The sequence below is a fragment of the Chitinophagaceae bacterium genome, from assembly GCA_016710165.1.
Classification (GTDB): domain Bacteria; phylum Bacteroidota; class Bacteroidia; order Chitinophagales; family Chitinophagaceae; genus Ferruginibacter.
Window position 1 is genome coordinate 288,358 of the sequence record JADJLJ010000001.1, and the last position, 57,671, is coordinate 346,028.

The window sequence follows — 57,671 nt, forward strand, 5'->3', positions numbered from 1 at the left end:
TTCATCTCCCCGGCCCTGATGGCAACCGGCAATGCATTCTCCCGGGGTGGTATGGGGCATTTATACCCGGTTGAATACGCACAATACGGATTGTATGCTTTATTGAAATCCAGTTGCAGGGTATCGTTCTTTATGTCCTGTATGTAGAATTCGATATAACGGCCGCTGCCATAGCTCTCATCCCCTGTGCTGAGGTCGGTGAAGGGAACAAAAAGATGGTCCTTATACTGTTCGGTCTGCATCAGGTCTTTGCCCTGGTATACAAACAGGTGGTATTCTGTTTCGGAAATGCTAAAGTGCAACCGGCCGTATTTGAAATAATGCTTCAGGGTATTGGCCGATGTTTTCATGGTGAAGCCAACGGTATCGGATATCTTTTCAAAGCGGCAGGACACATTATACTGGCTGTTTACGGGAAAGAACCGGAAGTATTTTTTGTCCTTCCTGCCAACCACTTCATGTTCATCAACATATTTTTTCTGGTATGCCTTTATGGATTCAGCATAAAGATCTTTCTGGGCCAACGATGTTTGTGAAAAGAGAAGGGCAATAAATAGCGGGAAAAGTTTCAGCATAAATAAAATTAAAACAAGGGAACCATATTGAAAGAGAGAACACCAGGAAAAACATAGCTATGTTACCGATGTTCCTATGTGGTTAAAAAAAACCGGGTCTAGTTCATCATCAGCACATTCACACTCCGCTGCAGGATATTAAAAGCGATCTCGGCCATCAGGTTCTCTTTATCCAGCGTGGGATTCACTTCGGTTATCTCAAAGCAGCATATCTTCCGGTTCTGCATGAATTTGCTGATCAGGTCTTCCACTTCCCGTTCTTTCAATCCATTGCTCACCGGGGTTCCCGTGCCCCTGGAAATAGCAGCATCCAGGCTGTCCACATCAAAACTTACATAGATATCGGTGCAGTCGCTCAGGTAGCGCAGCACCTTCCGGCAAACATTCTCAGCTCCCGTTCTCCGCACTTCCGACGTGGTGATCACTTTCATGCCGTGTTTCTCGATCAGGTGCTTCTCTTCTTTTTCAAAATCACGTAAAGAGATAAATACCACATCTTCGGGTAAAACCTTCTGGCCACTCTTGCCCATATGCTTCAACTGCTCCCATTGCCTGGCTGTTTTTTCATCCAGGTCGTGCACTTTGCATTCTTTGTTGTCTTCGGCAATGGAAACGGCCAGGGGCATCCCGTGCATATTACCCGAGGGAGTGGTATAGGGGGTATGCAGGTCCGCATGGGCATCGATCCATATCACCCCTAATTTGCTCTTGGGCTTTGCCATCTTAATACCTGCAATGGTACCACCGGCATTGCTGTGGTCGCCGCTGATAACAACAGGAAAAAAGTGCCCTTTGATGGAATCGCAAACAGCCTTGCTCACCCGCTCGTACATGGTTAGCACGCCCTGCATACGCTTGGCATAAGGCGACTGGATGGGTTCGAATAATATCTGGTTCTCCACCTCGATCTTCTCGGAAGGGAAGTGAACAAAGAAATTGCTCATAAAGTCCAGGGCTGCGATCTTGATGGCCTCAATGCCCAGGCTGGCGCCACGGGTACCGGCCCCTATTTCGGAGGGTACTTCGATCAGTTTGATATTTTTCATAAAGAAGGCTTCGTTATAGCAAGGCTCAAATCTACAACATTCCTTTTTAGCGATTATTGCCCGTAACCCCCGTTTTTCCGGTAAAAGGGCCCGGCGGCCGCCTACCCGGCATGGTTTATGCAATATCTGCTCCGGACCAGTCGTTAAACAGGCAGGTAATCCCCAAAAAAGGCTAATTCCTTTTACCCTGTACTAACCCTGGATCATGTTTGTTTGTGCTTGATTTAAAAGAAAATGCCCCTGCTTTACAGGGGCATTTTTATGGTGCCTGGGTTCTGTTTAAAATTGTTCCAGCTTGCTGAAGAAGAAGTCGCCTTCAATTTTTGCGTTCTCATCGCTGTCGCTTCCGTGTATGGCATTTTCGCCAATGGAGGAAGCATATAATTTGCGGATGGTTCCCTCAGCCGCTTCGGCAGGATTGGTGGATCCGATCAGTTTGCGGAAATCTTCCACCGCATTGTCCTTTTCCAGTATGGCTGCGGTAATAGGGCCACTGCTCATGAATTCAACCAGTTCCCCGTAAAAAGGCCTGGCAGCATGTACGGCATAGAATTCACCGGCCTTTTCTTTGCTGAGTTTTGTCATTTTCATGGCAACAATGCGGAAACCTGCGGCATTTATCATGGATAGGATGGCGCCTGTATTTCCTTTGGCTGTTGCATCGGGTTTGATCATTGTGAATGTTCTGTTGCTCATTTTTTTCTTTTTTGAGCCGCAAAGATAGGCAGTTTGTTGTTTGAGGTTTGAAGTTTCTGGCGTTTTTCAGTTAGAAAGCTGTTATAAAACCACAAACCATAAACTACAAACCTCAAACTTCAAACTGGAAACTGGAAACTTTCAATTACTTTTGCGCCGCTTTATGCAGCCATTACAAAATATAGTCACTCAGTTAAGCGAACCCAGGAACGTGGTGATAACCATGCACCAGAAGCCCGATGCCGATGCCATGGGCTCTGCACTGGGCCTGTATCATTTTTTGATCCAGTTCGGGCATAGCGTTACCGTTATTTCACCTACCAACTGGGCCTCTTTTTTAAACTGGATGCCCGATTGTAAAAAAGTACTGGATTATGAAGCGGTGGAAACAAAGGCCAATGCAGCCATTGATGCGGCCGACTGGATATTCTGCCTCGACTTTAATGTACTGAGCCGTACCAAGCGTATGGAAGAAAAACTGGCGCTTGCAAAGGGCGACCGGATATTAATTGACCATCACCGGGAACCGCAGGTGGAAGTATTTGCGTATGGCAACAGCGATACCGGTAAAAGTTCTACCTCTGAAATGGTGTATGATTTTATCAAAGCATCTGGTCACGATGATAAGATCAATGAAGCCGTGGCCGAATGTTTATATGCCGGCGCCATGACAGATACCGGTTCTTTCCGTTTTCCTTCTACCACCGCCAGTGTCCACAAAATGATCGCTGACCTCAAGGAAAAGGGATTGCAACACAGCCGGGTGCATGAAGAGTTGTTTGATAATTTCCTGGAGAACCGGTTCCGTTTCATCGGCCATGTACTGATGAACCGGATGGAAGTCTTTTATGAATACAACACCGCGTTGATCTCCATTCCGCAGTCAGATCTTATCAAGTTCAATATCCGGACCGGCGATACCGAAGGATTGGTGAATTACCCGCTGAGCATACAGGGCATCAAACTGGCAGCCATCATCATCGACCGGGGAGAGGAACGCAAAAGTTCCTTCCGCAGCAAGGGTGGGTTTGATGTGAACAGTTTTGCCCGTAAATATTTTAATGGCGGCGGGCATTTCAATGCAGCCGGTGGTTTTAATAAAGAGCCGCTGGAGGAAGTGGTGGCCAAATTCAAAGCGGCCATTAAAGAAAATACCGATCAGTTAAGCAGTTATCAATTTTAAAAAATACACACAATGAAACAATTCTTTTATCTGGCTTTCTGCGTTCTGGCTTTAGCTGCCTGTACCGGGGGGTTTAAGAAGGGCGATAAGGGCCTGGAGTATAAACTTTTTGCCAAGGGCAGTGGTAATAAGCCGGGCTACGGCGACTTTATTCAGCTCCATGTAAAGCAGGTTTACAACGGGGGTACAAAGGATTCCATATTGTACGACAGTCATGATTTCATGCCCCGCATACAGGTGTTTGATTCAGTAGGTACGCCCCTTGAATACTTTAAGATCATGCGTAACCTGCGGATCGGCGACAGCCTGGTCATCCGCATATTGACAGACAGCCTGCTGAGCCGTATGAACGGGCAGCCCCTGCCTCCTTATATGAAAAAAGGAAAATTCCTCTACACCCATGTGCGGCTGGTCAATATTTTCAAAACCAGGGACCAGGCCGACAGCGCCAACAATGCCGAAAAGATCGTGATGAAACCAAAGCTGTTTAAAAAGCAGATGGAAGATGTTGAAAAAGACATGGCCAAAAATAAAGAGCAGCTTGCAAAAGACGATAAGATCATTGCAGAATACCTGGCGAAGAACAACATCAAAGCAGAAAAGACCAAATGGGGTACTTATGTTTCCATACAGGCGGAAGGTACCGGCGAAAAGATCAATTTCAACAGTGTGGTAACGGTTAACTACACCGGTAAGACACTGGACAGCGGAATTGTATTTGATTCGAATATTGACCCGAAATTCATGCATGCACAACCATATGAAGTGAAGATCTGGGAAGTAGGCCAGGTGATCATGGGCTGGACAGATGCATTGCTGCAGCTTAAGAATGGCTCACAAGCCACTGTCTATATACCTTCCTCACTGGCTTATGGTGAAGCAGGAAATGGAGATAAGATCAAGCCGAATTCAATCCTTGTTTTTGATATGGAGGTGAAGGATGTAATGGCAGAAGAAGCCTATACTGCCAAACAGAACCAGTTTCAGCAGGAAATGATGCGGAAAATGCAGGAGGAAGAAAAAGCCCGTGTTGACAGCATCGAAAAAGCAACAAAGAAATAAGTAACCTGAATGTATGATGGAGGCGCCCTGGGAGATCAGGGCGCTTTTTTGTATGCACTGTAAAGTGTAACGGCCTCTTTGGCTTCTTTCACATCATGCACCCGTAGAATGGAAGCGCCGTTCATCAGCGCAATGCTGTTTAATACCGTAGTGCCATTGAGGGCGCCGGCGGCTGTTGTATCCAATGTTTTGTAGATACTGCCCTTCCTGGACAAACCCACCAGGAGCGGTTTTTCCAGGATGGAGAATACTTCCAGCCTCTTCAGCAGTTGAAAATTATGTTCAATTGTTTTTCCAAAGCCAAAACCGGGATCAACAATGACATCCCTGATACCCAGCCGGGTGCATACTTCTATTCTGGCAATAAAAAAATCAAGTACCTCTTTAACCACATCTTCATACACCGGATCCTGCTGCATGGTTTCCGGTGTGCCTTTCATGTGCATGCATATATAAGGAACATCCAGGCGGGAAACGGTGATAAGCATATCCTCATCCAGGTGTCCACCGCTGATGTCATTCACGATGACAGCACCGGCTTCAACAGCTGCTGCAGCAACAGCACTGTTATACGTATCAACAGAAATAACTGCACCCGGGTGCGCTTTAAGGATCGCCCTGATCACCGGAACAACACGGCCTGTTTCCTCTTCCAGGGAAACGGGTTTACTGCCGGGGCGGGTGCTTAATCCGCCAACGTCCAGTATGTCTGCGCCATCCCCGATCATTTTTGCAGCAAGCGAAACGATGCCGTCCATGCCCGAATTCAGATGCCCTTCATAAAAGGAATCGGGTGTGGCATTGATGATGCCCATCACCAGTGGCTCCTGTATGTTCAAAAGCCTTCCCCTGCAGTTTATGCTGTACATCCGTATTTTCAGTTATTTTTGAGTTATTATCGCACGAAGTTACAAATGCATATTGATAAATGAATACGAACCAGCAATACGATAGGGCTGTTGATTCCTGCAAAGAGATATTCCTGAAGAAAACAAAGGATTATGGAACGTCCTGGCGGGTCTACCGCATCATTTCTGTTGCCGACCAGATCTATATAAAAGCAAAACGCATCCGTACCGTACAGCAGACGGGGGTTCAGAAGATAGGCGATGATATCATCAGTGAATTCAAAGGCATACTTAATTATGGTATCATCGGATTGATACAGCTGGACATACAGGATGATGAGCTGGAAGAACTGCCGGTAGAGACCGTGGAGAAACTGTACAACGAAAAAGTAAGCATTGCCAAAAAACTGATGCAGGATAAAAATCATGATTACGGGGAAGCATGGCGGGAGATGAGCCAGGAAAGTTTTGCGGACCTGATACTGGCGAAGGTATTACGCATCAAACAGATCCTTCTGAACGAAGGCAAGACCATCATCAGCGAAGGGATTGATGCCAATTTCTATGATATTATAAACTATGCAGTGTTTGCATTGATACTGGTGGAAGAAAAGGTTCATAGCTCATAGTTCATGGTTCATAGCGAATGATTCATTGTAAAACTGAATTTTACTTTATGAAGATAGCCGTTAGTATTTCAAGGATCCTGGTTGGTACGTTGTTCATTTTTTCAGGATTGGTAAAAGCCATTGACCCGCTCGGGCTGGCGTATAAAATGCAGGAATTCTTTGAAGCGTGGGCAGGCAGCGGTTTTTTGGTAAGCCTGCTCGACTGGCTGCATGACCAGTCGCTGTGGTTCTCTGTGCTGATGATAACCCTGGAAGTGGTACTGGGTGTGGCGCTCTTACTGGGCTGGAAAACAAAAACCGTCTCCCGTCTTTTACTGCTGCTGATGCTGTTCTTCACGTTCCTTACCAGTTATGTTCTGTTCAGCGGCAAAATAAGGGCCTGTGGATGTTTTGGCGATTGCATCCCGCTTACACCGGAGCAGACATTTACAAAGGACATCATCCTGCTGCTGCTGGTGCTGATCATTTTATTTGGAATAAAACACATCCGGCCCTTCCTTCCGAATCGTGTGAATATTGTGCTGTTCACGCTTTGTCTTTCCGGTGTGCTGGGCCTGCAATGGTATGTGCTGCACCATTTGCCTGTTAAGGATTGTTTACCCTTCCAGGCGGGAAATAATATACTGGAACTGCGTAAAATGCCCAAGGATGCCATCCCCGACAAATACGATTATGTATTTGTGTACCGGAAGAACGGTGCGTCAAAAGAATTTAAAGTGGATGCCCTGCCAGACAGTACCTGGGAGTTTGTGGACAGAAAGCAAAGATTGCTGGAAAAAGGCAAGAACAATGTGCCGCTGATAAATGATTTCATTTTAACCACCGCCAGCGGGAACGATACTACGGAAGCCGTGCTCAGCCAGCCGGGAGAATACTACCTGCTTTTTGTAAAAGAATTCAACCGGAAAGAGGATGTCTGGTATGATGGGTTTATTGATTTTTATTCCAGGTCTGCTTTGCCGGTTTATGTGGTAACGGCCGACAGTAAAACAGCGAACACGGTATTCAACAGAACGGGGCAGGCTGCTGTGCCGGTATTTACCTGTGACGTTACAGCCATCAAAACGGCTGCACGGGTAAACCCTACGTTGTACAAAATGAACGGGCCTGTAATTAAAAACAAGTGGAGCTGGGAAGACGCCAGGAAGATCGTAAAGTGAGGTAACATAAACCGAAAGCATGACCTACCTCTTTAAAAAATTATTCTATTCTGTATTTGTACTGCTTGGGGTAGTGGTACTGGTCTTTGTCATGTTCCAGGGTTTTGGAGATCCCGCCCGGATGGTCGTTGGACAAACGGGCGATAAGAAAACCATGGACAATATACGGAGTGACCTTTACCTTGACCAGCCGAAATGGAAGCAATTCTTTCTTTATCTCAATGATGTTTCACCCATTTGTGTTCACAGCCGGGCGGATATTGAAAAGAGGGAGCTCCGGGGTTTTTTTACCGGGGGAGAGAACAGGTTTGGCATAAAGATGCCCTACCTGCGCAAAAGTTATCAAACCAAAAAACAAGTGGGGGAGGTATTGCTGGAGGCTTTGCCCGGCACATTGATCCTGGCTTTTGCTGCCATGCTTTTTGCCAGCTTCACCGGTATTTTGCTTGGAGTGCTGGCCGCAATTAAAAAAGGGACCTGGCTGGATACCACGGCGGTGTTCTCCAGTATTGCCGGCATATCGGCGCCTTCCTTTTTTATGGCCATCATCATTGCATTTTTATTTGGGGTGGTACTGCATGATTATACCGGCCTGAATTTAACCGGTAGCTGGTACGACATTGATGAAGTGACCGGGGCAAAATACCTCAACCTTAAAAATCTTATCCTTCCTGCGTTCACATTGGGCATCCGCCCGCTGGCCATCATCACACAACTCACCCGCAGTTCCATGCTGGATGTGCTGAACCAGGATTACATACGTACCGCGTATGCAAAAGGTCTGCCTAAAAGGGCCATCCTCTTCAAACATGCTTTACGCAATGCCCTCAACCCGGTGATCACAGCAGTTACCGGCTGGTTTGCCGAACTGCTTGCCGGCGCTTTTTTCATTGAATATATCTTTGGCTGGAAAGGGATCGGCAAAGTAACCGTGGATGCGCTGGAAAAACTGGATTACCCCGTTGTGATGGGATCTGTTCTGCTCAGCGCATGCATCTTTATACTCATCAACCTGTTTGCGGATGTTTTGTACCGCATCATTGACCCAAGAATAAAAAGTTCGTAAAGGGAAACTCAATTTTCAGCCATCCCGCCTTCAACCCATTTTTTTACAATGCTGATCTCCGTTTCTGAAAGTTTTGGATTCCGCATGGGCATGAAACCTCTTTCACCGGGGTTTTTCTGAACACGCTCTGCCATGGCAGCGCCAAATTTTGAAGCCGTGGCATAGGTTTCAAAGTTTGCCTTATTGCCTCCTTTGGAAGGAATATGGCAGGGAGCGCATTTCGCCTGTATAAGAGGTAATACATCTGCAGTATAGGAAGTTGCTTTGGGCTTCGGTGCTTCTGCTGCCGTAGCGGACGGGGTTGTTTTTTTAGCGCAGGACACAAAGAGGATCAGTGTTAACAGTGTAATTGCTGCAAATAAATGTTTCATGCCGTTTGTTTTGATTTTGATTCTAAACTAACGAAAATAAATAAAATGGGGTTGCTTTTTTTATAAATGGCAGAAGCGTGCATCGGGCTGTTAACAAATGCTTTATATCCGTTAACATATCCTTTGTAAACATCCGGTATGACAAAACATCTTAAGGGCATTATTAACTTTTAAAAATTACAACTATGAAAAAGATGTTTACACTATTGATCTCCGGATTGATGTTTACCACCGCATTTGCACAAAATGGCCCGAAGGAAGAATGGAACGGTAAAGACCGGTACGATGATCCCAAAGATGAAGGAAGCAAGAGCTTCGACAAGTATGACAAGCATGATGGCCGTGGCAACACCTACTACTTCACTGCACGTGAAAAAGATATGCAGATCAACCGGATAAACCGGGAATACGATAACAGGATCCTTGCGGTGCAGAGCAGATTCTTCATGAGCCGGTATGATAAAATGCGCCAGGTAAGGTTCCTCGAAGAGCAGCGAAACCGTGAAATCCGTATGGTGATGGATAAATTCTATGACAGAAGAAACAAGTTCACCCATCCAAAGCGAAGGGGTTATGATAAATGGTAACCGGAATTCAGGTACGGGCATTGGCAATAAAAAGGCTGCTGGATCCAGCAGCCTTTTCTCACTTTAAAACTGTATCTGGTCTCTGTTATACGCGTACGTAAGAGCACTTGTGTTCCTGGGCACGGCTTATGGCCCACAAGCCCGACGGCATTAACGGAATACCCGGCAATACACCCGAAAGCCAGTCATTCTTCACCTCCTCATGATTCAATTTCATATTGCCTGCTACCACCGCACTCAGCACATTGATGGCCATGCCGCACACACAGAACATCACGCCGCTTTCCTGTAATTCATTAATGCCGATGGGCACCGGTCCAACACCCGGTATGCTGTAACCCGGGTTCGGTTTCCAGAAACGGTTACGTACCGAAGGGGCACCGGTAGTATCGTCCTTGATGTTGAATACTTCGCCGAGTTTATATTTTGCCCACAGGCGGTCCTCCATGGCATAGGGAATGGCATTGTGGCGCAATATCACCACGGCATTACTTTCCTTCTCCGGGGTTCCGGTGGCAGCATTGGTGAGTAAAAAGACCTTTGGCCATGCGAAAGGTAAAATGGATTCCTTGCCTTGTTTTGGATCAACCACATCAAACACCATCCGGTGTTTGCCCTTTATCTGGTTAAACCATTCTTCCGGGTCTCCGGGTGATCTGTTTTGTTTTCAAGAGAGGATACTATGCCTGCATTCGCCCTGGTAGATGCACCGAAGGTGGATAGTCCGAATGCAGCAGCGCCTGTAGCAATGGTTCCCAGGAATTTCCGGCGGGGTGATATTCCTGAATTGTTTCTGTTCATTTTTTAAAGAATTTAGTTTTTAAAAAATCAATACCTTAAAAATAATGGGGGTAGCCAAGCTACAAACAAGATTTGTCATTTGCAAGCAAAAGCGTAAACTGTTTTACAGGGTTTAGCCGGTTTCCTTAGTGCCCGGTGTCTGAACCTGCTTAGCCGGTTATGCTTATATTTGCATCTTAAATTTCAAGCTATATGAGAGAAGTGTATATCATTTCAGCGGTTCGTACCCCCATTGGAAGTTTTGGAGGTTCATTAAAAGATCTTACGGCCACCCAGTTGGGCGCCATCGCCATAAAAGGCGCTTTAAAAAAGGCCGGTATTGCCCCCGAACTGGTAGAAGAGGTTCTGATGGGTTCTGTGGTACAGGCAAACCTGGGACAGGCGCCTGCACACCAGGCTGCAAAATTTGCCGGCCTGCCGGATACGGTCTGCAGCACAACCATTAACAAGGTCTGTGCCAGCGCCATGAAAGCCATTGTGCAGGGCGCTCAAAGCATATTGCTGGGCGATGCCGATGTGGTGGTTGCCGGAGGTATGGAAAGCATGAGCAATGCTCCTTTTTATGCCGATAGCCTTCGCTGGGGCAATAAATATGGCAATGCACAATTAATAGACGGCCTTGCAAAGGATGGCCTCACCGATGTATATGATGGTAAAGCAATGGGTAATGCTGCAGAGCTTTGTGCTGCAACCTGCGGAATAACAAGGGAAGACCAGGATGCTTTTGCCATTGAAAGTTATAAGAGGAGCCAGGCTGCCATTGAAAGCGGGAAATTTGATGAAGAGATCGTACCGGTGGAAATTCCGCAGAAGAAAGGAGACCCCCTGCTTTTTACAAAGGACGAAGAACCGTATAAAGTAAAGTTCGATAAAGTGGCAGGCCTGAAGGGCGCATTTCAGAAGGATGGGACGGTAACTGCCGCCAATGCTTCCACCATGAATGACGGCGCTGCCGCCCTTGTTCTGGTGAGTAAGGAAAAAGCAGCGGCACTGGGTTTGAAACCCATCGCTAAAATAGTATCTTACGCCGATGCCAGCCAGGAGCCGGTATGGTTTACCACAGCACCGGCAGTAGCCGTACCCAAAGCAGTTGCCAAAGCCGGACTGAAAATGGAAGACATTGAATACTGGGAACTGAATGAGGCATTTTCGGTGGTAGGCATTGAGAACAGCCGCCGCATGAAACTGGATCCGTCCAAAGTAAATGTGAATGGCGGCGCTGTTTCGATCGGTCATCCGCTGGGCTGCAGCGGTGCAAGGATCGTGGTGACACTGATCAATGTATTAAAGCAGAACAAAGCTAAATACGGCGCTGCAGGGATCTGCCACGGAGGAGGAGGGGCCAGTGCCATTGTGATAGAAAATATATAAATATAAACCAGCAAAATGAACGGTATGGAATCAGAATACGTGATCAGGAAAGCCACCCTGAATGATGTTGAATTTTTAGCCGATGTGATCATTGGCGCAGAAAAAAGTTTTACGGAAAACCTCGGCCTCGCCAATTTCTTTGAATTGTCGGAAGAAAAGGTAAAGGAACTCATCATTGCCATGCTGCAGGAAGAAGTGGATGGCTGCGATTTTTCGGTGAGCAGCTATTTCATTGCCTGGTATGGCGATAAGCCGGTGGGCGCTTTGGGCGGCTGGGTAGAAGGCTATTACGATGGCATGTCATCCAACCTGCTTAAGTCTAATCTGATCTCCTATGTTTTCCCCAGGGAAAGCGTGATCAAGGCCCAGGCCAAAATGGAGATGATCAAAGAAATGCTGCACATTGAACGGCCCATGGGTACCTACCAGCTTGAATATGTATTTGTGGACGATAACCACCGGGGAAAACGCATCACCCAGCAACTGATGGATGTGCACCTGGCATACGCAAAAGAACTTGACCCGAATATCTGCAGGGCCCAGTTATCCTGCTTCGAAAACAATACTTCCATCATCAAGGCGCATGAAAGAAACGGGTATGTGCGGATGAAAAGATATGTGTGCGAGAATGATGACATTCTAAAATACCTTCCTTTTAATGTAAAGGTGTTGCTGGAGAAGCAATTTTAAAATCAACTTGTTTTATTTTGGGTTCATCGAAAATTGAAACGGTTCAGCCTTTCGGGGTGGATGTTTGCAGTGGTGTCCGCAGTAATGGAAAGCTTGATATCCAGAAGCTAAGCGCTTTCATCAATGCCGTCAGGAGCCTTTGAACAGGATTTGTTCATCTGCCCCTGATAAGATAAATTTGCTCCCGAAAATCATCGGGACATAAACATAACTACACAAATGCGACAAATAGCCTTTAGAGAAGCACTGCGGGAAGCCATGCAGGAAGAGATGAGAAGAGACGAACGGGTTTTTTTGATGGGAGAGGAAGTAGCGGAATACAATGGTGCTTATAAAGTGAGCCAGGGTATGCTGGATGAATTTGGGGAGAAAAGGGTTATTGATACTCCCATTGCCGAACTTGGTTTTGCCGCTATTGCAGTAGGCGCTGCTCAAAATGGCCTGCGCCCGATCGTTGAATTTATGACATGGAACTTTGCCGTGCTGCCTTTAGATCAAATTTTAAATACCGCTTCTAAAATGCTGGCAATGAGTGGCGGACAGGTTGGTTGCCCGATCGTTTTTCGGGGAGCAAATGGAAGCGCCGGCCAGTTGGGAGCCCAGCATTCCACCGCTTTTGAGGCTTTATATGCGAACATTCCTGGGTTAAAGGTCATCTCCGTTTCAATCCCTACGATGCAAAAGGCCTGTTGAAAAGCGCCATCCGTGACGATGATCCGATCATTTTTATGGAGAGTGAAGTGATGTATGGGGATAAGGGTGAAGTGCCGGAAGAAGAATACCTCCTGCCTATTGGTAAGGCATTTATTAAAAGGCCGGGAAAAGATGTAACCATCGTTTCCTTCAATAAGATGATGAAGATCGCCCTTGCTGCTGCAGAGGAATTATCCAAAGAAGGCATCGAAGCGGAAGTTATTGACCTGGCAACCATCCGTCCGTTAGACTGGTTCACGATACTCGAAAGTGTGAAAAAGACGAACCGGTTGGTTATTGTTGAAGAACAATGGCCTTTTGCCTCTGTATCGTCTGAGATCAGCTACCGCATACAAAAAGAAGGGTTCGATTATTTAGATGCTCCCATCCGCCGGATAACCTCGGCTGATGCTCCCATGCACTATGCGCCAAACCTTGTGGCTGCTTATTTACCGGATGTTCCAAGAACGGTTAAGCTGGTGAAGGAAGTGATGTATTTAAAAAAATAAGATACAGGATACCGGATGCAATCCGGATCCCGATGAGATCACGGATGCAAGATACAGGATACCAGATGCCAGATGCGAGATGCAATAACCTTCCTGCTATAGCATGAATATTTCAATTCCCGGATTCCATCCTGAATCCTGAATCTCGTATCTGGTATCCTACACCAACAATCCCCCTTTCTCTTGCGATTCTGTTATACATTTGTCCTGTAATAAACTCTAATGGTCTATCGCTCTCTTGAAGATTGTTTACTCGACCTGGAACGCAATGGCCAGCTCATCCGCATCAAAGAAGAAGTTGATCCGTACCTGGAAATGGCGGCCATTCACCTGCGGGTGCACGAGGCCGGCGGGCCGGCACTGCTGTTTGAAAATGTAAAAGGAAGTAAGTTCAGGGCGGCATCCAATATCTTCGGCACGCTGGAACGAAGTGAATTCATTTTCCGGGATACGTTAAAGACCGTTCAGCAACTGATCGAATTGAAGGACGACCCGGTAAAGGCCATTAAAAGCCCCCTTAAGAATTTCAGTGCCGGCTTAGCAGCGCTGAATGCATTGCCGAAGAAGGATCCGGCAACAAGACCGGTCTTGTATGAAGAGATAAAAATTTCCGACATACCCCAGGTCCATCACTGGCCGATGGATGGAGGGGCCTTTGTAACCCTGCCCCAGGTGTATACAGAGGATATTGAAAAGCCCGGCATCATGCATGCCAACCTGGGCATGTACCGCATCCAGTTATCCGGCAATGATTATGAACCGGGCAAAGAAGCTGGCCTGCATTATCAATTGCACCGGGGTATTGGTGTTCATCAGTCCAAAGCCAGTCAAAAAGGCTTACCGCTTAAAGTAAGTGTGTTTGCCGGCGGGCCGCCGGCGCATAGTGTGGCCGCTGTGATGCCGCTGCCGGAAGGGATCAGTGAAATGACATTTGCCGGCGTACTGGGTGCACGAAGGTTCAGGTACACATATGAAGATGGGTTTTGCATAAGCACCGATGCTGATTTTGTAATTACGGGGGAAGTGTATCCAAATGATAACAAACCCGAAGGACCTTTTGGTGATCACCTGGGTTATTACAGTTTAAAACACGATTTTCCTGTAATGAAAGTGCATAAGGTTTATGCAAGAAAGAATGCCATCTGGCCTTTTACGGTTGTTGGCCGCCCGCCGCAGGAAGATACCAGTTTTGGCCAACTCATTCATAAAATGACCGGCAAAGCTTTGCAGCAGGAAATACCGGGACTGAAAGAAGTGCATGCCGTTGATGCGGCAGGGGTTCACCCGTTATTACTTGCCATCGGCAGCGAAAGATATACACCATATGCACAGGCAAAACAACCGGCTGAGATATTAACCATTGCCAACCATATTTTAGGTACCGGGCAACTGAGTCTTGCTAAATTTTTATTTATAACCGCCGGTGATGAGCATACGTTAAGCACACACAATGTTGAAGAATACTTCAACTATGTTTTGCAGCGGATCGATCTGAAAAGAGATATCCATTTTTATACAAACACCACCATGGATACCCTGGACTATTCGGGCACCGGTCTTAACAGCGGAAGCAAGGTTGTGCTGGCTGCCTACGGACCATCCCGGAGGGAACTGAATACTGAAGTGCCTGCTGTATTGAAGGATCTGCAGTCGTTTGAAAATGCCCGGCTGGTAATGCCGGGGGTAATTGCCCTGCAGGCAAGGCCATTTACAAATTATGAAGCGGCTGTTAAGGAGATGGAAATGCTCAATGAGCAATGTGGGATGTACAATGATCAATTAAAAGGCATTCCGCTGATCGTGATCTGTGATGATGCCGCTTTTGTAAGCCAAAGACTCAATAACTTTTTGTGGGTAACATTCACCCGTTGCAACCCTTCGTATGATATGTATGGGATCAACCCTTTTACCGAAAAGAAGCACTGGGGCTGTCATGGGCCACTGGTGATCGATGCCCGGATCAAGCCTCATCATGCTCCGCCCGTGGAAAAAGATGCCGCTACAGAAAAAAGGATTGACAGGCTTTTTGAAACGGGGGGCAGTTTATACCGGGTCATTTAAAAGGGGATTTATCAGGGCGCTGTTTTCTTCTTTATCACCACCTGCTCATTCAGTTTATCAAACATCTTTTTGTGAAACTCCCGGAAATCCGGGTAACTGTCGGCAGGGTAGAAGGTCCGTTTGAATTCCACCGTGATCCGTATGTTCAGGAGGTTCCCATCTGCATTCACGGTGCGGTTGAATATGATACCCCTGTCGGCAGTGGCCATGGCAATGTTTTCGGGCAGCCCGTCAAAAACATAATCGGCAGGAATGGTGAAATTACCAAACAGGTTATAATCCTGGTGTACGCCAAAATCCACATCCGATGACCGGGTCTCTGAAACGAAATGGTTTATGTCCAGGTCGGAAAAAAGATTTACGCTGAAATATTTGTAATTGCCCGAACTGTTGAGCACGGAACTGAATTTCACTTTCTGCTCCAGCGGCATCGAATCCGCTTCCGCATTGTTGATGGTAAGTTCTTCCACCCGTACAGAAGGGTAGGGCTTTAAAAAATGATCTTCCTTGAATTTCTGTTTATTGCTGTTCCATTCTTCACAACGCTGCACCCGGGCATAATCGTAACAATTCACTAGGCAGCTGCCTTTCATATTCCCTTCTGCATCTATTTCGCCCTGTACAGCAGCCGTTACCTTATAATGATTCCTGCCTGAAATGATCTCTTTCCACCGCCCGTTCTCGCCTTCCACGATGAACCCGTTCGTATTTACCACTTCTTCCGGGATGAGCCTGTAATGGATCACTTTGTTGGTTGCATCCAGGACAAAATGATTATTGTTGATGGTCACAATCGCCATCACGCTGTTGAACTGGCTTTTGTTGGGGTAGTTGGGCACTGCAAGGCCGTTGTCCCGTGTACTGAAAAGAATGAGTTGGGCCTTTATGCAGGCATCATTCAGCAGTTTTATCAGCAACAGGTTGATGTCTGCCAGGTTACCCTTTTTTGTTTCCCATGTCCTGGCGATACCGATATCGGTATAAATGCCGTTATCCTCATTCCAGGTAAGGTCCTGGCGTAGTTTATTATACAGGAATTTCATCCGCTGTTCAGCATCCGCCACCCGTTTTGCTTCTTCAACCAGTGGAGCAGCAGCCGGTACATTGTGCTCAAGTTGCAGCCCGAAACTTTCATCTTTTTTCAGGTCTTTTATGATATCACTCCATTTCGTACTGATATCATCTGTACGGTCGCCGTAGTCGATCTGTGTTAAGTGAAATTCTATCCGCTGCATATAATCCTTTGCGGCGCCCATGAAGGGTTCATCTTTTATCCCCAACAGGTTGTGCATGGTGTATTTGCTCGTCAGCACTTTGGTTTCAAGCGCTCCTTCCGCCATGGAAATGATCTCTGTGCTTACATCCTGTTTGTCTTCAATGGGGTCAACTACATTCGGCTGTATGGAAAAACGGAAGAACTGGGGAATCTTCAGCTGGTATTCGCTGAACCGTACCGGGATGCGGTGCTGGAAATACCAGTCATTGAGGTTGATGGTCTCTGTTTCAATGCTGTAACTATATTCAATGATGCTCCCCACTTTTACTTCGGGAAACGCAATGATCATGGCTGCGTGACTGGCATCAACTTTTTTTGAATAAATGGATGATTTTTTTACTTCCGTGGTCTGAACCTTACCGGAAGCATCCAGGTTGTAAGTATTCGCATTTAGTTTTAAGATCTTCTGTTCATTGTTGCGGTTGTAATACGGTATGCGCACGTCTGCCAGTGCGATCCCGCTCTCTTTTAATATTTTGATGCGTGTCCTCCTTTCATAAACGGTCTTAAATGTGGAGAACCCCACGGTACCCCGGTCGTAATAGGTATTGCCGTAATCAAGCAGTACGAGGGCAGCGGCCCCCTTGTCAAAATCGCAGTCCGTCATCAGCAGGTCGGCCTTATCCACTTTACCAAAACCGGGTTGTCCCTTTTGTGCAATGGTGCCCAACGGGAAAAAAAGAACGAGCAGGAATGAGAAAGCGGCCGTTTTCATATTTGATGTTTCAGCTAATATAATAAAAAGGATCTATGATCGTATTGTTTTTGTATTTTTATTCATGACCTTTTTGATCAGACTTCTTTACCTGGCAATCCTTCTCTTGATAAAAGGGCCTGCTGAAGCACAGGCTCCCGTTCAGTTCAAAACAAACCCGGATAATAATACCGTGTTGTGGGAAGTAAGCGGCAACGGGCTTACAACATCCAGTTACCTGCTCGGTACCTTTCACCTGCTTTGTAAAGAGGATGTGCTATTCAGTGATGCACTGAAACAGGCGGTAAAAAATGCTTCGGCGGTTTACATGGAACTGGACATGGATGATATTACCACCATCTTGGGGGGATTGAACATGATGCAGATGAAGAACGGTAAAAAACTGAAGGACCTTTTTACGGCTGAAGAATACAAACGGGTGGAATCATTTTTTAAGGATTCGCTGAAAACATCGCTTGGTTTTTACCAGGGAACCAAGCCCATGATGCTTACCTCGCTCATTTATCCCAAACTGATGGAATGTAAAACGGTGAGTGGCGTGGAGCAGCAACTGGCAAAGCTGGCCAAGGAAAACAAGAAGGAACTGCTGGGGCTGGAGACCCTCGCGTTCCAGGCATCTGTTTTTGACAGCATTCCCTATGAGGCCCAGGCGGTTGAACTCCTCAAAACGATCGACAGCCTGCAAAGGTCAAAACGCTTCTTCGACTCGATGGTGAGTGCTTATAAGAACCAGGACATGGCTGCCATGGAGCGGATGATGAATGACAAGGATTACGGGATGGAAGACAAACAAGATATGATGCTCGACAACCGGAACAGGAACTGGGTAGGGCAACTGAAAACCATCATGCATAAAGACCCGGTATTTGTTGCTGTTGGCGCCGGTCATTTACCAGGCCAGGCAGGACTGATCGCTTTGCTGCGGAAGGAAGGGTTTGTGGTCAGGCCGCTGGAGAATAAGTAAGGGGAGATACAGGATACCGGATACAGGATACCGGATACAGGATACAGGATGCAGGATACAGGATACGAGATACAGGATGTAAGATGTTTCTTTACTAAAGGTATTTTAAATCACGGATCATGTATCCGGTATCTTGTATCCCGCATCGGTATTACTTAATGACCACATCCTTGATCGTCTTTTCACCCAATGCATCATTTACCCTTTCCTTTATCTTTTCTTTTTGAAAAAGCAATTCATTCTTGAGCGGGGCAACCGACGTAGTTATGTACAAGGTGGAATGGATGATCTGTATCTTGTCGGTGTATTTGGCGATTGTTTTCCCCATCACTTCTTCCCACACGTCTTCAATACGCAATGCCTGTATGCCGTTCTTGAGCCGGCTTTTTTGAAGGAACTGGTTGATGGCATCCTGTAATGAAATTTCTCCCATGGGGTAAAGGTAAGGCAATGATGCGGGATGCAGGATTCAAGATACCGGATACAGGATACCAGATACGGGATACGAGATACCGGATACAGAATGCTGGCAGTATACATATCCTGTATCCTGGATCTGGTATCCCGTATCGGTTCTTACAATTCAACGATCTGGTACTCCGTCCCCAGTTTTTCAAACGCTTCTTCCAGCCGTTCCCGGTGCGTATCGGTAATGAACACCTGGCCGATGTTTTCGGTGCAAACCCAATGCAATAGCCGGTGCATGCGGTTATCGTCCAGTTTCTCAAAAACGTCATCCAGCAAAAGGAGGGGGGTGAAACCCTTATTAATTTTCAGCAACTCAAACTCTGCCAGTTTCAAAGCGAACAACAGACTCTTACGCTGCCCCTGCGAAGCCGTGGTCTTAAATACCTGGCCATCCAGCTGCATCGTTATATCGTCTTTGTGAATGCCCGCATTACTGCGCTGTAAAAGGAAATCCTTTTCCCGGTACTGGTTAAGCAGGCTGTAAAGATCTGTTTCATTCAGCTGGCTGTTGTATTGAATGGAAACCTTTTCCTCTTTTCCGGCGATCTGTGTATAAAATTGCTGCACCAGCGGGATCATGGCTTCGGTGAACTGTTTTCTTTTTTCATAGATACGGTTTCCCGGCCCCATGAATTGTTCGTCCAGCACTTCCAGCAGGGGCCAGTCCGTTTTTCCCTGTTCGGCAAATCGCTTTAACAAACTGTTCCGCTGTTGTAAAACCTTATTGTATTTAATAAGATCCTGCAAGTAGTCTGCATCCATCTCACTCAGCACGGTATCCATGAACCGGCGCCTTTCTTCGCTGCCGCCGGTGATGAGTTCAATATCATCCGGGGCCACCATCACGGCGGGGAATTTGCCGATGTGCTGCGAGAATTTTTCATAAGGCACATCATTGAGGAGCAATTCTTTTTTACCGGCAAGCCGGTTGATGCAGGTGAGTTTCTGGTCTTCCGCTGCTGTTTTAAAGATGGCTTCCAGCCTGAAACCGTCATGGTCGAACTGAATGCTCAATCCGTCCGTTTTACTGAAATAACTTTTGGTAAAGCAGCAGTAATAGATGGCATCCAGCAGGTTGGTCTTGCCCCGGCCGTTTAGGCCACAGATGCCGGTAACTCTTTCATCGAAAACGAAAGAATGGAGGTTATAGTTCTTGAACTGGGTGAGGGTTATTTTACGAAGAAATAACATAGGCTGCAAGATACAGAATGTAGTTGCTGTTTTATATTTATCATTGTTAACGCTATCTTTATCCGGGATTAGCCCTTGTAAAAGTTAAATTTTGATCCTGCACGTGAAGAAAATACTGCTTATACTATTTGTGATTTGTACCAATTATCTACAGGCTCAAGTATTAAATTTTGAGTGGGCAAAACAATTTGGCAGTTCCTTATTCGATTATGGCATCTCGCTAAAAACGGATGCGATGGGTAACGTGTATTCAACCGGGGTCTTTGCAGGAACAGTTGATTTTGACCCAGGCCCCGGAGTATTTAACCTGACTTCAGACAATGGTTCTACCAATATTTATATATCGAAAATGAACGCTGCCGGTAACTTTATCTGGGCAAAACACTTCGATGGTCCGGGTAATGATGAACCCAGGAACCTAGAGCTTGACCAAGCAGGGAATATTTACATTACCGGATTTATCGGGGGTATTACAGACTTTGATCCGGGCCCGGGAGTTTTAAATCTATCGCCTCCTTCCGACCAGACTGCATTTTTAAGTAAACTGGATAAAGATGGAAATCTTATCTGGGCCAAACTGGTAGCGCAAGGTGCTGCCCATTCAAGAGGTTCATCAATTAAGGTAGATGCCTTAGGAAATGTCTATTCAACAGGGTATTTTACGTCTCGGACAGATTTTGATCCTGGGCCAGGTTTGTTTGAAATGAATGGACGTCCCAGTACTTACGTTCAAAAACTGGATGTAAACGGCAATTTCGTTTGGGCAAAACAGATCCAGGACCCACCATCTAGCCCGGATATACCATCATCATGGGGATTTTCACTTGTGCTCGATAGGAAAGAGAATACTTATATAACGGGGACTTTTCATTATCAATCAGACTTTGATCCTGGCCCCGGTATCTACTTATTGTCATCTCCCCATAGTATTTACATCTGGAAACTAGATAGCAATGGGAATTTTGTGTGGGCCAGGATGCTTGGCACTTCTGCAGCACAGATCTCTTATGCAATGGTGAATGATAATTCGGGTAACTTGTACATAACGGGACATTTCAGTCAAACGGTTGATTTTGATCCAGGACCAGGTACTTATAACCTTACCTCGACAGGTACAAATGATATTTTTGTCTTGAAATTAAGCCCGGATGGGAATTTAATATGGGCAAAACAATTTGGTAATACAGAAGAACCAAATTCGTATGAGCAAACTCATTTTGCCATTACACTTGATAACCTGGGCGCCGTTTATATTACCGGGCTGTTTATAGGGATCGGGGATTTTGATCCCGGTCCGGGTGTGTTTAACCTTACCTCAACGGATGCATCCGATATTTATATTTGTAAACTTAATAACAATGGCGATTTGATCTGGGCAAAAAGCATGGGTGGAGTGTGGTATGATTATGGCTTTTCTATTAATGTTGACGCCTCAAAAAATATCTATACAACAGGAGCATTCGAAAATACAGTTGATTTTGACCCGGGCCCTGGAATATATACCCTTAGTTCACCAGAAGTACTAATGTTTATATCCACAAGATGAGTCAATGTATTGGGAATACAAACTCTACTATTAATGCTGCTGTTTGTAATAGCTATGTATTGAATGGACATATCTATACAAGCACTGGTACATATACACAGGTTATTGCAAACGCTGCAGGTTGCGATAGTATCATCACGCTTAACCTGATCATCAACAGGAAATTCACTTCAATAAACGCAACCATCTGCGAAGGACAAACCTACTACGCCGGTGGCGCCAACCAAACTACTTCAGGTATTTATAAAGATACGTTGCTTACCAGCCTTGGTTGTGATTCTGTGATTACAACAACCTTAACAGTACATCCCAAACCAAACCCCGACCTGGGCCCTGACAGAAATCTTTGTGTGTCTTCAGCGGCGATAATTACCCCGGGAGTCTTTAACAGCTATCTCTGGCAGGATAACAGCACGCAACCAAACTTCACGGTCAACAGTATTGGTACATACTGGGTAAAAGTTACCGATGTCAATACTTGTACTGCAACAGACAGCCTGAAGGTATTGGCAATAGATACCGTACCTAAGAACTTCTTACCGCCTGATCAAAAGATATGTTATGGTAACGAAGTAAAAATATCCGTGCCGGGATATAAGGACTATTTGTGGAATACAGGTTCCACTTTGGGGAATATTTCGCTGAGGAGTTTCGGAACATTCTACCTCACTGTAACAGATAATAATAACTGCAGCGGTACGGACTCGATAACCATTCTAAGGGCCAACTGCATTCCCATCGGCATACCCAATGCATTTACACCGAATGGCGATGGAAAAAATGATGTTTTCAAGCCTACCATTAACCAGGCTGTTCAGAACTTCAGTTTTATTGTATTCAACCGCTACGGTGAAAAAGTATTTGAGACAAACGAATACGGGAAAGGTTGGGATGGAACTTACAAAGGCAAAAATCAACCCTCTGGCTCTTATGTGTACCGCATTACATTCTCCAATATTTATGGCTGGGAATCTGTAAATAATGGTAGTTTCTTGCTGATCCGCTGATTCTTCCTAAAAGCAGCATCCGGTTGCTCCTGCTTGCCTTAGCATTCAAACCCCGGGTATTACAGCGGACGGCACCAAACCTTTGCCCGGTTTTTTACGTTTAGATATGAAATGAAAAGCTTCCCTGCCATATTCGCTTTCCTGTTTGGCAGCCTTGCCGTTGCAAATGGCCAGTCAGCCAAACTGGAATGGGCCAGCCAGATGCGTGGCAGTTCATTTGACGTATGCCAGGCACTGGCGCTGGATGCAGCAGGCAATGTTTATGCCACCGGCTATTTTTCCACCACTACTGATTTTGATCCCGGCACCGGGGTATTCGATCTTCGGTCGGTAAATGCCGAAGACATTTTCCTGGCCAAGTACAGGCCCGATGGCAGCCTGGTATGGGCAAAGAGCATCGGTGATTTCAGGTACCAGGCCGGCTATGCACTCACCCTCGATTCGGCCGGGAATATTTATATGACGGGTATCTTTTTTGGTTCACTTGATTTTGATCCCGGCCCGGGGGTGACCACTTTGGGTTCTGCCGGTAACGAAGACATATTCATTTCCAAATTTGACAACAACGGGAATTTTGTATGGGCCAGGAAGATCGGCGGCCCTTCCAACGATTTCAGTAATGCCATCGTACTTGACAGGTCCGGTAATATTTACCTCAACGGGTATTTCGACGGCACATCCGATTTCGACCCGGGCACGGGCATTTATAACATGACATCCCTGGGCTCAACCGACATCTATATCTGCAAACTCAGCAATACCGGGAATTTTATATGGGCAAAACAAATTGGCGGAACATTGTCGGAAGGGGCGTATTCCATTGGCCTCGACGGGCAGAATAATATTTATACCACCGGCTTTTTCTGGGGTACGGTGGACTTTGATCCCGGCAGCAATGTATATGATCTCAGTTCCAATGGCTTTGGCGATGGATTTATCCTGAAGCTGAATGCAAACGGCGGTTTTGTGAGGGCCGGAAGGATGGGTGGGGACGGAAGGGTACGTTGCACGAGCCTGAAACCGGATAATGCCGGTTCCATACTGGTGACCGGGTATTTTGATGGCAATACCGATTTTGATACCGGTACCGGGACAAACATATTGAGTTCACCCATTGGCGATGAAGATGTATTTGTGGCCAAATATGATCTCAACTTCAACCTCGTTTGGGTAAAACATATTATCGGCCCTTCGTTTCAACGTTGTTTTGCCGTGGAAGCCGATGCAGATAATAATGTGTATGCCACGGGCCATTACAATGGTTCGGCCGATTTTGACCCCGGCCCAGGCACACGCATACTTACCGCCACCGGCGATCCCGATATTTTTGTGTTGAAATTAAATACTGCCGGTGAATTTGTATGGGTAGCGCAGGGCACCGGTTCGTTTTATGGCAGCGGGTATACATTGAAACTGGATGAACAGGATAATATCTTCGTGGCCGGCACTTTTGAAGGGACCAAGGATTTCGATCCCGGCCCGGACGAATACAAACTCACTTCAGCAGGGCAAAGTGAGATCTTTATTCAGAAACTCAGGCAGTGTTCCAATGCCGCCGTTACTACAGATCTTACCGTCAACACCTGCACATCCTATACCCTCAACGGAAGGACATACAACAGCAGCGGCAACTATGTTCATGTGGTATTAAATGACCTGGGCTGCGACAGTATCATCATCAACCTGCATCTTACCATCAGCCGGGCAACAGGTACCAAATCTGTCCGCATCTGCCAGGGCCAGGGATATTTTGCCGGGGGAAGATTGCAAACCAGCACCGGCGTATATTATGATACATTGAAAACAAATGCCGGCTGCGATTCAATTCTTATTACCAGCCTCACGGTTGATCCTTTGCCCAAACCAACCCTGGGCGCCGACCGGAATCTCTGCGAAGGACAAAGCATCGTTCTCAACCCCGGCACTTTCAACAGTTATCTCTGGCAGGACAACAGTATGCAACCGGTTTATGCTGTAACATCCACCGGTACATACCGTGTTACCGTTACCAATGAATTCAATTGCTCCGCCACGGCAAGGGTCATCATAAAGAATATCGTTCCGCTGCCAAAGGATTTTTACCCGGGGATCAGTCACTCTGCGCAGGCAATGTGCTGAAGATAAATGTACCGGGCTATCGCAGCTATACATGGAATACAGGTGCAGGCAATGCGGTAGTTGAAATAAGGGATCCCGGCATTTATTCTTTAACTGTTACCGACTTTAATAATTGTACCGGGTCTGATTCGATCATCCTCTATGAGACCAATTGCATTCCCACCGGCATACCCAATGCCTTTACACCAAATAATGATGGGAAGAACGATCATTTCCGGCCGGGTTTAAATGTAGAAGTGACCGGGTACCTCCTGCAGGTCTTTAACCGAAATGGTCAGTTGGTCTTCCAGTCAAAAGAGGTCGGTAAAGGATGGGATGGAAGGTATAAGAACCAGCAACTTGATCCGGGTACCTATGTTTACGTGGTAAAATTCAGGGACCGGGAGGGTAAACTTTATACCTTTAATGGCAACATAAGCCTGATCCGGTGATGCGTTTGATGTCGTAGCCGAAACGGTTTTAAATCAGGCTTTTCGAATTAGCAGCCCCCTGTTAATAATTCCCTTTTCTCCCTTATCTTTGCCGCCTAAAATTAAAACCCATTGGCTACAAAGTTTTCCAAAGAAACTTATTTATACTGGTACGAACTGATGCTGCTTTTACGCCGCTTCGAGGAAAAGACGGGCCAGTTATATGGTATGCAAAAGATCCGTGGCTTCTGCCACCTGTACATCGGGCAGGAAGCGGTTGCAGCCGGTTGCATGACCGCCACCAACCCGGATGATAAATTCATCACTGCCTACCGCGACCATGCCCTGGCTATCGCTAAAGGCGTTTCGGCTAAATCATGTATGGCTGAGTTATACGGCAAAGCCACCGGCTGCAGCAAGGGAAAGGGTGGCAGTATGCACTTCTTTGGCGTAAAGGAAAATTTCTTTGGTGGGCACGGCATCGTAGGTGCACAGATCGGCACGGGTGCCGGGCTGGCATTTGCAGAAAAATACCGCAATTCAAATAACGTAGTGCTTTGTTTCTTTGGTGACGGCGCCGCCCGCCAGGGCATGTTGCATGAAGCCTTTAACATGGCCATGTTGTGGAAATTACCGGTAGTGTTCATTTGCGAGAACAACTACTATGCCATGGGCACTTCGGTAGCCCGTACAAGTAACGTACTGGATATCTATAAACTGGCCGATGCATACGATATGCCCAGCGACAGCATCGATGGCATGAGCCCGGAGAACGTACACAACGGTGTATTGAGGGCCGTGAACAGGGCCAGGGAGAAGGGCGGGCCTACTTTACTTGAAATTAAAACATACCGCTATAAAGGTCACAGTATGAGCGATCCGCAGAAATACCGTACCAAAGAAGAACTGGAAGAGTACAAGGAGAAGGACCCGATCGAACACGTGCTGAAGACCCTGAAGGATCAGTATAAAGTTCCCGATGCAGATATTGAAGTGATCAATGACCGGGTGCGGACTGAAGTGGAGGAATCGGTGAAATTTGCCGAGGAAAGTCCCTGGCCGGATGACAGCGAACTGCTGAAGGACGTATATGTACAGGAAGACTATCCATTCATTGTAGACTAACAATTTTTAATTCTTAATTCATAATTTTTAATTCTTTTAAATGGCAGAGAAGCAAGCAAAAGCAGAAATGGAAGCAGCTGATGTAATTGAAAAAGCAAGAGGCTTTTGGGCAAAATACAGCAAGCTTATCATCGTAGCAAGTTCGGTGGTGATCGTATTGACCAGCGGGTACCTGGTTTACAAGTACATGTTCCAGATACCGAATGAGAAAAAAGCCAATGACCTGATATTCCCGGCAGAGAAACTCTTTGGTAAAATGTCCACGGAGTCAAATTTTGGCAAAGACACGGTCAACATTGTATTGAACGGAGATAAAGCGACAGGCGTTACCGGTCTGCTGAAGATCATCAGCAGCTACGGGAGTACCCCGGCAGGCAACCGGGCCGGATTCATGGCCGGCGCATGCTACCTGCACCTGCAGCAATACGATAAAGCCATCAAGTACCTGAAGGAATTTGACGGCAATGGTGCAAGCCAGATACAAAGCAAAGCATATCAAATGCTGGGCCATGCCTATGCAGAACAAAAGAAGACCGATGACGCATTGTCTTATTACAAGAAAGCCGCTTCGGTGGTGGACGGTGATGAAGGAATGGCTTCGGAAGCCTTGTTCATGGCGGGCAGGTATGCGGAGTCAATTGGCAAAACAAAAGACGCCATTGAACTTTTTCAAAAACTGAATGATACCTATCCTGCCAGTTCACATGTAAAATCAGGGGATGTAGAAAAGTACTTGGCAAGACTTGGTGTAACAAAATAGAACAGCGGCAATAAGGAACTGGCACGGAGCTATTGGGAATATCCCGCACGACTCACAACTCAGGTTTCACGCTTATGTCAATAAACTCAGCTAACTTAAATAATACCACAGGCATCCAGCTACCGCCGGATGCCTGTGTTGTAATTGTGCGTACCGAATGGAATGCGCAGACCGTGGATAAACTGGAAGCAGGTTGCCTGCAGGTGCTGCAGCAGCACAACGTGAACCATAAACTGATCACCGTGCCCGGCGCATTTGAAATTCCCTTTGCCATAAAAAAATACTGGGAAGCCATGAAGTATAAAGACGGCAAACCCTGTGCCTTCATCGCATTGGGTTGTGTGCTGCGGGGCGATACACCGCATTTTGATTATGTATGCAAAGCCGTCACTGATGGCATCGTGCAACTCAATCTTTCCCTACCGGTGCCCACCATCTTTGGGATACTTACGGTAGATGACCAGCAGCAGGCAGATGAGCGTACGGGTGGTAAACACGGCCACAAAGGAGAAGAAGCAGCTGTAACGGCAGTTAAGATGATGGCATTAGTTGCTACCTTTAAATAAAAAATTACATGAGGACCCTGTTTGCTGTCTTTGTAGTTCTTTCTTTTACAGCATGTAATAATGATTCATCCGTTACGGAAGAACCGGTAGTAAAAGAAGACCCGGTTCCCAAAGGAACAGGGGTGAAAGCCGAACAGGAGTACATTCATAGATTTACTGATACGGCATTGGAGCAAAAAGTAACGGCTGTTCTGATGAAACTCCCGTTTGTTCAAAAAAGCAACCGCTATATTGATTCCATCAGCAACCACAAACAGGGTATATCATTCATGCTTGATAATACCCAGGGTGCCGGGATCTCGGTACTGGCAGGATACGACAGTGACGAACGCTTTGAGACCTGGTACCATTTTTATGTAGACCCGCAGACCATGGAAGTAAAGATCTACGATCCCCTGGAAAATAAAACCGTTCCGGTAAAGGAATACTTAAAGACATTGAAATAAAATGAAAGTACAGCTATTCATACCCTGCTTTGTTGACCAGCTTTACCCCCAGACCGCTTTTAATATGGTGAAGGTGCTGGAGAAAGCCACCTGTGAAGTGCTGTACAATACCAACCAGACCTGTTGCGGCCAGCCCGCCTACAATGCCGGCTTCCGCAATGAAGCAAGGGATGTTTGCAGCAAGTTTTTAAAAGATTTCGATGGCGTTGATTACATTGTTGGCCCCAGCGCCAGTTGTGTGGGCTTTGTGCGCAATTACTACGGAAAGATATTCGATAATTCCTCGCAGCACAACCAGGTGAAGGACCTGGGCAAACGGATCTATGAATTCAGCGAGTTCCTGACCGATGTGCTCAAGATCGGGAATTACGGCGCCGAGCTGAATGCAAAAGCCACCTATCACGACAGTTGCGCTGCCTTGCGGGAATGCAGGATCAAAGAAGGCCCCCGTAAATTATTAAGCCAGGTAAAGGGACTTGAACTGGTTGAAATGAATGACGTGGAAACCTGTTGCGGTTTTGGCGGGACCTTTGCAGTAAAATTTGACGCCATCTCAGCCGGTATGGCCGACCAGAAAGTGAGCAATGCCATGGCCACCGGTGCTGAATACATCATCTCCACCGACCTCAGTTGCCTGATGCAGCTGGAGGGCTTTATCAAGGGAAAGAACCTGCCCATTAAGACCATGCATATTGCAGATGTGCTGGCCAGTGGATGGGAATAAAAAGACCTCCCGTAAGAACCGTTCCTGCGGTTTAGCCGTATATACGGTTAAACGTTGACCTTGAAACAACTCATCTTCGGTTTAGCCGCATTATTACTGGTTGCTTCCTGCAGGGAAAACAGCAAACCCATTGTATCAGCAGAATTTGTTGACAGCCTCCTCACCAATTACACCGAACCGGAAATGATAAGGTCTGTTGAAACAGACCTTCCGTTCTGGAAGAGCCGTATCGATCCCAAAAATCCCGGGCTGCTGAATGAATTAAGGTATGCTTCCACACTTGTTCAACGCTTCCACCTTTCGGGAGATATCCATGACATCATTGCTGCAGATAGTATTTTAAAAAAGGCAGACGGCACATACAGCCACAAAGAATCTGCTCCCAACATGGCGCTGGTGCGCAACAGCATCCTGCAGCACCGTTTTAAACAGGCAGATTCATTGCTGGCCGAAGCAAAGAAGGCGGATGTGAAACCATACGATGCCGTTGCCGCTTCCTTTGATGTTGCTTTTGAATCAGGGCAATACCTGTTGGCGGAAACAGAACTGAAAAAGATCGCAGACTACAATGACTACGGTTATAATTTCCGCTATGCCAGGCTGGCGCATTACAAGGGAGAAGCGGACAGCGCCCTGGCAGCCATGCACCGGGCAGCAGCAATTGCCGGAATGAATATTACGCTGAAGCAGGCTGCCTTATCCAATGAAGCAGACCTGAACCTGCACACCGGGAACCTGCAAAGAGCCAATGAACTGTATATGCGATCGATCCGCTTAAATGCCGCCGACCTTCATTCCCTCATGGGCCTGGGATGGATGGCACTGGTGCACGATAAAAATGGTACGCTGGCTGAGAAGATATTCCGTTTTGTTCAGTCAAAGACAAAAACACCGGACACACTTTTTAAATTGTCACAACTTGCTGACGCAAGAGGGGATAGGGCGATGCAGAAAAAATATGCACAGCAATATGCTGATGCAGTAACGGCCCCGGCCTACGGCAATATGTATAACAGGTATATGATCGAACTATATACCGGCATATTGAACGAACCGGCAAAAGCAGAAGCCCTTGCAAAAAAGAATTGCTGAACCGGGCCACTCCGCAGACCTATGCCTGGTATGTATGGGCTTTGTATTGCAATAATAAAACTGCGGAAGCAGCAAAGATCTGTCAGCAATATGTCTCCGGCAAACCACTGGAAGCGCCGGAACTTTACTGGATGGGAAGATTCATGCAGGGACTAAAGAAGGGTTACAATGCACAGCAGTATTTTAAAGCGGCATACAAGAACCGGTATGACCTGGGGCCTTCGATGGTAAGGTACCTGGAGGAGGCTTTGGAAGACTGAACTTAACCGGGATCATCGGGGTATTGGTTTTAACGCAGTTCAGTCTTTTCACGTTCGTCCCGGTCTCTGACCGGGATGCAATGGTTATGAGTTTTTAACTCAGTTCAGTCTTTTTCATTACCTTTTCTCAATGCTAAACCGGAGTATAAGGAAATGGGCAATGGTACTGCTCATCATCAATGGCGTGGTTGGCTCAGGGATATTTGGGTTGCCGGCAAAAACATTCAGGGAAACAGGGGTGTACAGCATTGCCGCATTCGGGGTTTGCGCCATTGCGGTTTTCGTTATCATTCTGTGTTTTGCCGAGGTCAGCAGCCGCTTTGATAAAACCGGAGGGCCTTACCTCTATGCCCTTTCCTCCTTTGGCCCCCTGCCGGCATTTCTTACAGGCTGGCTGCTGCTGGTAACAAGATTGATCACGTATGCAGCGCTTATCAACCTGCTCGTCACCTATCTTTCTGTTTTTTCGGACTGGTTCACCCTCCCATCCGCACGGATCATCAGCATTATATCATTAACTATGTTCCTTGCCGTTATAAATCATATCGGCGTAAAGGACTCCACCCGGGTGAATAATATTTTAACAGTTGCAAAACTCCTGCCTTTACTGCTCTTTATAATCGTCGGATCCTTTTTTATTGAACCAAAGAATTTCGAGATCCGGCTGGTGCCTGGTTTTTCTTCCTTTTCTTCTACCGTACTCCTGCTGGTCTTTGCTTTCGGAGGGTTTGAGTCGGTGCTGGTGAATTCCGGTGAAGTAAAGGATCCCGGCAAAAATCTCCCCTTTGCCCTCCTGCTTGCCGCCCTCATCATAGCGGTCATTTATATCCTGATACAGGTAGTGTCCATCGGCACATTGCCTGCGCTGGCTTCTGCAGAAAACCCCTGGCCCAGGCGGCCGGCTTGTTCATGGGCAAAACCGGCGCTACCATCATCGCCATCGGCGCTTTATTTTCCGTGACCGGCACACTCAATGCCATCATGCTGGTGGGCTCCCGCCTGCCCTATGCGTTCAGTGAAGAAAAACAATTTCCGAAGGTATTTTCCTTTATTCATCCAAAATACAAAACACCCACCCTGTCGCTGTTGCTGTTTATGACCGCCACGATCATTGTCTCCATCAATTACTCTTTTCTATCTGCGGCCTCCCTCAGCGCCATTACCCGGGTAATGATCTATGGCATTGTTTGTATTGCTTTGATCAGGCTCCGGAAAAAGAATGCTGCACAAACCGGGTATTTTAAAATTCCCTATGGCAGGTTCTTTGCCGTGGCCGGTATAGCAATAACGGCCTGGCTCCTGGGCAGCTCCCGGCTGAATGAACTCAGGGATGTTGCCATTGCGACCGGGGCGGGACTGGTTATTTATTTTTTAGTGGAATGGCAGAAAAGAGCAAGGAAATGATCGGGAGTTTTCCACTCATTCCGGTCAACTAAATCCCTGCCTGCCATTGAAAAACGATTTTTCTAAACCCTTTCGATCCTGCAAATAAAACAACAGGCCTCCGCATTCCTCGCATGCAGGTAATCAATTTTGGGGTTGGATCCGAATATTTCCGGGATCAGTTCATCAACATCCCGGTCACCAACCAATTTGGTAAAGACCATTTTCTGGCTTTTGCTATACCCGATCAAAGACAGGGGAAAATTCTCTTTATCTGCTTTTATCTCGGGAGGGAAGCGGTAAATGTCTTTATAAACTTCCACTTCTTCAGCGTGGATAAAAATGGGGCCGGGCTGGTTAAAGGCATTGTCAATGGCAAAGGGGCTGTGTGATAAAAGCAGGCGCTTGTCTTCTCCCACCCGAAATGGCTTTAATGACACCCGGCAGGGACCCTTTCCGGTTGCTGTCTGTTCGGTCACTTCGTGGCCGAAATCATCTTTACGTGTTTCACGGATCTGTTTGGCATATTCCCCGGTTAAGGGAACGATCTTGAATTTCTGCATGTGTTTAAATTTAGAATGTAAAGTTCCGGCACGAATGATCCTGCTGCAACCCGAAACTTGCTGACTTAATTTTCCGGGGAACATTTCGCCGCTTCCCAGCCGAGTATGGCTGTCTTGCGTTCGCTGCCCCAATGGTATTCACCAATAACGCCGGAAGACCTGATCACGCGATGGCAGGGGATGAGGAAGGCAACGGGATTGCTTCCGACCGCTGAGCCCACCGCCCTGGATGCGCCGGGGCTTTTGATGTCAGCTGCAATGGATGCATAGGTGGAGATATTTCCAAAAGGGATCTTTAATAAGGATTGCCAGACCTTCAATTGAAAAGCAGTTCCTTTTAAATGCAGCTTGACTTTTTGCAGGTCGCTCCAGTCGCCGGTAAAGAAACGAAGCGCATCCTGCTGGATCATATCGGTCTTCTGGAACAGGCTGGCGTTTGGAAAAAAGTATTGCAGGTTCCCGATCCCGGCTCTTTCATCCTTTACAAAAGCAAGCTGGCAGATGCCTTTGGGCGTGGAGGCAATGATGATATCACCAAATGCTGTTTCTGCAAAACTGTAATTGATCTTCAGCGCTTCACCACCGTTCCTGAATTCTCCGGGCGTCATGCCTTCAATGCCGATGAACAGGTCGTGCAGCCGGCCGGTGCCGGATAATCCTGTTTCAAAACTCACATCCGATAAAGAAAGATCCTGTTTCAAAAGTCCCTTTGCATATTCCACGCTGATGAACTGCAGGAATTTCTTCGGGCTCACACCGGCCCAATCCTTGAACAGCCGTTGAAAATGAAAAGGGCTCAGGTGCACTTGCCTGGCAACAGCATCCAGGTCGGGCTGTTCCTTAAAGTTCTCCTTTAGGTAAACAATGGCTTTTTCTATTCTTTCGTAATCTGTCATAGTAAGACAAAAGTACAAAGACGGGCAACGAATTAAAACCCGGAACTTGCGGTATTATCAGAATAGGCAAGGTATCTGCCGGAGAAATATTTAATCCTATCCGGTATAAGGCCGTCGGGTGATATTTCAAAATGTCACCCCTACGGGGTTTTATAAAGAGATCTTATTTTCTATTACCAAAATTTCGCCCCAGGGGGCTGGCCAGTTTATTGCCGGCATTTTGGGTAACATATCCGGAAAACATCTATGGATATTTAGCCTAGGCGGCATATTTGTAAATGCCATGAAGTTGCCCAGGCAGTTATTGCCCATTTTAGAGTAACATATCCGGAAAACATCTATGGATATTTTCGAAGCCCACTGGTCCGGCTTGTTGGTAAAAATGCAGATCATAAAATGTTGCCCCGGGGATTGACCAGTTTATTTTTTAGGGTAGCAAGGCCGGAAAACATCTTTGGATATTTTTGAAGGCCCATTGGGCCGGCATATTGGTAGAAAATGCCGATCATCGAACGTGTAAAAGCCCCATCGGGGCGGTATTTTCAGAAAAACAGCCGTTCAATTGTCCAATATCCTGCCATTAGGGTGATCAGTACAGAGAGTGGGATCACAACGGCTTTACGGTAACAGGGTTTATTTCCAAACCATTTGCCAAACAACAGGAAGGCGGATAAGATCACGGCTCCTTGTCCCAGTTCTACACCCGCATTGAACATGACCAGGGATGTCAGGTATGCATTTTCAGGTAACCCCAGTTCTCCCAGCGCATTGGCAAAGCCCATCCCATGTACCAGCCCAAACAAAAACACGATACCGATCCTTGACTTTTTCAAACCGGGTGAAACGATATTCTCCAGTCCCACATACATGATAGACAGCGCTATGATGGGCTCAACGACATTGGAAGAAGGTGTGATCACATGGAACATGGCCAGTCCCAAAGTGATGGAATGGGCAACCGTAAATGCTGTCGCCTGCCAGAGCACTGGTTTTAACCGGGGACTGAGTAAGAACAGGCTCAGCACAAAAAGGATATGATCAAAACCAAGGGGCAGGATATGTGTGAAACCCAGTTTAAGGTACAATAGGGCCGCATCGGTCCTGCTCATCGTTTCCAGTTCGCCCACTACATCATGGGCAAAAAGGGATTGGCTTACCAGCAAGAACAGGATCATAAGACCAAATCTTCTTAAGGGACGGTGATGGCTCTTTGTATGCATGCTGTTTTTGTTTTGGTTACGTAAGGTCATGTACGTAAAACCGGGATGGAGGGTTTGAATTAAAATGCAATGGTACACTTCAGTTTAAACAGGGAAGGGGCTTCCCGGAACAGTTCATCTATGTGATCGTCATAGGTATTCAGCAGGGTTGGTTTTATGCGGTTAATGCTGTTCTCCAGCAGGTCGGTGAATGTGATCTCAGTAAAGAACAGCAGGGACCTTTTTGGAAAAAGCGATAGTTTCAGAAGCGGTTCGTTATTGAGAAAAGAAAAAATATTTTTTTCCTCATGTTCTGCAATAGCAAGACTGTTTATAAAATACGGATCATGCCTGGGTTCATCTTTCCGGGGGATGCGGACCTTGCTTGTTTGCGGGACCAGCAGTTTTTCCGGCACCGAATTTTGTGCATGTTCCCATGCCGGCGACAGTAATTTTAAGATTGCCAGGAGAACAAGCTTTTTCATGTTGGTATCCGTTTACCAGCCATTTATCCTATTTACGCAGGTGGCTGATGACCGGTTTTAAATGGAAGTATGAAATGAGTAAAAAGAAAACGGCGAAGAAATAATTCTCCGCCGCGTTATGTTAGTGCACGGATCAAAAAGGGGCCGCTAAGTAGGGGAATGAAGCAAGGAATGGTTTGTCGTTTCCATTCACATTATCTTTGGTAAGCCCGGGATTGCTGGTACCTGCTGGTCCGCCGAAGATCAGCAATAACTCCACATCAATTACATCATCATCCGGTTTCCGCCCGGTCAGTACATTGGTGCCATCGAAAAAAGTGGTGACCCCGGTTGTTGAAACACCCAGTACATCTGTTGCCAGTATGCCGGTGAATGCGGAAGCATTCAATGTGAGTGCATTGGTGGTATAACCGGGGTTCAATGCCAGTAACCTTGCCTGGAATTTTGCCTGGAAAGCAGCTCCCATATTGGATGGCGTGGTAACGTTGAATGCATCTTTGTCGGCTGCCGGCACATTGAATACCGTGTTGATGGCCGGCCTTCCCATCTGGTCCTGTTGCTGGTAATAAACCGTTGGGGCCGGGGTGCTGTCATCCTCTTTTTTGCAGGATGCAGCAAGCAGGCCGCTTCCCAATACGATCGTAAATAATTTTATTGTTTTCATTTTTATCTGTTTAATGTGTTGCGTAATTAAATTTTCTTCTTGGTCTCCACCCATACATTGATGTTACCGGCAGCGTTCAATAATATTTTTGGAACTTCCACCACAATGCTCAGTACGTTGGTGCCGGCAAATGTGTCGCTGCCCGGGTTATTAAATCCGGGTGCGGTGCCGGCAAGGATCGCTTTATAGCGGTTCAGGTCAAAGAAGAACGGATCATCTCTCGGGCCGGCAAAGACCCTGATACCGGTAATACCTGTTCCGATGACTGGTGCGGCAGCGCCATAGGCTGTTACAGCAGCAGAAGCGCTTACACTTCCCTCCAGTCTGCTTCTTGTTCCTTTTTCAGATGGTAAAACAGGGCCGTAAACCTGCATACTGTTTGATGCAGCATCGTATTTGCATTGGATGACCAGGTCTTCGATGTTATCTGCATTGTTGTCGATGTTGAATTCAATGAGGGTGTTTTCATCAAATTTGGCGGTTGCGGTACTGCCCGGTGCAAGCAGGCCCTGTGTATTGGCTACAAACACCAGGTTGTTCGGATCCTGCGCCCGGAAAACATACAGATCGGTGATATCTGTTGGTTGTGCTGTTACGGCAGGCGTATCTATGTGGTCGGCCGCATAGATGATGCCCCCGGTGATCAATGTTGCCGCAGCGATCGCTGCCAGCAGTAGTTTCTTTCTTTTCATTGTAATTGTTTTTAGATGAATGATTTTAGCTTTTTGTCGTAAGGCCGACAACAGGTTTAATTACGGGATATGAAGGGGTTTGGATTGCCGGATCAAAAAATAATTGCACAATCAGGTATTTATTCTATGCAGTCAGTATTTTTACGCCAGGGATCTTACCGGTCTCCATTTTTAATTCTTAATTTTTAATTCGCATGGCATATTGGCTAGTAAAATCAGAACCCTCGGCCTATAGCTGGGATCAATTGGTAAAAGACAAACAAACCTGCTGGAGCGGAGTACGCAATTATGCAGCACGTATCAACCTGCGGGCAATGAAAAAAGGCGACGAGGCTTTATTTTATCACAGCAATGAAGGAGTTGAGATAGTAGGCATCGCCAAAGTGGTTAAGGAAGCTTACCAGGACCCTACCACCAGCGACGACCGCTGGGTAGCCGTGGATATAAAAGCAGCAAAGACTTTAAAAAAGCCGGTCCCTTTGGCCGTATTAAAAGCAGATAAACGGTTTGCAGGCATGGACCTGGTAAGATTGGGAAGGCTTAGTGTACAGACGGTAAAGCCGGAGGAGTGGGAGTTGATCATGAAGATGGCGGGAGAAAAGTAAAGAATATTGAACAGGGAAAAAGGAATTTCGGATATCGAGGTTCCACACTTCAACATTCATGACTCCTTGTTCCTTGTTCAATATTCAATCATCTGAAAATAACCGTACCCAGTTGTTTGGTAAGTTCAATTTCCATCTGCTTCAGGTGCTGGTGTGTCTGTACCAGCATCAACTGGTCCTCGGCTGAAGTGGTTCTCTCCAGGTCACGCTGGTTCTCATCCATCAGCCGTTTTATTTTACGCAGCTTGAGATAGTTAAGGGTAGAGAAAACCTCTTCCGCAAACAGTTCTTCCCGGGTGGCAATATGGCCTTCGAAATGTTCTTTCCAGTTAGGACTTATTTCGTAATTAAAATCCATGATGCGTACCACCAGGGAACTCATCTGCAGGTCATCGTGGTAAAGAAAATTTTTGGGGGTGGGTTCTATTCCTGCCTGGTACCATGCCTTGTAGGTGTTGTAGATCCTTACCAGTTCCTTGTTATCAAATAATTCCTCCAAATGATTCTCATCGATCTCCGTAAAGATATATTCAGCCACTTTTAATTCCCCGTTCCATTGCTTTAACCCGAACTCCAGGAGGCTCCGGATCATGGCCTGTTCATGGATCTCATCTTTATTGAACAGCGCCAGTACATCCTGGTCTGCTTCATGCAGCGGTTCGCCGTTCAGGCTTTCCTGTTCAAAACGCTGTTCCCTGTTTGAGCGGGATTCTTCCTTGTTCACTTTTTCCCGGATGAATTTATTCACCAATGCATGCAGGCCGCTTTCCTCGATCTTCAGGATCTCGGCACACCGCTTTATATAATCCTGCTGCTTTGTAAAATCCTCTGCCTTGTTGATCTTTGAGATCGTCTCGGCCACCTGGTTCACCACGATCGACTTTTTATTGCTGTCGTTGCCGGCATCTTTCAATGCGATGTCCAGCTGAAAGAGGATGAAATCCTTTTTACCGGCATTGATGAAATCAATGAAAGCGCCGGTGCCCACCTTGTTCACATAACTGTCCGGGTCTTCGTTGTCCGGTATCAGCACCAGTTTAACATTCAGGCTTTCTTCCAATGCCAGGTCAAGGCCACGCAGGGCAGCCTTGATACCGGCGCTGTCGCCATCGTATATGATCGTCAGGTTGTTGGTGTATTTTTTTATCAGCCTCAGTTGATCGGGAGTGAGGGAAGTGCCGCCGCTTGCCACCACGTTCTCAATACCCGCCTGGTGCAGGCTCACCACATCGGTATATCCTTCCACCAGCAGGCATTCATCGGCTTTGTCAATGGCCTGGCGGGCAAAATAAGAGCCGTACAGGATCTTGCTTTTTACATAGATCTCATTTTCGGGACTGTTGATGTACTTGGGCGCTTTATCATTGCTCCGGATGATCCGGGCGCCAAAGCCAAGCACTTTGCCGCTCTGGTTGTGAATGGGAAAGATGATGCGCCCCCGGTAATTGTCGTATGCATTGCCATCCCGGACATTCACCAGCCCGGTCTTTTGCAAATAGTCAAGACTGTATTGCGATGCCAGCGCTGCTTTTGTAAATCCATCCCTTGCTTCGGGGTTATAGCCCAGTTGAAATTTTCGGATCACTTCTTCCCGGAAGCCCCTTTCCTTTAAATAGCTCAGCGCAACATCCTGTCCTTCTTCGCTGTTGAACAATGCTCCGGTAAAATACTTCTGTGCAAAATTATTGATGATGTAGAGGCTGTCGGCTACCTGTTGCTGCTGCTTGTACTCCGGGCTGGTCTCACTCTCCTCGATCTCTACATTGTATTTTGCCGCCAGCCAGCGCAGGGCTTCCACGTAGCTGTATTTCTCATGCTCCATCAAAAAACTGATGCTGTTGCCGCTGCGGCCGCAACCAAAGCATTTGTATATCTCCTTTGACGGAGAAACCGTGAAAGAGGGTGTCTTTTCGTTGTGAAAAGGGCAGAGGCCTAAATAATTGGCGCCCCTTTTCTTAAGTTTCACAAAGGAACCCACGATCTCCACAATGTCGATGCGGCTGAGAATCTGCTGTATGCTGTTTTGAGAGATCACGTAGAAATAATGAACCTGTAATTTACGCCAGTTTATGTAATCGGGGCAGATAAATCAGGTTTTTATGAACAGATATAAAAACAAGCTGTGATTTGTGAAAATTTGCGGCAAAAATCATCCTGCATAACAATAATAATTACCTTTAACGTCCAAAAAAAGAAATCATGAAGCGTAAACTTTTAGCATTGGTTATGGTATTGGGAAAGCTGGTTAGCCAGGGCCAGGACCTGGATGAAATAAAAAAATTCATTATCCTGAACCAGTTTGACAAAGCCAAACCTGAGATCGATAAATACCTGGGCATCGAAAAAAATGCTGCCAAGGCCCCGGGCTGGTATTACAAAGCGTATACTTACAGCAACCTTGCCCGCCAGGCAAACAAACCGGCAGCAGAAAGCAAGGCCCTCAGCCAGGAGGCTTTTAATGCGCTGAAGAAGTACCACGAACTTGACCCGAAGGCGCCATTGACCACCGAGGAAAACAATTCAACCATTTACAATTTATACTATGGACTGTATGACCTGGGTGTAAAAATGTACAATGCGAAGGACTATGCAGCTTCCTGCGACCTTTTCAAGCAGACCCTCGAAGTGCATGACTACGTGTACAGCCGCAGCATGAACGGGCCTAATGGCCTGAAATTCTCGGCGCATGATACCGATATTGTATGGAACCTGGCAGTATTGAGCAATGAGCTTAAACGGACCGATGATGCCATGATCTATTACCAGAAAATCGCGGATGCCGACCTGCCAGATGAAAAATATGCAGAGGCATATGATGAACTGGTGAAGAAATACCGGAAAGAAGGCAACAAGGAAATGTTTACCAAATATGTTTCGAGGGCCAAAAAGCATTACCCGACCGATCCGTACTGGGAAGCCGTTGAAATTGAATTTGCCGTAAAGGGACTGGAAGGCGAAGAACTTTTTAAGACCTATGAAGAGTTGCTTGTTACCCATCCCAACAACTATATGGTCCATTTCAATTACGGCTATGAACTGGTGAAGTTCATCTATTCACAGGATACCAAGGTAAAGGATATGGCTATCCTGAAGAAAAAGATACCGGAACTTTTTAAGAAAGCCATTGCCATCAATTCAACCATTGATGCCAACATGCTGCTGGCAAATTATTATTACAATACTTCGTTCGATCTCATGGAAGATGCCAACAAGGTCAAGGGAACCAAACCGGAAGAAGTGAAGCGGAAAAATGAGCTGCTGGCGGCAAGCAAATCCACGTTGATGGAGAGTTTACCCTATGCCGAAAAAGCCATTGAGTTATTCTCCCAGCTGAAAGAATACAAAACATCCGACAAGGTTAACTACAAGCAGGTACTGGATGTTATCAGCAATGTGTACAAGCAAAAAGGTGATGCTAAAAAAGCAGAAGAATACCTGAAGAAAAAAGAAGAAGTAGATAAACTATAAATACCCAGCAAATAAAAAAGCCTCCTGCTTGCAGGAGGCTTTTTTATTTGCTGGTAGTCGCTTTATCCGCCGGTCCGCATCTGGAATACCGGCCCGCCGCCGCCGTTCTGCATGTCTTTCATCGGTTTCACCTCTATATCCTTTGGAATTTCAAATTCCTTATCGTTCACGTCTTTGTCGATCACCAGTTTGGTGACCTGTACCGTCATCTTCCGGCCACGGCCCATGTTCCGCTCGTATTCCATGGGAAATCCTTCCAGATTCTCCATTCCATTGCTTCCTGCCTGGTTCACAAAGCCGCCAAAGCCTCCCATTGAACCACCGGTGCTGGCAATACCCTGCAATTTATAATCGGGGCAGTACCAGACCTGGGTTGTATCTTTTCTGCCATTTCCCCGGGTTGCAATGACCAGTGCTTTCTTACACCCGTAACCGGATATTTTTTTTGATTCATTCACATACTCAATACTGAATTCCGGGGTCCTGCCCGAACCACCCGATACCCCGGCCTGGTTGCGGCTCTGCATCATGCTGTCCATCCGCTTCCTCATTTCTTCCTGGTCGGCATCGGTGGCATAAAAACCGGATTTCCTGCCCATCATTTCCATGATGGTAGTGGTGAGTTTTTTCGAATTGTCCCGTATCACTGTTGTTCTGCCCATTTCACTTTCTGAAAAGGTTTTAATGAGGTCATTTTTCAGCCAGGTGGTTGTTTTTGTTTCTCCGTCACCGCCAAAGCGCATCACCCGTACCTGTTCACCGCTTTCGGATGTGAAATTCCCTGCAGGAGTTTCATCTCCCTCGGGGGATATAATGGTGGTCTTTGTTGTGATGGTAGCCTGCGTAAGCATTTTGGGCTGAGCATAGATCCCGGAGCAACCAAGGAGTAATAAGAGTGTAATATTTTTTCTCATACTGATTTTTTACCGTCAAAAATACGAATTGGTTCGTAACAGTAAAAAGCTTTTGCTGCTTTAGGAAGATTTTAACGCAAAAGAAGGCCGGTACAATTTGTACCGGCCTTCTTTTATTATCTGAATTATATTATTCAGGAACGCAACTGCAATAATCGAATTTCATTCCCCAGTTGCCCCCATTGAGGTTTATAGGGGTTCCATTTCCCCAACCGGTTTGTGTTTGTACAACCTGGCCGGAACCATTTAATTGTTTAACTACGGCATGTGCTGCAATGCAACCGCATTCGCCGGCTGGTATGGCCGAAATAGGCACCTGGTAAGTAAATGTGGTTACATAGTTATGTGAGCCTGAATAAGGGAATTGACCTGGCATCGGGTTACCCGGGTTATTTACAGGGATCAATCCGCATTCACCCACATACAGATGAGTCTGGGTCAAATACCATCCCGGGGCAGTTGTATAAGTAACATAAATGAAGTCTGCATCATTGGTTACGGAAACAGTACCGGAATTGATCGTTTGGCCGGCCATCAATGTTACTTCGGTTGGAGGACATTCAGCAATTCCTTCCCTGCCCCAAACAGGACCTTCATCCGTTGATGCAGCCCTGGGTTCTACCGGGGATTTCTGGCAGGAAAAAATGGTGATCGTGGCGGTAGCCAACAGAATGGCGAATAAACTTTTTTTCATAAGATTGGTTTTTTAAAGAGGTTGTTAAAAGTCGTCACCACATTTGCCCGCTATTTTGGCCATGGTAACGTAAATACAACGGGTTATTACCCGGCTTATTGCTTAAAATCCGGGGAAAAAAGCAGGTTGACCTTCTATTGAGCCGGATTTTAAAATATTACGGAAATGATAATCGGACTTTTACCCGGCAGCATGAGTAAAAATCCTGTGGATAAAGCAAAATGGCCTCACCGTTGATCAGATACCAACCCTGCCGTCACTGTGAATAACTAGCAGAATCGCTGTAAAAAATCAAAATTTTCTATTGGTTCATTCCATTATATTTGCCGTCTGACATAAAATATAGAAAACTGTGCGTTTAAAGAGTCTCGAAATCAAAGGATTTAAAAGTTTTGCCGATAAAACCGTACTCAATTTTGACGAGGGAATTACCGGGGTGATCGGCCCCAATGGCTGTGGAAAAAGCAATATTGTTGACAGTATCCGCTGGGTGATCGGGGAGCATAAAATAAGCAACCTGCGTAGCGAAAACCTGGAAAGCCTTGTATTCAACGGTTCAAAAACACGCAGCGCCAGCGGCCTCGCTGAAGTAAGCCTGACATTTGAAAATACCAAGAACCTGTTACCCACCGAGTTCAGTACCGTGACCATCACCCGCAAGTATTACAAAAGCGGGGAGAGCGAATACCGGCTGAACGATGTGGCATGCCGCCTGAAGGATATTCATAACCTGTTCATGGATACCGGTGTAAGCAACGACAGTTATGCCATTATTGAACTGGGCATGGTGGACGATATCATCAAGGATAAGGAAAACAGCCGCCGCCGGATGCTGGAACAGGCTGCCGGGATCTCCATATACAAAACACGAAAGAAAGAAGCCAAACTGAAGCTGGATGCAGCTGAGCAGGACCTTGCCCGTATTGAAGACCTGTTGTTTGAGATCAACAACCAGCTGAAAAGCCTCGAAAGCCAGGCAAAAAAAGCAGAGAAGTATTTCGAGATAAAGAAAGAATACAAGGAGGTCAGTATTGAACTGGCCAAAGCGGCACTGGAAGGTTTTAACATCACCTACCACGACCTGAATGAAAAGCAAAAGGCAGAAGTGGACAGGCGGATCGAACTGGAAACAGCCATTGCCAAAGAAGAAGCATTGCTGGAACAGGAAAAACTGGAACTGGTAGAGAAGGAAAAGGCCCTGCAGCAGATGCAGCATGCGTTCAATGATATGCTGGATGCAGTCCGCAGTAAGGAAAATGATAAGAGCTTAACCGGCCAGCGCCTGCAATATTTGCAGGAAAGAGAGGCCGGGCTGAATGAATTTCTGCAAAAAGCCGGCGGACAATTAAGCGGCCTGGATGAAAGCATACAGTTCACCAGCAAGCAGATCGAAGAAGACGATGTTCAACTGAAGGAATTTGAAACAAAACTGGCAGCGTTAAAGAACACCGTAGAAGAGAAGCGCCGGGTATTTGATGAGAAACGCAGCCACATTGATGAACTGCGCAGGGATAACCAATCCATTCAGCGCAACCAGTTTGAAGCAGAAAAGAAAGTGGCGGTAGCCGATACGTCTATCCTGAACCTGCAACGCACCATCGGCCAGGTGCAGGAAGAGAAAGCACAGCGCCAGGCGCAACTGCAGCAACTGGAGCCGGAGAAGAAACAGAAGGAAGAAGAACTGGAGCAAAAGAAAACAAGCCTGCAACAATTACAGGAACACCACGAATTCACCAAAGAGCAGATTCTGCAAACGCAGAACAGGATGGAAGGCCTGCGTAATGAGCTGGCCAATGAGAACCGCAAACTCGACAGCCGCAGGAACGAACATGACCTGCTGAAGAGCCTGATCGATTCTATGGAAGGTTACCCCGAGAGTGTGAAATTCCTGCACAATAACCCGGAATGGAACCATACGGCACCCTTGCTCAGCGATATCATTTATGTAAAGGAAGAATACAGGGCCGCAGTGGAGAATGTGCTGGAACCATACCTGAACTATTACGTGGTGAATGACCTGGAAGAAGGTTTACAGGCCATTCACCTGCTGGATGAGCACAAGAAGGGGAAGGCCAACTTCTTTTTACTGGATAAATTCATCGAGTTTGATGCCCCGCATCAGCCGGAGGGTACCATCCCTGCGATGAGTGTGATAGAGATCGATGGCAAATATGCCAACCTTGCCAAATACCTGCTGGGCAATGTTTTCATTGCCGAAAGCGATGATGCACTCCGTGGATTCGACTCCGCTCACCACAGCAACGGCTCTATATTACTTGAAAAGACGGGTAAATATGTAAAGGGCCGATATTCGCTTACCGGCGGAAGCGTTGGTTTGTTTGAAGGAAAGAAAATAGGAAGGGCGAAGAACCTGGAAAAACTTACTGAAGCGATCGAAGCACAGGAAACCGTAGTGAATGCATTGAAGGCAACCATTCAAAGTCACCACAATGAAGTGATCGCCTTTAATGAGCAACTGAAAGAGCATGCCATTAAGCAAACACAGGCAGATATCATCACGCTGACCAACCAGGTTTTCTCTTTGCAGAACAAGATAGAGAACCTGCATCACCTGGAAGAGACCAGCAGTGCACGGATTACCGAACTGCAGCAGCAACTGGAATCGAATCATGCAGAGATCGCCAGCACCCGTACCATGCTGGAGGAATACAATTCGCAGTTAAAGCAACTTACCGATAAAGTGCAGCTGGTGGAGCAGGATTATGCATTGGCAGAACAGGAATACAATACCGCCACCACCACGTTCAACGACGGCAACCTGCATTTTGCCAAACAGCAAAGTAAGATCGCTTCGCTGAAACAGGAGTTTGAATTCAAAAGTAACCAGCTCAATGATCTGAAACTACAGATCGAGAACAGCAATTCACAATTAAGTGAAGCGGCTGCCAGCATCAATGAGACAGCTGAAAAACTGAAAGAGCTGGAAACGCTGGTCATCACCATGCTGCATGATAAGGAAGCCGAGGAAAAGAAACTGAACGAGGCAGACCAGGCCTATTACAACCTGCGCAATGCACTGGCAGAAAAAGAAAGTGAGTTAAGGCTTAAGCACAAATCGAAGGAAGGCATTGATACCCTGCTGAACGAGATCAAAGACAAACTCACCGACCTGAAACTGCAGCTGGCAGGAATGAAAGAGCGGCTGAATGTTGAGTTCAGGGTTGACCTGGATGAGATCATTGACGAGCCACGTACAACCGACACGCCGCTGGAAGAACTGAAAGAAAAAAATGAAAGACAGCGCAAGCGCCTGGAAAATATCGGGGAGATCAATCCAACAGCGATTGAAGCATACACCGAAATGAAGAAGCGGTACGACTTCATCCTGGAGCAGAAGAATGACCTGGTAACTGCCCGGGAAAGCCTGATGCAGACCATACAGGAAGTGGAAGCAACGGCCAACCAGCAATTCCTTGATACCTTCAACCAGGTAAGGGAGAATTTCCAGAAAGTATTTAAAGCACTGTTTACGGAAGACGATACGGCCGACATGATCATGGTTGACCCGGAGAACCTTGCCGACACAGCCATTGATATTGTTGCCAAACCAAAAGGCAAGCGTCCTTCCTCCATCGGTCAGTTGAGCGGTGGAGAAAAAACACTGACGGCAACCGCCCTGTTGTTTGCCATATACCTGATCAAGCCGGCACCATTCTGCATCCTGGATGAGGTGGATGCCCCTTTGGATGATGCCAACGTAGGCAAGTTCACCCAGATGATCAAAAAGTTCAGCGAGAACAGCCAGTTCATCATTGTCACCCACAACAAAATGACAATGAGTGCGGTGGATGTGATCTACGGCGTTACCATGCAGGAAGCCGGGGTGAGCAAGCTGGTGCCCGTGGATTTCAGGAGCCTGAATTAAGGAAGATGCCGGATACCGGATACAAGATGCCGGATACTGGATACAAGATACAAGATACAAGATACTGGATACAGGTACGGTGTGAATTTTTAAAAGCTATTCGATAATCGAGATCCATCCAGCATCTAGTATCCAGCATCATCATTCATCACCCTTAAAATCACCATCATGGAAACAGAATCACTCATCATCACCCTTGTTTTAGGAGCTGTAGCCGGCTGGCTTGGGGGATTGGTTTTCAAAGGAAGCGGCCTGGGTCTTATTGGTAATATTGTTGTAGGTATTGCCGGCGGGTTCATCGGTTATTGGCTGTTGCCGAAACTGGGGTTACACATCAACACGGGTACAACCTGGCTTAATTATATTGTAACGGCTGGTATCGGAGCTGTTGTTCTCCTGGCTTTACTGAATATTATTTTCCGGAAAAACAGCTAATTAACGTGAGCGCTACATGTTACGCACGATCCTCCTGCTTACTGCCTCCAACATTTTTATGACCGTTGCCTGGTATGGCAATCTAAAGAACACCTCCCTTCCGTTGTGGAAAGCCATTCTCATCAGTTGGAGCATTGCCCTTTTTGAATATTGCCTGATGGTGCCTGCCAACCGGCTGGGTTTTATAAACGGGTTTTCCGGCTTCCAGCTGAAGATCACGCAGGAGATCATCACGCTGGTGGTATTTACCGTATTTGCTGTATGGTACCTGAAGGAACCCTTTCACTGGAAATACCTCGTAAGCTTTATCCTGGTTCTGGGTGCCGTGTATTTTGCATTCAAAAAATAAATTTTTTCAAACCCTTTTTGCCCTATTTTTAATCTTTAATCTCACGTATGAAAAAATATATCATTTCCTGCATCTGCTTATTATTTCTTTCACCCGTAGCTTCTGCACAGGTTTCAAAAGACAGCCTGTTAAAAATGATGTCGAAGGAGACCTGCGATGAGATCGCCAAAAAAGACATCTCCAACAAGAGCATGGAAGAACTGGAACTGGAGCTGGGCCTGGCCATGATGCCGGTGATCATAAAGTATGAAAAGGAACTGAAGAGTGTATACAACATGGATTTTGAAGACGAGAAAAGCATGGAGAACATTGGCAGGGAAGTGGGTATGAAACTGGCCAAAGACTGTCCTGTGTTCTTAAAAATGTTCATGAGCAACCCGCAGGCGATGAAGGAATCGATGGGAAAAGAAAACAAGACACTTGTCATCAGCGGTACCCTGGTAAAGATCATGCCCGGGGATATTTCGCATATCCAGGTTAAAGATGCGTCCGGCAAAATAGAAAAACTCTGGTGGATGGAATACTTTGAAGGATCCAACAAACTCGTCAACGAATCACAAAATCACCTCAACAGGTCCATCAAGGTCAGCTACGTGGAAAAAGAGATATACAATTCCACGCTGAAGGATTATGTGAAGATGAAGATCATTACTGCAGTAGAGTAATACCCGCCTGCAGCTGTTTCATTTAAAAACGCCCCCGGACAGGGCGTTTTTATTTTGCCCGGAATGATACAGGCACTGCTTTTCCCTGTTCAGCAACTGATTTTTTACGGTTCGGTGAGCTTTACCCGTACAGGTACTGAACGGGTATTAATTTAGCGATCGTTATCCGGACAAGATCTCATCACAAAAAAATTGGTTCATATGAAAAACAAAAAACCACTCATCCTCCTTTCCCTGTTCACCGCTGCCATCATCCTCCTTTTTTCCTGCCAGAAAGAAGCCGTGGATGATACCGGCAACCTGCCTGCCGGTAAAAGCCAGTTGCAGGTGATGCTTACCGACGACCCTTCCCAGATCTTTGATTCCATCTTTATTGACATCCGGAAGCTGGAAGTGAAAGTAGAAGATTCATCGGGCGCCGAACACTGGGATGTACTGACCATCCGGTCCGGCGTATATAATATCCTGCGCTTCCGGAACGGAATCGACACGTTACTTGCATCGGGCTATATCCCCAATGGCGAAGTAAAAAAGATACGGTTAACACTGGGCAACGGCAATTATGTTATGCTCAACGGGGTTGCTATCCCGCTCGACCTGCACAGCAGTGATGCCGTACTGACCATTGATGTACATGGTGGCCTGGATCGCATTGGCGTACGGCGTTTCCGGATATGGCTTGATATGGACGGCCATGGTTCCATCCGCATCAAAAGCAACGGCAGGCTGGAACTGAAATTAAAACTCAGTCATTTCTGCCGGGGTAATTCCGGTGAGATAGAGGGGGAGATCGGTCCTTCGGCAGCATTACCCGCCCTGGTGATGGCTGTTTCCGGAAACGATACGCTTACCGCGATCCCGGAACATGATGGAGAGTTCAGGATTAGGGGTATCCGGTCAAATACAGCCACTGTAATAATACGGCCATCCAATGGCTACAAGGATTCAGTCATAAACAATGTCCCGATAAGGTTCGGAGAAGATACCGAATTGGGAAGAATTGTTTTACACAGGTAATGCTTACTTAACATACCTCATGGGGCCGGTGATTCTTCACCGGCTTTTTTATTGCACCAGTTTCCCGATCCTTCCACCGCCACCGGAAAAGTAAACGGCTTTGCCGGTCTTTGCTTTTTGTACTGCATGAAAACTGTCTTTGATGATCCAGTTCCAGGTCCTGCCACCATCCTTACTATAATCAACGCCGTTCAACCCGCAACTGATCCAGCTTTCTTTTTCCAGGTATTCCACACAGCTCCGGTAACCATGCGGGGGTACATCGGGTACGGTCCAGGTCTTTCCGCCATCATTGGTGATCACACAGTTTTTATACACAGTGTCTTTTTTAGTGAAGTCGCCGCCAACCACGATAAAACTATGGGTGTTTTTTACACCGATCGAATTGGCGCCGGTGGATTCTGATCCCTGCACGATCGGCATTTCCCGTTTCTCGTTGCGGATAAAGATATGAGAGGCCTTTCCACCCGTAACGTATACATTCGCTACCAGGTTTATCTTGCGGATATTGGTGCCACTGCTGGCAAAACAGGCTTCACCCGAATCAACGGCAAATGTATTGACCTTCATCTCCCGCCAGTTATCACCGCCGTCATTGGTCTGTGCTAAGAATATCCTGCCGTTGACCGGATCGCCGATAACAACTCCCTGTTTGTCGTCCCAGAAATCCATTGCATCCAGGAACATTCCCCTGGTGGTATCTTTAAATACTACGTTCCAGTTGGTACCGCCATCCGTTGTTTTTAAAATATAGGCCGGTTCGGCAATGCCCATGATGACGGCTGTCTTTTCATCAAAGGCTTCAATGTCGCGGAAATCGGTCTTTTCAAAACCTTTGACAGTCATCAGGGTCCATGTTTCACCGCCGTCAACCGAACGGCCAACCGTGCCGCCCGTGCCACTGACCCAGACCACCTTATCGGTAGCCACACTCAGCCCGCGGAAGGATGCTTTGCTTCCCGAATTAAGAAGCCTGACCGTTTGTGCATTTGCAATTGAAATGCTGATACCGGTAATAAGGAGTAACATGATCTTTTGGTTCATAAATACAGTTTTAAATTATATCGTGGTTGTTGCCGGTAATGGAATCGATCCCCGCATGATGGTCTTTGGAGATATTTTGTTTCCTGCGGATGAGTTTGAACGATAAACGTACAGCCACTACAAAAGATACCAATGCCCCGAGGAAATGAAGCCATGTATTTCCGAGAAATAAAAAGAAATCGAAAGTGCCGTGAAAAAGTACGGGCCAGAATACAGCCAGTACCAGGAACCTGCTTCGCCGGGCCGGGTCAAATTTTGCAAGCCCCACATGGTAACCCATCAGCACGGCAAAACTGGCATGGGCAGGAACAGATAAGAACATTCTTGTTATGGCAGTGCCGAAGCCATAGGTGCTGACGTAACCGATATTTTCCAGTGTGGCAAAACCCATTCCCACCATCACTGCATAAACAATGCCATCGAAAGGATCGTCAAAGGACCTGCGGCTGAAAGCATAATACCGCAACACCAGGAACTTGCTCATTTCCTCGCTGAGGCCTACAATGATGTAGGAGAAAAGGGCCGTATTAAAAACGCTTTCACCCACCAGCCTTTCCACCGGTTTGGTAAGGGCGGTTTCGGCAAAAAAAGCAGGAATGACACTGAACATACCCAGGATGAACAACCAGAGCAATAAACTAAAAGGTTCTTTATTGTATTTGTCCTTAAAATAAATGAACAGGCAGATGGCAATACCGGGAGCTATGGCGAGGGCTAATAATCCCATATCCGAAAGCGGTTTTTGTGTTAGATTTGTCCAAGTTATATTTTTTTACCGATTGGCCAAACTAATTGCTGCATTCATGAGTGACCACCATTTATACATCGACGAACACACAACTGATCTTCACCGGTTAAAAGAGATGCTTTTTTCCAATAACCCGATCAGTATTTCTGCCGAAGCCATCAGTCGCATCCGGAAATGCAGGGATTACCTAGATACCAAACTCAATAATTCGGATGAACTGTTTTATGGCATCAATACCGGCTTTGGCTTTTTGCAGAATGTACAGATCGACAAGGCACAATTGCAGCAACTGCAAAGCAATCTCATCAAATCGCATGCATGCGGCATGGGGGAGGAAGTACCGGCGGATATTGTAAAGGGGATGATCGCCCTGAAGATACGGTCACTCAGCTACGGGCATTCGGGTGTACAGGTGGAAACGGTGCAGCGGCTGATGGATATGTACAACAATGATGTGTTGCCGGTGGTCTATACCCAGGGCTCATTGGGCGCTTCCGGTGACCTGGCGCCACTCAGCCACTTAAGTCTTCCCCTGCTCGGGCTGGGCAAGGTTAACCATGCAGGCAAAAAAATGCCTGCTGCGGATGCACTGAAAAAATTAAACTGGAAGCCCATTGAATTAAAAAGCAAGGAAGGGCTGGCACTCATCAACGGCACCCAGTTCATGAGCGCATATGGAATGCATAACCTGGTTCAGTGCAACCGGCTGATACGCTGGGCCAATATCATAGCTGCCATCAGTTTCGATGCATTTGACTGCACCACGCAACCGCTGCTTGAGAATATTCATGCCATCCGTTCCCACCAGGGCCAGGTAGACACGGCAGCAACGCTCCGTGAACTTTTAAAAGGCAGCGAGATCGCCGGCCGGAAAAAATCACAGGTGCAGGATGCATATTCCTTCCGCTGCATACCCCAGGTACATGGGGCCACAAAAGATACATTCGGTCATGTGCTGAATGTATTCATCAAAGAGATCAATTCGGTGACCGATAATCCAAATATCTTTCCCGATGATGACCTGATCGTAAGCGGGGGAAATTTTCACGGGCAGCCATTGGCGCTGGCCCTCGACTTTTTATCGATTGCCATGAGTGAACTGGCCAGCATTTCAGAAAGAAGGACCTACCAGCTTATCAGCGGGCAAAGAGGATTGCCGTTGTTCCTGGTAAAAGATCCGGGACTTCATTCCGGCCTGATGATACCGCAATACACGGCGGCGGGTATTGTAAGTGAGAACAAACAATTGTGCACACCATCTTCTGTCGATTCTATTCCATCCAGCAATAACCAGGAAGACCACGTGAGCATGGGCGCCAACGGGGCAACAAAATGCAAGCGGGTGGTGGACAATGTGGAGAAGGTACTGGCGATCGAATTACTCACGGCTGTGCAGGCACTGGAATACCGCAGGCCATTGAGAACATCCGCAACACTTGAGAGAATTGTAACTGCTTTCCGGAAAGAAGTTTCCTTCAACCACAGCGACCGGGTCCTGCACGAGGATATGATGAGGGCCGTAGAGTTTATAAACCAATTTGAAGATTAATCGATTTGGCGATTTGAAAATTGAACGCTATTTTTTTCATTTTCAAATTAATTCATTTTCAAATTTTCAAATTCTTTTGCTGATCGCCACCACGGATTCCAATGCCAGCTTCGTCATGTTATCGAGGGAGTTCTGCCGCTGGTCGGCCGACATGCTTTCATGCGTAGGAATAACATCCGAGATCGTAAGAATGGTGGCAGCCATCTTTTTCAGGTATTGCGCATTGGCAAACAAGGCAAAGGCCTCCATCTCTACACAAACACAATCATTCTTTTCTGCCAGCGGAGGTTTACCACCCTGGCTCCGGTAAAACACATCGCTGGAATGGATATTGACCGCCTTCACCGGTATATTCATTTTGGTGGCCGTTTCATTGATGATATCATAAGCCATTCCCTGGTGGGTGATGCAGTTGCCGATGATCCCAAAAGCCTCGCTGGCATAGGTTGATTCGCTGAATGCCTTATCTGCATTGATCACATCATACACTTTTGTGCTCACTTCGTAAGCCCCGGCCGTTCCGATGCGGATAATGCAGGCTACATCGTATTCGTTGAATAGTTCGTACGAATAGATGCCGATGGAAGGGCAACCCATTCCGCTGGCGCCCACGGTAACGGAAACTCCCTTATAGGTGCCGGTAAAATAAAAAGCATTCCGGGTACTGTTCACCAGCTTCACATCCGCCAGCATATTATCAGCAATATGTTTCGCCCGCAACGGGTCGCCGGCCAACAGAACGATCCGGGCAATTTCGCCTTTTTTTGCGCTGATGTGTATACTCATGGTATGCTGATTAGCGGGTGAAGTTATTTAATTAAATCGATTTGAAGATTTGAAAATGTGACAAGTTGGCGATCGGACATGCGGCTATTTTGGTTAATTTTGCTTTCGAAAAGTGAATCATCAATTTTCAAATCTTCAAATTTTCACATTTTCAAATCAGCATATGATCGAAGTAAAAAAATATGACGCAGTAAAATACAAAACACCCACCGGCAGCAAACTCAATTGCAAAGGCTGGGTTCAGGAAGCCGCATTGCGGATGTTATTGAACAACCTAAACCCCGAAGTGGCTGAACGGCCGGATGACCTGATCGTGTACGGCGGCCGTGGTAAAGCTGCCCGTAATTTTCGAAAAGTCTCGACCTCATCATTAAGGCGCTGAAAGACCTGGAGGAAGATGAGACCCTGCTGATACAGAGCGGCAAGCCCGTGGCCATGCTGAAGACACATAAGGATGCACCCAGGGTATTGATCAGCAACAGCCAGCTGGTTCCCAAATGGGCCACCTGGGAACACTTTGACGAACTGGAAAAAAAGGGCCTGATGATGTACGGGCAGATGACCGCCGGGTCCTGGATATATATTGGTTCGCAGGGAATTGTGCAGGGCACGTATGAAACCTATGCAGCCGCGGCCGAAAAGCATTTTGGCGGCAGCTTAAAAGGAACACTGAACGTTACTGCCGGGCTTGGCGGCATGGGTGGCGCCCAGCCCCTGGCAATAACCATGAACGAAGGCGTTGCCTTAATTGCTGAAGTGGAAGAGTGGCGTATCGACAAGCGGATCGAAACCAGGTACCTGGATGAAAAGCATACCAATATTGATGATGCCATCAATGCCGCCATGCATTACCGCAAGGAAGGGGTGGCCAAAAGCATTGGTGTTTTGTGCAATGCCGTACACCTGCTTGACCGGCTGATACAACGGGAGATCATCCCCGACACACTTACCGACCAAACCTCGGCACACGACCCCTTGATCGGTTACATCCCCCATACGCTCACCAATGAACAGGCCAATGTGTTGAGGGAGCAGGATCCTGAACATTATATGCAACTGAGTTACGAGAGCATGCACCTGCATGTACAGCTAATGCTTGAACTGATGGACAAGGGCGCCATTACTTTCGACTACGGTAATAATATCCGGGCAAGGGCAAAAGAATTTGAAGAGCAGCACCCCGGCAGTAAAACACAGACCCCTCATTACAAACCCGGCCGTTGTTTTGATTTTCCGGGCTTTGTACCTGCCTATATCCGTCCGCTGTTCTGCGAAGGCAAAGGCCCTTTCCGCTGGGCAGCGCTGAGTGGGGATCCGGCCGATATTGCGGTAACGGATGAGGTCATCATGAATATGTTCCCCCAAAATAAAGGCATGCTGCGCTGGATGGAGATGGCAAAAGAAAAGATCGCCTTCCAGGGATTGCCGGCCCGTATCTGTTGGCTGGGGCAGGGCGAAAGGGAAAAAGCAGGACTTGCATTCAATGAACTGGTTCGCACCGGGAAAGTAAAAGCACCTATTGTAATTGGAAGGGATCATTTGGATACGGGCTCTGTCGCTTCACCCAACCGCGAAACAGAAGCCATGCTGGATGGCAGCGATGCCGTTGCCGACTGGCCCATACTGAATGCATTGGTAAACACGGCAGGTGGCGCAAGCTGGGTTTCCTTACATCATGGTGGCGGGGTAGGCATGGGGTACAGTATACACTCCGGGATGGTGATCGTGGCGGATGGAACGGATGATGCGGCTGCAAGGCTTTCGAGGGTATTAAGAAACGATCCGGGCATGGGCGTGATCCGTCATGCGGATGCCGGGTATGATATAGCATTGGATACGTTGAGGAAGAACAATCTTGATCTTAAGCAGAGACTGAAGTAGTTCAAACATCCTTCTCATCAAACGACAAACGGATGCTGTTCATCTTTGCCTTTACCTTACGATACCTTACACCGGCTTTATCAAGCATGAACTTAGATGCTTTAAAAACATCCGATCCTTCATATTTATCGGAAAGGTAGATCACTTCGCTGATGCCGGCCTGTATAATGGCCTTGGTACATTCGTTACAAGGAAACAGTGCGGTATAAATTTTACAACCCTTTAAGTCCATACCGATATTGTTTAAGATAGCATTCAGTTCAGCATGGCAGATATACGGATATTTCGTCTGCAAAAAATCGCCTTCCTTCTCCCAGGGAAATTCATCATCATCGCAGCCAATGGGCAGGCCGTTGTAGCCGGCACCCACGATCTTGTTCTTATCATTCACGATACAGGCGCCAACCTGTGTGTTGGGGTCCTTGCTGCGGCAGGCACTCAGCAGCGCCACCCCCATAAAGTATTCATCCCACGAAATATAGTCCTGTCTCTTTTTCAAAACGGTTGGTTTATTGAACGTACGAATGTAAGAATTTTTGAGGCAGGGAGATAAAGTTCGATCATTCATATACCATACGGGTTAATAAATAAAACAGCCGCCAATCGTTCTTTCGCAACCAGGTTTGTATATTAGCCTATACTAAAACCAACGCATATGACCGCAGCCGCCAGATCTGTTTATTATTTCGGGTTTTACCTGTATGTTGTCGGATCAACCCTTTTGCTGATCCCAATATCTTTTTAAGAACAATTCAATTGCCCGAAACCAATGAAGTATGGATACGGGTTGCAGGGGTCCTTGTTATTTGCCTGGGCTATTATTACCACCGGAGCGGTGCAGGCAATGATGCAGGAATGTTTAAACTTACCGTGCATGTCCGCACATTTGTATGCCTGGCCTTTGCAGTACTTGCGATCCTTAAGCTGGCCCCGCCCATTTTAGCTGGATTTGGCATAGTGGACCTTGTGGGTGCGGCCTGGACATGGCAGGCATTGAAAAAAGGAAATTGAGGTTCCTGCAAAAAAGATCATCTGACCAGGATCTCCCGGTAGTGTCCTATTTTGAATATTTTGTGACCTGTCATGCTGAGGAACGAAGCATCTCAGGTTAAGGAAACTATCCTGGTTAGGAGATCATTCGTTCCTCAGGATGACAATCATTCAAAATAGGACACTACCGATCTCCGGGTTTGGACCATCGGATCGGGTGCTCATAACCGTTTTTTATTTACTGTTTTAAATCAACCTGTATGAAAAAACTGTTTTTGTTACCCGTCACTTGTCTTTTATTAAGTCTTCCCGTTCTTTCTCAAAAAGCAGTGACCGGTTACCTGGAAGGTGGGATATCTTTATATGCTGCATGGAAGGACGGATCGAAAGCAGCCTACCTGCCATCCTTCACCGTTGGGCCCGGCGTAAAATTTTTAAATACAAATAGTTTTTCCATTGTGCTTAATATACCCTGTACAGTGGGTTGGAACCTGGATAAAGGAACCTATTTCGGTATCAATGTACCGGCCATGCTGAGCCTGAACCTGGGTTCTGCATCCGGCAACGACCCGAATTCAAAGTTTGGGTTCATCCTCGGCGCAGGAGCAGGATATACCAATATTGTAAACTATTATGAAGACTCCCAGCAGAAGAGGGCGCATAAGGAATTCTGGGGTTACCAGTTGCGTGCCGGCATCAGCTTCGACAAAGCCGGTTCCGGTATCAACGGGCCTATGATCCTTTTTAATTTTGGAAAAAGCATTACCACCGGCAGGGGCTATGTGGCCGGGCTGAGTTTATTGATCGGGGGCAGCCTGGGCAAATGACAGAAATGAAAAAAGGCAGGACCAAGCCCTGCCTTTCGATATTGCAAATTCATTTCGGTTCCTATGCTCTCCGCAGCCACCAGCCAAGCCATAGTCCGGTAACACCCCAGCTCACAATGGCATCGGCGAAATGCGCCATCAGGTCGAAACTGCCGTACCAGATGTGCATGGTATAAGGGGCATGAAGGAAAATGATAAGGCCCGTGCCCAATGTGCCAATGAAAACAGTGCCAAACGACGGCGTCGGTAATTTCAGTAGCAGCCAGCTTAGCATCCCGATTATTAAAATATTGACCAACAGGCTGCGGCCCATGTTCATGAACATCTTGTCCATGCCGTCCATGCTCTTATGATAAACCACCTGCGCCCAGGGTTTTCCTACCGAAGCTTTCATCTGCTTTTCCATCTCCTCATTTGACGTGCCGGGAGGGAAGTTCGGCATCAGGTAAGCACCGTCTTCGCTGAACTGTGAATTCAGGTAGCTGAGGATACTGTCCTGCTTGGGTGTATATTTCTGCTGCGCCTCATGAAGGTTCAGCACACCCCAGGTGAGGAACTGCCATGCAAAAAGAATAATGCCGCCAACAAGGGCGCCGATGATCATTTTTTTCATACTAGTAGTTTTGATTTAGGCTTACAAAATAAAAAAGATAATCGGCATTTGAAATAGGGCAGGCATAAAACTTTCCTGTTCCGTTCGTGCTGAGATGAACAGGACAGGAGTCAGGAGGTCTCTACATTAATTAATCATGCAGCACTTTGTTCTGCCGGTCAATATAAAAGGTCTTGTCGCCCTTCATCACCCGGGCTTCCCCGTTCTCAAATTCACCGGTGAAATCATAGAAAGGCTTAACGGCCCATTCGCCTTTGGTATCAATAAAACCCCAATAACCTTTGGCATTGGCGGCAGGGGCCAGGCCCTCAGAAAAACTGCGGGCATTGGAATACTGGAACGGGATCACCACCTGGCCGGACACATTGATGTATCCATACAGGTTGTTTTTGGCCACGGCAGCCAGGCCGTTTTTAAAACTCATGGCATCTTCATATACGGCATCGGTAATGGCCTTGCCGGTGCTGTCGAAATACATCCATTTCGAATCCATGCGAACGGCGGTGTATCCTTCATTGAATGCAAGCCCATCGGAATATTGCGGTTTGATGACCTCCGCACCGTCTTTGGTAACATACCCGATCTTGCCGTTCTTTTTAACCTTGGAAAGGCCACAGATGCAGTTGTCCACGAACTCGTAATTCTTTTCCCATTTTTGTGAATAACTGTCCAGTACCGGGAATGCCAGGAACAGTAACAGTATCTTTTTCATAAAATTTTATTTAGGATGAAAGATATTTCTGTTACAACTTACCCTGTTATATTCTCAAAAAAAATGACGGCTGGAAGGAAAAATCATGATTTTGGTTTGCCGGTGAAGGATTGCAGCATGAAACATATATTTAAATAGAGGCATAAAGCACAGAAGAACTGTTGCTTACAGACAAAACCCGGAATATCTGCAAAAGGCCGGACTATTGGTTCTTTCTGCTGGTACCGTTACTATCTGGTAAAATAAGGCGACAGGTTTTACCAGGCATCATTACAGCATCAGTGTGATGCATTTATCTTGAAACTGCGAACAGGTCTCCTTTATTCCATACCGGCCGTTGCGGGGTTTGGGCAATGGAATAACTGATGAGAAAATTCAATTGAACATAGGTCTTTGCGGCCGTAAAATTGAAGATGCCATCCATGCCGTCTGCAGCCTGGTGATAATATTTGGCCCGCCATTGTTTTACAAAAGCAACCATATCAAAACCCGGAACATTGCTCTTATTACCGTATTTGATGTGTAAGGCCGGAATTCCGTTCACCACAAAACTATACTGGTCGCTGCGCACAAACCGGTTTTCGTTGGGT

General features: G+C 46.7%; 58 protein-coding genes and 3 pseudogenes (2 of these 61 only partly in view). 35 read left to right on the plus strand and 26 right to left on the minus strand.

The features are described from left to right. The 3 genes from IPJ02_01285 to IPJ02_01295 form a co-directional block, all read right to left on the minus strand. On the minus strand, positions 1-575 hold the beginning of the coding sequence (locus IPJ02_01285) for a DUF1684 domain-containing protein (protein MBK7374237.1). The gene continues 934 nt to the left of window position 1, outside the view; only the first 575 of its 1,509 coding nucleotides appear in the window; the start codon lies at positions 573-575; the stop codon falls past the left edge of the window. A 98-nt stretch (positions 576-673) separates the two neighbouring features. After that, positions 674-1,621 (minus strand): arginase, encoded by a 948-nt coding sequence (locus IPJ02_01290; protein MBK7374238.1) that lies wholly within the window; start codon positions 1,619-1,621, stop codon positions 674-676. Positions 1,622-1,900: 279 nt separating this feature from the next. Continuing rightward, a complete protein-coding gene (locus tag IPJ02_01295) occupies positions 1,901-2,317 on the minus strand; it encodes a nucleoside-diphosphate kinase (GenBank protein ID MBK7374239.1) in 417 nt (138 codons plus the stop codon). A gap of 163 nt (positions 2,318-2,480) precedes the next feature. Here IPJ02_01295 and IPJ02_01300 point away from each other — a divergent pair, with 163 nt between their 5' ends. After that, positions 2,481-3,500, plus strand: a complete 1,020-nt coding sequence (locus IPJ02_01300; protein MBK7374240.1) for a bifunctional oligoribonuclease/PAP phosphatase NrnA — start codon at positions 2,481-2,483, stop codon at positions 3,498-3,500. Positions 3,501-3,512: 12 nt separating this feature from the next. After that, on the plus strand, positions 3,513-4,562 hold the full coding sequence (locus IPJ02_01305; GenBank protein MBK7374241.1) for an FKBP-type peptidyl-prolyl cis-trans isomerase: 1,050 nt from the start codon (positions 3,513-3,515) through the stop codon (positions 4,560-4,562). A gap of 35 nt (positions 4,563-4,597) precedes the next feature. Here IPJ02_01305 and folP read toward each other — a convergent pair whose 3' ends face one another. Further along, positions 4,598-5,431: a dihydropteroate synthase gene (folP, locus tag IPJ02_01310; protein MBK7374242.1), complete on the minus strand. Its 834-nt coding sequence runs from the start codon at positions 5,429-5,431 to the stop codon at positions 4,598-4,600. 59 nt (positions 5,432-5,490) lie between these two features. Between folP and IPJ02_01315 the strand changes: the two genes are divergently transcribed. The 3 genes from IPJ02_01315 to IPJ02_01325 are packed head-to-tail and all read left to right on the plus strand — an operon-like array spanning position 5,491 to position 8,265. Next, positions 5,491-6,039: a DUF1599 domain-containing protein gene (locus IPJ02_01315; protein ID MBK7374243.1), complete on the plus strand. Its 549-nt coding sequence runs from the start codon at positions 5,491-5,493 to the stop codon at positions 6,037-6,039. A gap of 47 nt (positions 6,040-6,086) precedes the next feature. Beyond that, positions 6,087-7,199 carry a DoxX family protein gene (locus IPJ02_01320; GenBank protein MBK7374244.1) on the plus strand — a complete coding sequence of 371 codons (1,113 nt, stop codon included), beginning with the start codon at positions 6,087-6,089 and terminating at the stop codon, positions 7,197-7,199. Positions 7,200-7,218: 19 nt separating this feature from the next. Further along, on the plus strand, positions 7,219-8,265 hold the full coding sequence (locus tag IPJ02_01325) for an ABC transporter permease (GenBank protein MBK7374245.1): 1,047 nt from the start codon (positions 7,219-7,221) through the stop codon (positions 8,263-8,265). Positions 8,266-8,273: 8 nt separating this feature from the next. Here IPJ02_01325 and IPJ02_01330 read toward each other — a convergent pair whose 3' ends face one another. Then, entirely contained in the window at positions 8,274-8,636 is a 363-nt protein-coding gene (locus IPJ02_01330) for a hypothetical protein (GenBank protein MBK7374246.1), read from the minus strand. Positions 8,637-8,821: 185 nt separating this feature from the next. Here IPJ02_01330 and IPJ02_01335 point away from each other — a divergent pair, with 185 nt between their 5' ends. Next, complete coding sequence (locus IPJ02_01335) at positions 8,822-9,223, plus strand: hypothetical protein (protein MBK7374247.1); 402 nt, start codon at positions 8,822-8,824, stop codon at positions 9,221-9,223. Positions 9,224-9,308: 85 nt separating this feature from the next. On the opposite strand, the gene IPJ02_01340 is transcribed toward IPJ02_01335, so the two are convergent. After that, positions 9,309-9,827 (minus strand): hypothetical protein, encoded by a 519-nt coding sequence (locus IPJ02_01340; GenBank protein ID MBK7374248.1) that lies wholly within the window; start codon positions 9,825-9,827, stop codon positions 9,309-9,311. Positions 9,828-9,841: 14 nt separating this feature from the next. Beyond that, positions 9,842-10,024: a twin-arginine translocation signal domain-containing protein gene (locus IPJ02_01345; GenBank protein MBK7374249.1), complete on the minus strand. Its 183-nt coding sequence runs from the start codon at positions 10,022-10,024 to the stop codon at positions 9,842-9,844. 192 nt (positions 10,025-10,216) lie between these two features. Here IPJ02_01345 and IPJ02_01350 point away from each other — a divergent pair, with 192 nt between their 5' ends. The 5 genes and pseudogenes from IPJ02_01350 to IPJ02_01370 all read left to right on the plus strand — a co-directional run bounded on the left by IPJ02_01350 (position 10,217) and on the right by IPJ02_01370 (position 15,348). Then, complete coding sequence (locus IPJ02_01350) at positions 10,217-11,395, plus strand: acetyl-CoA C-acyltransferase (GenBank protein MBK7374250.1); 1,179 nt, start codon at positions 10,217-10,219, stop codon at positions 11,393-11,395. A 24-nt stretch (positions 11,396-11,419) separates the two neighbouring features. Continuing rightward, positions 11,420-12,085, plus strand: coding sequence for a GNAT family N-acetyltransferase (locus IPJ02_01355; GenBank protein ID MBK7374251.1), 666 nt, complete (start codon positions 11,420-11,422; stop codon positions 12,083-12,085). Next, a complete protein-coding gene (locus IPJ02_01360; GenBank protein MBK7374252.1) occupies positions 12,079-12,228 on the plus strand; it encodes a hypothetical protein in 150 nt (49 codons plus the stop codon). The genes IPJ02_01355 and IPJ02_01360 overlap by 7 nt, the downstream gene beginning before the upstream one ends. 76 nt (positions 12,229-12,304) lie before the next feature. Next, positions 12,305-13,287, plus strand: a pseudogene (locus IPJ02_01365) (pyruvate dehydrogenase complex E1 component subunit beta). A 222-nt stretch (positions 13,288-13,509) separates the two neighbouring features. Next, positions 13,510-15,348, plus strand: a complete 1,839-nt coding sequence (locus IPJ02_01370) for a UbiD family decarboxylase (protein ID MBK7374253.1) — start codon at positions 13,510-13,512, stop codon at positions 15,346-15,348. An 11-nt stretch (positions 15,349-15,359) separates the two neighbouring features. Here IPJ02_01370 and IPJ02_01375 read toward each other — a convergent pair whose 3' ends face one another. Further along, positions 15,360-17,339 (minus strand): DUF3857 domain-containing protein, encoded by a 1,980-nt coding sequence (locus IPJ02_01375; protein ID MBK7374254.1) that lies wholly within the window; start codon positions 17,337-17,339, stop codon positions 15,360-15,362. A gap of 73 nt (positions 17,340-17,412) precedes the next feature. Here IPJ02_01375 and IPJ02_01380 point away from each other — a divergent pair, with 73 nt between their 5' ends. Continuing rightward, a complete protein-coding gene (locus IPJ02_01380) occupies positions 17,413-18,303 on the plus strand; it encodes a TraB/GumN family protein (GenBank protein ID MBK7374255.1) in 891 nt (296 codons plus the stop codon). Between the two features lie 151 nt (positions 18,304-18,454). Here IPJ02_01380 and IPJ02_01385 read toward each other — a convergent pair whose 3' ends face one another. Both IPJ02_01385 and IPJ02_01390 read right to left on the minus strand, forming a co-directional pair. After that, complete coding sequence (locus IPJ02_01385; GenBank protein ID MBK7374256.1) at positions 18,455-18,736, minus strand: DUF721 domain-containing protein; 282 nt, start codon at positions 18,734-18,736, stop codon at positions 18,455-18,457. Between the two features lie 143 nt (positions 18,737-18,879). Further along, positions 18,880-19,962 carry a DNA replication/repair protein RecF gene (locus tag IPJ02_01390; GenBank protein ID MBK7374257.1) on the minus strand — a complete coding sequence of 361 codons (1,083 nt, stop codon included), beginning with the start codon at positions 19,960-19,962 and terminating at the stop codon, positions 18,880-18,882. A gap of 103 nt (positions 19,963-20,065) precedes the next feature. Here IPJ02_01390 and IPJ02_01395 point away from each other — a divergent pair, with 103 nt between their 5' ends. The 12 genes and pseudogenes from IPJ02_01395 to IPJ02_01450 all read left to right on the plus strand — a co-directional run bounded on the left by IPJ02_01395 (position 20,066) and on the right by IPJ02_01450 (position 31,420). Next, positions 20,066-21,508 carry a hypothetical protein gene (locus IPJ02_01395; protein MBK7374258.1) on the plus strand — a complete coding sequence of 481 codons (1,443 nt, stop codon included), beginning with the start codon at positions 20,066-20,068 and terminating at the stop codon, positions 21,506-21,508. Next, positions 21,505-22,515, plus strand: a complete 1,011-nt coding sequence (locus IPJ02_01400) for a gliding motility-associated C-terminal domain-containing protein (GenBank protein ID MBK7374259.1) — start codon at positions 21,505-21,507, stop codon at positions 22,513-22,515. The genes IPJ02_01395 and IPJ02_01400 overlap by 4 nt, the downstream gene beginning before the upstream one ends. A 111-nt stretch (positions 22,516-22,626) precedes the next feature. Further along, the gene (locus IPJ02_01405) at positions 22,627-24,633 is read left to right on the plus strand and encodes an SBBP repeat-containing protein (GenBank protein ID MBK7374260.1); all 2,007 of its coding nucleotides are present in this window, start codon (positions 22,627-22,629) and stop codon (positions 24,631-24,633) included. Beyond that, positions 24,627-25,064, plus strand: coding sequence for a gliding motility-associated C-terminal domain-containing protein (locus IPJ02_01410; protein MBK7374261.1), 438 nt, complete (start codon positions 24,627-24,629; stop codon positions 25,062-25,064). The genes IPJ02_01405 and IPJ02_01410 overlap by 7 nt, the downstream gene beginning before the upstream one ends. 111 nt (positions 25,065-25,175) lie before the next feature. Then, complete coding sequence (gene pdhA / locus IPJ02_01415) at positions 25,176-26,168, plus strand: pyruvate dehydrogenase (acetyl-transferring) E1 component subunit alpha (protein MBK7374262.1); 993 nt, start codon at positions 25,176-25,178, stop codon at positions 26,166-26,168. A 40-nt stretch (positions 26,169-26,208) separates the two neighbouring features. After that, positions 26,209-26,928 carry a tetratricopeptide repeat protein gene (locus IPJ02_01420; GenBank protein ID MBK7374263.1) on the plus strand — a complete coding sequence of 240 codons (720 nt, stop codon included), beginning with the start codon at positions 26,209-26,211 and terminating at the stop codon, positions 26,926-26,928. A gap of 74 nt (positions 26,929-27,002) precedes the next feature. Then, on the plus strand, positions 27,003-27,494 hold the full coding sequence (locus IPJ02_01425; GenBank protein ID MBK7374264.1) for a 6,7-dimethyl-8-ribityllumazine synthase: 492 nt from the start codon (positions 27,003-27,005) through the stop codon (positions 27,492-27,494). An 8-nt stretch (positions 27,495-27,502) separates the two neighbouring features. Then, entirely contained in the window at positions 27,503-27,940 is a 438-nt protein-coding gene (locus tag IPJ02_01430) for a hypothetical protein (protein MBK7374265.1), read from the plus strand. A gap of 1 nt (position 27,941) precedes the next feature. Next, positions 27,942-28,664, plus strand: a complete 723-nt coding sequence (locus IPJ02_01435; GenBank protein ID MBK7374266.1) for a (Fe-S)-binding protein — start codon at positions 27,942-27,944, stop codon at positions 28,662-28,664. 60 nt (positions 28,665-28,724) lie between these two features. Next, positions 28,725-29,756, plus strand: a complete 1,032-nt coding sequence (locus tag IPJ02_01440; GenBank protein MBK7374267.1) for a hypothetical protein — start codon at positions 28,725-28,727, stop codon at positions 29,754-29,756. Next, positions 29,750-30,016 carry a hypothetical protein gene (locus IPJ02_01445; protein ID MBK7374268.1) on the plus strand — a complete coding sequence of 89 codons (267 nt, stop codon included), beginning with the start codon at positions 29,750-29,752 and terminating at the stop codon, positions 30,014-30,016. The genes IPJ02_01440 and IPJ02_01445 overlap by 7 nt, the downstream gene beginning before the upstream one ends. A 130-nt stretch (positions 30,017-30,146) precedes the next feature. Further along, a pseudogene (locus tag IPJ02_01450) lies at positions 30,147-31,420 on the plus strand (amino acid permease). Between the two features lie 62 nt (positions 31,421-31,482). Here the strand turns inward: IPJ02_01450 and IPJ02_01455 are convergent. The 6 genes from IPJ02_01455 to IPJ02_01480 form a co-directional block, all read right to left on the minus strand. After that, positions 31,483-31,962, minus strand: coding sequence for a DUF1203 domain-containing protein (locus IPJ02_01455; GenBank protein MBK7374269.1), 480 nt, complete (start codon positions 31,960-31,962; stop codon positions 31,483-31,485). Between the two features lie 65 nt (positions 31,963-32,027). Further along, complete coding sequence (locus IPJ02_01460; protein ID MBK7374270.1) at positions 32,028-32,858, minus strand: methylated-DNA--[protein]-cysteine S-methyltransferase; 831 nt, start codon at positions 32,856-32,858, stop codon at positions 32,028-32,030. 542 nt (positions 32,859-33,400) lie between these two features. After that, positions 33,401-34,078 (minus strand): HupE/UreJ family protein, encoded by a 678-nt coding sequence (locus tag IPJ02_01465; protein MBK7374271.1) that lies wholly within the window; start codon positions 34,076-34,078, stop codon positions 33,401-33,403. A gap of 59 nt (positions 34,079-34,137) precedes the next feature. After that, positions 34,138-34,542: a hypothetical protein gene (locus tag IPJ02_01470; protein ID MBK7374272.1), complete on the minus strand. Its 405-nt coding sequence runs from the start codon at positions 34,540-34,542 to the stop codon at positions 34,138-34,140. 133 nt (positions 34,543-34,675) lie between these two features. Next, the gene (locus IPJ02_01475) at positions 34,676-35,206 is read right to left on the minus strand and encodes a DUF4331 family protein (protein ID MBK7374273.1); all 531 of its coding nucleotides are present in this window, start codon (positions 35,204-35,206) and stop codon (positions 34,676-34,678) included. A 26-nt stretch (positions 35,207-35,232) separates the two neighbouring features. After that, positions 35,233-35,898 (minus strand): DUF4331 family protein, encoded by a 666-nt coding sequence (locus tag IPJ02_01480; protein MBK7374274.1) that lies wholly within the window; start codon positions 35,896-35,898, stop codon positions 35,233-35,235. Positions 35,899-36,092: 194 nt separating this feature from the next. On the opposite strand from IPJ02_01480, the gene IPJ02_01485 reads away from it, so the two are divergent. After that, complete coding sequence (locus tag IPJ02_01485) at positions 36,093-36,503, plus strand: EVE domain-containing protein (protein MBK7374275.1); 411 nt, start codon at positions 36,093-36,095, stop codon at positions 36,501-36,503. An 88-nt stretch (positions 36,504-36,591) separates the two neighbouring features. On the opposite strand, the gene dnaG is transcribed toward IPJ02_01485, so the two are convergent. Next, positions 36,592-38,538 carry a DNA primase gene (gene dnaG / locus IPJ02_01490; GenBank protein ID MBK7374276.1) on the minus strand — a complete coding sequence of 649 codons (1,947 nt, stop codon included), beginning with the start codon at positions 38,536-38,538 and terminating at the stop codon, positions 36,592-36,594. Between the two features lie 164 nt (positions 38,539-38,702). On the opposite strand from dnaG, the gene IPJ02_01495 reads away from it, so the two are divergent. Beyond that, positions 38,703-39,971 carry a hypothetical protein gene (locus IPJ02_01495; GenBank protein MBK7374277.1) on the plus strand — a complete coding sequence of 423 codons (1,269 nt, stop codon included), beginning with the start codon at positions 38,703-38,705 and terminating at the stop codon, positions 39,969-39,971. A gap of 62 nt (positions 39,972-40,033) precedes the next feature. Here IPJ02_01495 and IPJ02_01500 read toward each other — a convergent pair whose 3' ends face one another. Together IPJ02_01500 and IPJ02_01505 are read right to left on the minus strand one after the other, a co-directional pair. Continuing rightward, positions 40,034-40,885, minus strand: coding sequence for a hypothetical protein (locus IPJ02_01500; protein ID MBK7374278.1), 852 nt, complete (start codon positions 40,883-40,885; stop codon positions 40,034-40,036). A gap of 130 nt (positions 40,886-41,015) precedes the next feature. After that, a complete protein-coding gene (locus tag IPJ02_01505) occupies positions 41,016-41,579 on the minus strand; it encodes a hypothetical protein (protein MBK7374279.1) in 564 nt (187 codons plus the stop codon). Positions 41,580-41,931: 352 nt separating this feature from the next. On the opposite strand from IPJ02_01505, the gene smc reads away from it, so the two are divergent. The 5 genes from smc (at position 41,932) to IPJ02_01530 (ending at position 47,931) form a co-directional block, all read left to right on the plus strand. After that, entirely contained in the window at positions 41,932-45,465 is a 3,534-nt protein-coding gene (gene smc / locus IPJ02_01510) for a chromosome segregation protein SMC (GenBank protein ID MBK7374280.1), read from the plus strand. A gap of 168 nt (positions 45,466-45,633) precedes the next feature. Continuing rightward, positions 45,634-45,900: a GlsB/YeaQ/YmgE family stress response membrane protein gene (locus IPJ02_01515; protein MBK7374281.1), complete on the plus strand. Its 267-nt coding sequence runs from the start codon at positions 45,634-45,636 to the stop codon at positions 45,898-45,900. A 16-nt stretch (positions 45,901-45,916) separates the two neighbouring features. Beyond that, on the plus strand, positions 45,917-46,249 hold the full coding sequence (locus tag IPJ02_01520) for a DMT family protein (protein MBK7374282.1): 333 nt from the start codon (positions 45,917-45,919) through the stop codon (positions 46,247-46,249). A 47-nt stretch (positions 46,250-46,296) separates the two neighbouring features. Further along, positions 46,297-46,914 (plus strand): hypothetical protein, encoded by a 618-nt coding sequence (locus IPJ02_01525; GenBank protein ID MBK7374283.1) that lies wholly within the window; start codon positions 46,297-46,299, stop codon positions 46,912-46,914. Between the two features lie 201 nt (positions 46,915-47,115). After that, positions 47,116-47,931 carry a DUF4382 domain-containing protein gene (locus IPJ02_01530; protein MBK7374284.1) on the plus strand — a complete coding sequence of 272 codons (816 nt, stop codon included), beginning with the start codon at positions 47,116-47,118 and terminating at the stop codon, positions 47,929-47,931. A gap of 48 nt (positions 47,932-47,979) precedes the next feature. Here IPJ02_01530 and IPJ02_01535 read toward each other — a convergent pair whose 3' ends face one another. Both IPJ02_01535 and IPJ02_01540 read right to left on the minus strand, forming a co-directional pair. Next, the gene (locus IPJ02_01535) at positions 47,980-48,975 is read right to left on the minus strand and encodes an oxidoreductase (GenBank protein MBK7374285.1); all 996 of its coding nucleotides are present in this window, start codon (positions 48,973-48,975) and stop codon (positions 47,980-47,982) included. Positions 48,976-48,985: 10 nt separating this feature from the next. Next, positions 48,986-49,702 (minus strand): PrsW family intramembrane metalloprotease, encoded by a 717-nt coding sequence (locus IPJ02_01540; protein MBK7374286.1) that lies wholly within the window; start codon positions 49,700-49,702, stop codon positions 48,986-48,988. 76 nt (positions 49,703-49,778) lie between these two features. Between IPJ02_01540 and hutH the strand changes: the two genes are divergently transcribed. Continuing rightward, a complete protein-coding gene (hutH, locus tag IPJ02_01545) occupies positions 49,779-51,272 on the plus strand; it encodes a histidine ammonia-lyase (protein ID MBK7374287.1) in 1,494 nt (497 codons plus the stop codon). Between the two features lie 66 nt (positions 51,273-51,338). Here the strand turns inward: hutH and IPJ02_01550 are convergent, their stop codons facing one another. After that, positions 51,339-52,058, minus strand: coding sequence for a purine-nucleoside phosphorylase (locus IPJ02_01550; GenBank protein MBK7374288.1), 720 nt, complete (start codon positions 52,056-52,058; stop codon positions 51,339-51,341). A 163-nt stretch (positions 52,059-52,221) separates the two neighbouring features. Here IPJ02_01550 and hutU point away from each other — a divergent pair. Next, positions 52,222-53,939 (plus strand): annotated as a pseudogene (gene hutU, locus IPJ02_01555) (urocanate hydratase). 1 nt (position 53,940) lies between these two features. Here the strand turns inward: hutU and IPJ02_01560 are convergent. Further along, positions 53,941-54,507, minus strand: a complete 567-nt coding sequence (locus IPJ02_01560; protein MBK7374289.1) for a dCMP deaminase family protein — start codon at positions 54,505-54,507, stop codon at positions 53,941-53,943. A gap of 188 nt (positions 54,508-54,695) precedes the next feature. On the opposite strand from IPJ02_01560, the gene IPJ02_01565 reads away from it, so the two are divergent. Next, positions 54,696-54,950 (plus strand): hypothetical protein, encoded by a 255-nt coding sequence (locus IPJ02_01565; GenBank protein ID MBK7374290.1) that lies wholly within the window; start codon positions 54,696-54,698, stop codon positions 54,948-54,950. A gap of 239 nt (positions 54,951-55,189) precedes the next feature. Next, a complete protein-coding gene (locus IPJ02_01570; GenBank protein ID MBK7374291.1) occupies positions 55,190-55,756 on the plus strand; it encodes a hypothetical protein in 567 nt (188 codons plus the stop codon). Between the two features lie 61 nt (positions 55,757-55,817). On the opposite strand, the gene IPJ02_01575 is transcribed toward IPJ02_01570, so the two are convergent. The 3 genes from IPJ02_01575 to IPJ02_01585 all read right to left on the minus strand — a co-directional run. After that, positions 55,818-56,369, minus strand: a complete 552-nt coding sequence (locus IPJ02_01575; GenBank protein MBK7374292.1) for a hypothetical protein — start codon at positions 56,367-56,369, stop codon at positions 55,818-55,820. A 130-nt stretch (positions 56,370-56,499) separates the two neighbouring features. Continuing rightward, the gene (locus tag IPJ02_01580; protein ID MBK7374293.1) at positions 56,500-57,081 is read right to left on the minus strand and encodes a WG repeat-containing protein; all 582 of its coding nucleotides are present in this window, start codon (positions 57,079-57,081) and stop codon (positions 56,500-56,502) included. 292 nt (positions 57,082-57,373) lie between these two features. Then, positions 57,374-57,671: the final stretch of a M20/M25/M40 family metallo-hydrolase gene (locus IPJ02_01585; GenBank protein MBK7374294.1), read on the minus strand. Its footprint extends 1,331 nt past the window's final position; only the last 298 of its 1,629 coding nucleotides appear in the window; its start codon lies beyond the right edge, outside the window — the gene reads right to left on this strand; the stop codon is at positions 57,374-57,376.

Excerpts from the sequence above, each read along its gene's own strand:
- IPJ02_01560 (MBK7374289.1), bottom strand. The coding sequence starts at position 54,507 with ATGAATGATCGAACTTTATCTCCCTGCCTCAAAAATTCTTACATTCGT.
- IPJ02_01305 (MBK7374241.1), top strand. The coding sequence starts at position 3,513 with ATGAAACAATTCTTTTATCTGGCTTTCTGCGTTCTGGCTTTAGCTGCC.
- IPJ02_01470 (MBK7374272.1), bottom strand. The coding sequence starts at position 34,542 with ATGAAAAAGCTTGTTCTCCTGGCAATCTTAAAATTACTGTCGCCGGCA.
- IPJ02_01405 (MBK7374260.1), top strand. The coding sequence starts at position 22,627 with ATGAAAAGCTTCCCTGCCATATTCGCTTTCCTGTTTGGCAGCCTTGCC.
- IPJ02_01495 (MBK7374277.1), top strand. The coding sequence starts at position 38,703 with ATGAAGCGTAAACTTTTAGCATTGGTTATGGTATTGGGAAAGCTGGTT.
- IPJ02_01295 (MBK7374239.1), bottom strand. The coding sequence starts at position 2,317 with ATGAGCAACAGAACATTCACAATGATCAAACCCGATGCAACAGCCAAA.
- IPJ02_01520 (MBK7374282.1), top strand. The coding sequence starts at position 45,917 with ATGTTACGCACGATCCTCCTGCTTACTGCCTCCAACATTTTTATGACC.
- IPJ02_01465 (MBK7374271.1), bottom strand. The coding sequence starts at position 34,078 with ATGCATACAAAGAGCCATCACCGTCCCTTAAGAAGATTTGGTCTTATG.
- IPJ02_01540 (MBK7374286.1), bottom strand. The coding sequence starts at position 49,702 with ATGGGATTATTAGCCCTCGCCATAGCTCCCGGTATTGCCATCTGCCTG.
- IPJ02_01385 (MBK7374256.1), bottom strand. The coding sequence starts at position 18,736 with ATGGGAGAAATTTCATTACAGGATGCCATCAACCAGTTCCTTCAAAAA.
- IPJ02_01425 (MBK7374264.1), top strand. The coding sequence starts at position 27,003 with ATGTCAATAAACTCAGCTAACTTAAATAATACCACAGGCATCCAGCTA.
- IPJ02_01375 (MBK7374254.1), bottom strand. The coding sequence starts at position 17,339 with ATGAAAACGGCCGCTTTCTCATTCCTGCTCGTTCTTTTTTTCCCGTTG.
- IPJ02_01430 (MBK7374265.1), top strand. The coding sequence starts at position 27,503 with ATGAGGACCCTGTTTGCTGTCTTTGTAGTTCTTTCTTTTACAGCATGT.
- IPJ02_01345 (MBK7374249.1), bottom strand. The coding sequence starts at position 10,024 with ATGAACAGAAACAATTCAGGAATATCACCCCGCCGGAAATTCCTGGGA.
- IPJ02_01400 (MBK7374259.1), top strand. The coding sequence starts at position 21,505 with ATGAGTCAATGTATTGGGAATACAAACTCTACTATTAATGCTGCTGTT.
- IPJ02_01485 (MBK7374275.1), top strand. The coding sequence starts at position 36,093 with ATGGCATATTGGCTAGTAAAATCAGAACCCTCGGCCTATAGCTGGGAT.
- IPJ02_01570 (MBK7374291.1), top strand. The coding sequence starts at position 55,190 with ATGAAAAAACTGTTTTTGTTACCCGTCACTTGTCTTTTATTAAGTCTT.
- IPJ02_01335 (MBK7374247.1), top strand. The coding sequence starts at position 8,822 with ATGAAAAAGATGTTTACACTATTGATCTCCGGATTGATGTTTACCACC.
- IPJ02_01290 (MBK7374238.1), bottom strand. The coding sequence starts at position 1,621 with ATGAAAAATATCAAACTGATCGAAGTACCCTCCGAAATAGGGGCCGGT.
- IPJ02_01325 (MBK7374245.1), top strand. The coding sequence starts at position 7,219 with ATGACCTACCTCTTTAAAAAATTATTCTATTCTGTATTTGTACTGCTT.
- IPJ02_01435 (MBK7374266.1), top strand. The coding sequence starts at position 27,942 with ATGAAAGTACAGCTATTCATACCCTGCTTTGTTGACCAGCTTTACCCC.
- IPJ02_01340 (MBK7374248.1), bottom strand. The coding sequence starts at position 9,827 with ATGGTGTTTGATGTGGTTGATCCAAAACAAGGCAAGGAATCCATTTTA.
- IPJ02_01420 (MBK7374263.1), top strand. The coding sequence starts at position 26,209 with ATGGCAGAGAAGCAAGCAAAAGCAGAAATGGAAGCAGCTGATGTAATT.
- IPJ02_01370 (MBK7374253.1), top strand. The coding sequence starts at position 13,510 with ATGGTCTATCGCTCTCTTGAAGATTGTTTACTCGACCTGGAACGCAAT.
- IPJ02_01580 (MBK7374293.1), bottom strand. The coding sequence starts at position 57,081 with ATGAAAAAGATACTGTTACTGTTCCTGGCATTCCCGGTACTGGACAGT.
- IPJ02_01500 (MBK7374278.1), bottom strand. The coding sequence starts at position 40,885 with ATGAGAAAAAATATTACACTCTTATTACTCCTTGGTTGCTCCGGGATC.
- IPJ02_01475 (MBK7374273.1), bottom strand. The coding sequence starts at position 35,206 with ATGAAAACAATAAAATTATTTACGATCGTATTGGGAAGCGGCCTGCTT.
- folP (MBK7374242.1), bottom strand. The coding sequence starts at position 5,431 with ATGTACAGCATAAACTGCAGGGGAAGGCTTTTGAACATACAGGAGCCA.
- IPJ02_01535 (MBK7374285.1), bottom strand. The coding sequence starts at position 48,975 with ATGAACCAAAAGATCATGTTACTCCTTATTACCGGTATCAGCATTTCA.
- IPJ02_01480 (MBK7374274.1), bottom strand. The coding sequence starts at position 35,898 with ATGAAAAGAAAGAAACTACTGCTGGCAGCGATCGCTGCGGCAACATTG.
- IPJ02_01355 (MBK7374251.1), top strand. The coding sequence starts at position 11,420 with ATGGAATCAGAATACGTGATCAGGAAAGCCACCCTGAATGATGTTGAA.
- IPJ02_01330 (MBK7374246.1), bottom strand. The coding sequence starts at position 8,636 with ATGAAACATTTATTTGCAGCAATTACACTGTTAACACTGATCCTCTTT.
- IPJ02_01320 (MBK7374244.1), top strand. The coding sequence starts at position 6,087 with ATGAAGATAGCCGTTAGTATTTCAAGGATCCTGGTTGGTACGTTGTTC.
- IPJ02_01390 (MBK7374257.1), bottom strand. The coding sequence starts at position 19,962 with ATGTTATTTCTTCGTAAAATAACCCTCACCCAGTTCAAGAACTATAAC.
- IPJ02_01530 (MBK7374284.1), top strand. The coding sequence starts at position 47,116 with ATGAAAAACAAAAAACCACTCATCCTCCTTTCCCTGTTCACCGCTGCC.
- IPJ02_01575 (MBK7374292.1), bottom strand. The coding sequence starts at position 56,369 with ATGAAAAAAATGATCATCGGCGCCCTTGTTGGCGGCATTATTCTTTTT.
- IPJ02_01350 (MBK7374250.1), top strand. The coding sequence starts at position 10,217 with ATGAGAGAAGTGTATATCATTTCAGCGGTTCGTACCCCCATTGGAAGT.
- IPJ02_01525 (MBK7374283.1), top strand. The coding sequence starts at position 46,297 with ATGAAAAAATATATCATTTCCTGCATCTGCTTATTATTTCTTTCACCC.
- IPJ02_01460 (MBK7374270.1), bottom strand. The coding sequence starts at position 32,858 with ATGACAGATTACGAAAGAATAGAAAAAGCCATTGTTTACCTAAAGGAG.
- IPJ02_01550 (MBK7374288.1), bottom strand. The coding sequence starts at position 52,058 with ATGAGTATACACATCAGCGCAAAAAAAGGCGAAATTGCCCGGATCGTT.
- IPJ02_01505 (MBK7374279.1), bottom strand. The coding sequence starts at position 41,579 with ATGAAAAAAAGTTTATTCGCCATTCTGTTGGCTACCGCCACGATCACC.
- IPJ02_01315 (MBK7374243.1), top strand. The coding sequence starts at position 5,491 with ATGAATACGAACCAGCAATACGATAGGGCTGTTGATTCCTGCAAAGAG.
- IPJ02_01455 (MBK7374269.1), bottom strand. The coding sequence starts at position 31,962 with ATGCAGAAATTCAAGATCGTTCCCTTAACCGGGGAATATGCCAAACAG.
- IPJ02_01515 (MBK7374281.1), top strand. The coding sequence starts at position 45,634 with ATGGAAACAGAATCACTCATCATCACCCTTGTTTTAGGAGCTGTAGCC.
- IPJ02_01300 (MBK7374240.1), top strand. The coding sequence starts at position 2,481 with ATGCAGCCATTACAAAATATAGTCACTCAGTTAAGCGAACCCAGGAAC.
- hutH (MBK7374287.1), top strand. The coding sequence starts at position 49,779 with ATGAGTGACCACCATTTATACATCGACGAACACACAACTGATCTTCAC.